General features: G+C 59.4%; 54 protein-coding genes and 1 riboswitch (1 of these 55 cut by a window edge). Of the genes, 13 read left to right on the top strand and 41 right to left on the bottom strand.

Features of this window, described 5'->3' with window-relative positions; genetic code table 11:
* A protein-coding gene (locus ACA070_RS08570; RefSeq protein ID WP_497450785.1) for a hybrid sensor histidine kinase/response regulator crosses the window boundary here: on the top strand, positions 1–2,148 show its 3' portion. 1,323 nt of this gene lie to the left of the window's left edge; the window shows 2,148 of its 3,471 coding nt (coding positions 1,324–3,471); its start codon lies off the left edge, out of view; its stop codon occupies positions 2,146–2,148.
* Between the two features lie 168 nt (positions 2,149–2,316).
* Here ACA070_RS08570 and ACA070_RS08565 read toward each other — a convergent pair whose 3' ends face one another.
* Together ACA070_RS08565 and ACA070_RS08560 are read right to left on the bottom strand one after the other, a co-directional pair.
* A complete protein-coding gene (locus ACA070_RS08565) occupies positions 2,317–3,681 on the bottom strand; it encodes a DNA recombination protein RmuC (RefSeq protein WP_462029915.1) in 1,365 nt (454 codons plus the stop codon).
* Positions 3,682–3,856: 175 nt separating this feature from the next.
* On the bottom strand, positions 3,857–4,180 hold the full coding sequence (locus ACA070_RS08560; protein WP_497450784.1) for a sel1 repeat family protein: 324 nt from the start codon (positions 4,178–4,180) through the stop codon (positions 3,857–3,859).
* 941 nt (positions 4,181–5,121) lie between these two features.
* On the opposite strand from ACA070_RS08560, the gene ACA070_RS08555 reads away from it, so the two are divergent.
* From ACA070_RS08555 to ACA070_RS08545, 3 genes are all read left to right on the top strand, one after another.
* Positions 5,122–5,346, top strand: coding sequence for a hypothetical protein (locus ACA070_RS08555; RefSeq protein WP_008031832.1), 225 nt, complete (start codon positions 5,122–5,124; stop codon positions 5,344–5,346).
* Between the two features lie 277 nt (positions 5,347–5,623).
* A complete protein-coding gene (locus ACA070_RS08550) occupies positions 5,624–6,106 on the top strand; it encodes a hypothetical protein (protein ID WP_095060879.1) in 483 nt (160 codons plus the stop codon).
* Between the two features lie 146 nt (positions 6,107–6,252).
* Positions 6,253–7,521, top strand: coding sequence for an OmpP1/FadL family transporter (locus ACA070_RS08545; protein WP_497450783.1), 1,269 nt, complete (start codon positions 6,253–6,255; stop codon positions 7,519–7,521).
* 89 nt (positions 7,522–7,610) lie between these two features.
* On the opposite strand, the gene ACA070_RS08540 is transcribed toward ACA070_RS08545, so the two are convergent.
* The 14 genes from ACA070_RS08540 to cobO form a co-directional block, all read right to left on the bottom strand.
* The gene (locus tag ACA070_RS08540) at positions 7,611–8,162 is read right to left on the bottom strand and encodes a glutathione peroxidase (RefSeq protein WP_497450782.1); all 552 of its coding nucleotides are present in this window, start codon (positions 8,160–8,162) and stop codon (positions 7,611–7,613) included.
* Positions 8,163–8,217: 55 nt separating this feature from the next.
* The gene (locus tag ACA070_RS08535) at positions 8,218–8,340 is read right to left on the bottom strand and encodes a hypothetical protein (protein WP_497450781.1); all 123 of its coding nucleotides are present in this window, start codon (positions 8,338–8,340) and stop codon (positions 8,218–8,220) included.
* Positions 8,337–9,545 (bottom strand): MFS transporter, encoded by a 1,209-nt coding sequence (locus tag ACA070_RS08530; protein ID WP_497450780.1) that lies wholly within the window; start codon positions 9,543–9,545, stop codon positions 8,337–8,339. Before ACA070_RS08530 ends, ACA070_RS08535 begins: the two co-directional genes overlap by 4 nt.
* Positions 9,546–9,597: 52 nt before the next feature.
* Entirely contained in the window at positions 9,598–10,002 is a 405-nt protein-coding gene (locus ACA070_RS08525) for a MarR family winged helix-turn-helix transcriptional regulator (protein WP_497450779.1), read from the bottom strand.
* A gap of 201 nt (positions 10,003–10,203) precedes the next feature.
* The gene (locus ACA070_RS08520) at positions 10,204–10,935 is read right to left on the bottom strand and encodes an adenosylcobinamide-GDP ribazoletransferase (RefSeq protein ID WP_497450778.1); all 732 of its coding nucleotides are present in this window, start codon (positions 10,933–10,935) and stop codon (positions 10,204–10,206) included.
* A gap of 2 nt (positions 10,936–10,937) precedes the next feature.
* The gene (gene cobC, locus ACA070_RS08515) at positions 10,938–11,513 is read right to left on the bottom strand and encodes an alpha-ribazole phosphatase family protein (protein WP_497450777.1); all 576 of its coding nucleotides are present in this window, start codon (positions 11,511–11,513) and stop codon (positions 10,938–10,940) included.
* Positions 11,510–12,565 carry a nicotinate-nucleotide--dimethylbenzimidazole phosphoribosyltransferase gene (cobT, locus tag ACA070_RS08510; RefSeq protein ID WP_497450776.1) on the bottom strand — a complete coding sequence of 352 codons (1,056 nt, stop codon included), beginning with the start codon at positions 12,563–12,565 and terminating at the stop codon, positions 11,510–11,512. Before cobT ends, cobC begins: the two co-directional genes overlap by 4 nt.
* The gene (gene cobU / locus ACA070_RS08505; RefSeq protein ID WP_497450775.1) at positions 12,562–13,083 is read right to left on the bottom strand and encodes a bifunctional adenosylcobinamide kinase/adenosylcobinamide-phosphate guanylyltransferase; all 522 of its coding nucleotides are present in this window, start codon (positions 13,081–13,083) and stop codon (positions 12,562–12,564) included. The genes cobT and cobU overlap by 4 nt, the downstream gene beginning before the upstream one ends.
* A 133-nt stretch (positions 13,084–13,216) precedes the next feature.
* Positions 13,217–14,677, bottom strand: coding sequence for a cobyric acid synthase (locus tag ACA070_RS08500; protein ID WP_497451926.1), 1,461 nt, complete (start codon positions 14,675–14,677; stop codon positions 13,217–13,219).
* Positions 14,678–14,727: 50 nt separating this feature from the next.
* Positions 14,728–15,720, bottom strand: a complete 993-nt coding sequence (gene cobD / locus ACA070_RS08495) for a threonine-phosphate decarboxylase CobD (RefSeq protein WP_497450774.1) — start codon at positions 15,718–15,720, stop codon at positions 14,728–14,730.
* Positions 15,713–16,621 carry an adenosylcobinamide-phosphate synthase CbiB gene (gene cbiB, locus ACA070_RS08490; protein WP_497450773.1) on the bottom strand — a complete coding sequence of 303 codons (909 nt, stop codon included), beginning with the start codon at positions 16,619–16,621 and terminating at the stop codon, positions 15,713–15,715. The genes cobD and cbiB overlap by 8 nt, the downstream gene beginning before the upstream one ends.
* Positions 16,618–17,268 carry a 5,6-dimethylbenzimidazole synthase gene (bluB, locus tag ACA070_RS08485; RefSeq protein ID WP_497450772.1) on the bottom strand — a complete coding sequence of 217 codons (651 nt, stop codon included), beginning with the start codon at positions 17,266–17,268 and terminating at the stop codon, positions 16,618–16,620. The genes cbiB and bluB overlap by 4 nt, the downstream gene beginning before the upstream one ends.
* Positions 17,265–18,665 carry a cobyrinic acid a,c-diamide synthase CobB gene (locus tag ACA070_RS08480; protein ID WP_497450771.1) on the bottom strand — a complete coding sequence of 467 codons (1,401 nt, stop codon included), beginning with the start codon at positions 18,663–18,665 and terminating at the stop codon, positions 17,265–17,267. The genes bluB and ACA070_RS08480 overlap by 4 nt, the downstream gene beginning before the upstream one ends.
* Entirely contained in the window at positions 18,662–19,273 is a 612-nt protein-coding gene (cobO, locus tag ACA070_RS08475) for a cob(I)yrinic acid a,c-diamide adenosyltransferase (RefSeq protein ID WP_131062200.1), read from the bottom strand. Before cobO ends, ACA070_RS08480 begins: the two co-directional genes overlap by 4 nt.
* 81 nt (positions 19,274–19,354) lie before the next feature.
* A riboswitch (cobalamin riboswitch) is annotated at positions 19,355–19,588 on the bottom strand.
* Positions 19,589–19,744: 156 nt separating this feature from the next.
* Between cobO and ACA070_RS08470 the strand changes: the two genes are divergently transcribed.
* Together ACA070_RS08470 and ACA070_RS08465 are read left to right on the top strand one after the other, a co-directional pair.
* Complete coding sequence (locus ACA070_RS08470; protein ID WP_497450770.1) at positions 19,745–20,329, top strand: hypothetical protein; 585 nt, start codon at positions 19,745–19,747, stop codon at positions 20,327–20,329.
* 67 nt (positions 20,330–20,396) lie between these two features.
* A complete protein-coding gene (locus ACA070_RS08465) occupies positions 20,397–21,710 on the top strand; it encodes a PQQ-dependent sugar dehydrogenase (protein WP_497450769.1) in 1,314 nt (437 codons plus the stop codon).
* Positions 21,711–21,828: 118 nt separating this feature from the next.
* On the opposite strand, the gene ACA070_RS08460 is transcribed toward ACA070_RS08465, so the two are convergent.
* From ACA070_RS08460 to ACA070_RS08435, 6 genes are all read right to left on the bottom strand, one after another.
* Positions 21,829–22,482 (bottom strand): O-methyltransferase, encoded by a 654-nt coding sequence (locus ACA070_RS08460; RefSeq protein ID WP_497450768.1) that lies wholly within the window; start codon positions 22,480–22,482, stop codon positions 21,829–21,831.
* Positions 22,483–22,504: 22 nt separating this feature from the next.
* Positions 22,505–23,041, bottom strand: a complete 537-nt coding sequence (locus ACA070_RS08455) for a C40 family peptidase (RefSeq protein WP_497450767.1) — start codon at positions 23,039–23,041, stop codon at positions 22,505–22,507.
* 221 nt (positions 23,042–23,262) lie between these two features.
* Positions 23,263–23,889 carry a C40 family peptidase gene (locus tag ACA070_RS08450; protein WP_497450766.1) on the bottom strand — a complete coding sequence of 209 codons (627 nt, stop codon included), beginning with the start codon at positions 23,887–23,889 and terminating at the stop codon, positions 23,263–23,265.
* A gap of 226 nt (positions 23,890–24,115) precedes the next feature.
* Positions 24,116–24,820 (bottom strand): DnaA regulatory inactivator Hda, encoded by a 705-nt coding sequence (gene hda, locus ACA070_RS08445; protein ID WP_010456804.1) that lies wholly within the window; start codon positions 24,818–24,820, stop codon positions 24,116–24,118.
* A 230-nt stretch (positions 24,821–25,050) separates the two neighbouring features.
* Positions 25,051–26,124, bottom strand: coding sequence for an AI-2E family transporter (locus tag ACA070_RS08440; RefSeq protein ID WP_497450765.1), 1,074 nt, complete (start codon positions 26,122–26,124; stop codon positions 25,051–25,053).
* 38 nt (positions 26,125–26,162) lie between these two features.
* Positions 26,163–27,224 (bottom strand): DUF8605 domain-containing protein, encoded by a 1,062-nt coding sequence (locus ACA070_RS08435; protein ID WP_497450764.1) that lies wholly within the window; start codon positions 27,222–27,224, stop codon positions 26,163–26,165.
* 384 nt (positions 27,225–27,608) lie between these two features.
* On the opposite strand from ACA070_RS08435, the gene purM reads away from it, so the two are divergent.
* Genes purM through ACA070_RS08420 form a run of 3 tightly spaced genes read left to right on the top strand, consistent with a single transcriptional unit; the run spans position 27,609 to position 30,039 of the window.
* A complete protein-coding gene (purM, locus tag ACA070_RS08430; protein WP_109628650.1) occupies positions 27,609–28,667 on the top strand; it encodes a phosphoribosylformylglycinamidine cyclo-ligase in 1,059 nt (352 codons plus the stop codon).
* Positions 28,667–29,317: a phosphoribosylglycinamide formyltransferase gene (gene purN, locus ACA070_RS08425; RefSeq protein WP_077749781.1), complete on the top strand. Its 651-nt coding sequence runs from the start codon at positions 28,667–28,669 to the stop codon at positions 29,315–29,317. The genes purM and purN overlap by 1 nt, the downstream gene beginning before the upstream one ends.
* Before the next feature lie 8 nt (positions 29,318–29,325).
* The gene (locus tag ACA070_RS08420) at positions 29,326–30,039 is read left to right on the top strand and encodes a DUF3108 domain-containing protein (protein WP_497450763.1); all 714 of its coding nucleotides are present in this window, start codon (positions 29,326–29,328) and stop codon (positions 30,037–30,039) included.
* A 64-nt stretch (positions 30,040–30,103) separates the two neighbouring features.
* Here the strand turns inward: ACA070_RS08420 and ACA070_RS08415 are convergent, their stop codons facing one another.
* From ACA070_RS08415 to ACA070_RS08405, 3 genes are all read right to left on the bottom strand, one after another.
* Positions 30,104–31,282, bottom strand: a complete 1,179-nt coding sequence (locus ACA070_RS08415) for a trans-sulfuration enzyme family protein (RefSeq protein ID WP_497450762.1) — start codon at positions 31,280–31,282, stop codon at positions 30,104–30,106.
* Positions 31,279–32,655 (bottom strand): pyridoxal-phosphate dependent enzyme, encoded by a 1,377-nt coding sequence (locus ACA070_RS08410; protein ID WP_497450761.1) that lies wholly within the window; start codon positions 32,653–32,655, stop codon positions 31,279–31,281. Before ACA070_RS08410 ends, ACA070_RS08415 begins: the two co-directional genes overlap by 4 nt.
* A 149-nt stretch (positions 32,656–32,804) precedes the next feature.
* Complete coding sequence (locus ACA070_RS08405; RefSeq protein WP_497451925.1) at positions 32,805–33,803, bottom strand: amidohydrolase family protein; 999 nt, start codon at positions 33,801–33,803, stop codon at positions 32,805–32,807.
* A 154-nt stretch (positions 33,804–33,957) separates the two neighbouring features.
* On the opposite strand from ACA070_RS08405, the gene ACA070_RS08400 reads away from it, so the two are divergent.
* Both ACA070_RS08400 and ACA070_RS08395 read left to right on the top strand, forming a co-directional pair.
* On the top strand, positions 33,958–34,374 hold the full coding sequence (locus ACA070_RS08400; RefSeq protein WP_497450760.1) for an OsmC family protein: 417 nt from the start codon (positions 33,958–33,960) through the stop codon (positions 34,372–34,374).
* A gap of 61 nt (positions 34,375–34,435) precedes the next feature.
* The gene (locus ACA070_RS08395; RefSeq protein WP_497450759.1) at positions 34,436–35,296 is read left to right on the top strand and encodes a pirin family protein; all 861 of its coding nucleotides are present in this window, start codon (positions 34,436–34,438) and stop codon (positions 35,294–35,296) included.
* Positions 35,297–35,429: 133 nt separating this feature from the next.
* Here ACA070_RS08395 and ACA070_RS08390 read toward each other — a convergent pair whose 3' ends face one another.
* The 4 genes from ACA070_RS08390 to ACA070_RS08375 all read right to left on the bottom strand — a co-directional run bounded on the left by ACA070_RS08390 (position 35,430) and on the right by ACA070_RS08375 (position 39,136).
* Positions 35,430–36,158: a dienelactone hydrolase family protein gene (locus tag ACA070_RS08390; protein WP_497450758.1), complete on the bottom strand. Its 729-nt coding sequence runs from the start codon at positions 36,156–36,158 to the stop codon at positions 35,430–35,432.
* Positions 36,159–36,224: 66 nt separating this feature from the next.
* Entirely contained in the window at positions 36,225–38,129 is a 1,905-nt protein-coding gene (gene htpG / locus ACA070_RS08385; protein ID WP_497450757.1) for a molecular chaperone HtpG, read from the bottom strand.
* 81 nt (positions 38,130–38,210) lie between these two features.
* Positions 38,211–38,663 (bottom strand): PaaI family thioesterase, encoded by a 453-nt coding sequence (locus ACA070_RS08380; RefSeq protein ID WP_497450756.1) that lies wholly within the window; start codon positions 38,661–38,663, stop codon positions 38,211–38,213.
* Positions 38,660–39,136, bottom strand: coding sequence for a PaaI family thioesterase (locus tag ACA070_RS08375; RefSeq protein WP_497450755.1), 477 nt, complete (start codon positions 39,134–39,136; stop codon positions 38,660–38,662). The genes ACA070_RS08380 and ACA070_RS08375 overlap by 4 nt, the downstream gene beginning before the upstream one ends.
* Before the next feature lie 157 nt (positions 39,137–39,293).
* Here ACA070_RS08375 and ACA070_RS08370 point away from each other — a divergent pair, with 157 nt between their 5' ends.
* Positions 39,294–39,527, top strand: a complete 234-nt coding sequence (locus tag ACA070_RS08370; RefSeq protein WP_497450754.1) for a hypothetical protein — start codon at positions 39,294–39,296, stop codon at positions 39,525–39,527.
* Between the two features lie 68 nt (positions 39,528–39,595).
* On the opposite strand, the gene ACA070_RS08365 is transcribed toward ACA070_RS08370, so the two are convergent.
* The 12 genes from ACA070_RS08365 to sdhC all read right to left on the bottom strand — a co-directional run bounded on the left by ACA070_RS08365 (position 39,596) and on the right by sdhC (position 54,151).
* On the bottom strand, positions 39,596–39,997 hold the full coding sequence (locus tag ACA070_RS08365; protein WP_497450753.1) for an MAPEG family protein: 402 nt from the start codon (positions 39,995–39,997) through the stop codon (positions 39,596–39,598).
* Complete coding sequence (locus tag ACA070_RS08360) at positions 39,997–40,734, bottom strand: DUF599 domain-containing protein (protein WP_497450752.1); 738 nt, start codon at positions 40,732–40,734, stop codon at positions 39,997–39,999. The genes ACA070_RS08365 and ACA070_RS08360 overlap by 1 nt, the downstream gene beginning before the upstream one ends.
* 263 nt (positions 40,735–40,997) lie before the next feature.
* Positions 40,998–42,311, bottom strand: coding sequence for a branched-chain amino acid transport system II carrier protein (gene brnQ, locus ACA070_RS08355; RefSeq protein ID WP_497450751.1), 1,314 nt, complete (start codon positions 42,309–42,311; stop codon positions 40,998–41,000).
* A gap of 463 nt (positions 42,312–42,774) precedes the next feature.
* Positions 42,775–43,656, bottom strand: a complete 882-nt coding sequence (gene sucD / locus ACA070_RS08350; RefSeq protein ID WP_008148605.1) for a succinate--CoA ligase subunit alpha — start codon at positions 43,654–43,656, stop codon at positions 42,775–42,777.
* A complete protein-coding gene (gene sucC, locus ACA070_RS08345) occupies positions 43,656–44,822 on the bottom strand; it encodes an ADP-forming succinate--CoA ligase subunit beta (RefSeq protein ID WP_008148602.1) in 1,167 nt (388 codons plus the stop codon). The genes sucD and sucC overlap by 1 nt, the downstream gene beginning before the upstream one ends.
* 196 nt (positions 44,823–45,018) lie before the next feature.
* A complete protein-coding gene (gene lpdA / locus ACA070_RS08340; RefSeq protein WP_403099562.1) occupies positions 45,019–46,455 on the bottom strand; it encodes a dihydrolipoyl dehydrogenase in 1,437 nt (478 codons plus the stop codon).
* Between the two features lie 110 nt (positions 46,456–46,565).
* Complete coding sequence (gene odhB / locus ACA070_RS08335) at positions 46,566–47,786, bottom strand: 2-oxoglutarate dehydrogenase complex dihydrolipoyllysine-residue succinyltransferase (RefSeq protein WP_033056077.1); 1,221 nt, start codon at positions 47,784–47,786, stop codon at positions 46,566–46,568.
* 42 nt (positions 47,787–47,828) lie between these two features.
* Positions 47,829–50,660, bottom strand: coding sequence for a 2-oxoglutarate dehydrogenase E1 component (locus tag ACA070_RS08330; protein WP_497450750.1), 2,832 nt, complete (start codon positions 50,658–50,660; stop codon positions 47,829–47,831).
* A gap of 259 nt (positions 50,661–50,919) precedes the next feature.
* Positions 50,920–51,624 (bottom strand): succinate dehydrogenase iron-sulfur subunit, encoded by a 705-nt coding sequence (locus tag ACA070_RS08325; RefSeq protein ID WP_497450749.1) that lies wholly within the window; start codon positions 51,622–51,624, stop codon positions 50,920–50,922.
* 11 nt (positions 51,625–51,635) lie between these two features.
* A complete protein-coding gene (gene sdhA / locus ACA070_RS08320; protein WP_008032662.1) occupies positions 51,636–53,411 on the bottom strand; it encodes a succinate dehydrogenase flavoprotein subunit in 1,776 nt (591 codons plus the stop codon).
* A 3-nt stretch (positions 53,412–53,414) separates the two neighbouring features.
* Positions 53,415–53,783: a succinate dehydrogenase, hydrophobic membrane anchor protein gene (gene sdhD, locus ACA070_RS08315; protein ID WP_497450748.1), complete on the bottom strand. Its 369-nt coding sequence runs from the start codon at positions 53,781–53,783 to the stop codon at positions 53,415–53,417.
* A complete protein-coding gene (gene sdhC, locus ACA070_RS08310) occupies positions 53,777–54,151 on the bottom strand; it encodes a succinate dehydrogenase, cytochrome b556 subunit (RefSeq protein WP_497450747.1) in 375 nt (124 codons plus the stop codon). Before sdhC ends, sdhD begins: the two co-directional genes overlap by 7 nt.
* Before the next feature lie 362 nt (positions 54,152–54,513).
* On the opposite strand from sdhC, the gene gltA reads away from it, so the two are divergent.
* Positions 54,514–55,803, top strand: a complete 1,290-nt coding sequence (gene gltA / locus ACA070_RS08305) for a citrate synthase (protein ID WP_010456856.1) — start codon at positions 54,514–54,516, stop codon at positions 55,801–55,803.
* Positions 55,804–56,890 lie beyond the last annotated feature (1,087 nt).

The raw sequence follows: 56,890 nt of genomic DNA, 5'->3' as shown, positions 1-56,890 counted from the left end.
TTCGCCGGTCTCGCCGCCGGGACATTCCTCTGGTTCTACACCCTGGTTCTGCCAATTGCGGCCCACGGCCTCGGTTTGTCCTTGAGCAGTTTCCCTGGGCTGGCGTGGTTGCACAGCAACCCACTGGACCTGCCGCTCACCCCGCTGACACAAGGCGTGATGTTGTCGCTTGCAGCCAACTTCACGCTGTTCGCCTGGGTGTCGGTGCTGTCACGCACGCGGGTGTCGGAGCACTGGCAGGCCGGTCGTTTCATCGGTCAGGAAATCAGTGCTCGCCCCAGCGCCCGTTCGATGCTGGCAGTGCAGATCGACGATTTGCTGCAACTGGCCGCCCGTTTCGTCGGTGAAGAACGGGCGCGGCAGAGCTTCATCCGTTTTGCCTACCGCCAAGGCAAAGGTTTCAACCCGAACCAGAACGCCGACGGCGAATGGATCGCCCATACCGAACGTTTGCTGGCCGGTGTACTCGGCGCTTCTTCGACGCGCGCGGTGGTAAAAGCCGCCATCGAAGGTCGGGAAATGCAACTGGAGGATGTAGTCCGCATCGCCGACGAAGCCTCGGAAGTGCTGCAGTTCAACCGCGCCTTGTTGCAAGGCGCTATTGAAAACATCACCCAGGGCATCAGCGTGGTCGACCAATCGCTGAAACTGGTGGCCTGGAACCGGCGTTATCTGGAGCTGTTCAATTACCCGGACGGGCTGATCAGGCTTGGCCGACCGATTGCCGACATCATTCGCTACAACGCCGAGCGCGGACTGTGCGGCCCCGGCGAGGCCGAAGTGCACGTCGCCCGCCGTCTGCACTGGATGCGACAGGGGCGCGCCCACACCTCTGAGCGGCTTTTCCCCAACGGGCGTGTGATCGAGCTGATCGGCAACCCGATGCCCGGCGGCGGTTTCGTCATGAGTTTCACCGACATCACCGCGTTCCGCGAAGCCGAGCAGGCGCTGACCGAAGCCAACGAAGGCCTGGAGCAGCGGGTTACCGCACGGACCCACGAACTGTCACAACTCAACGTGGCCCTGACCGAAGCCAAGGGCACCGCCGAGTCGGCCAACCAATCGAAAACCCGCTTTCTGGCAGCGGTCAGCCATGACTTGATGCAACCGCTGAATGCCGCACGCCTGTTCTCCGCCGCCCTTTCCCATAAAGACGATGGCCTGTCCAGCGAGGCGCAGAAACTGGTGCATCACCTGGACAGTTCACTGCGCTCGGCCGAGGACCTGATCAGCGACCTGCTGGACATTTCCCGCCTGGAAAACGGCAAGATCAACCCGGATCCCAAGCCCTTTGTGCTTAACGAACTGTTCGATGCGCTCGGCGCTGAGTTCAAGGCACTGGCTCAGGAGCAAGGGCTGAAATTCCGTGTTCGGGGCAGCACGATGCGGATCGACAGCGACATCAAACTGCTGCGCCGAATCTTGCAGAATTTCCTGACCAACGCGTTCCGCTACGCCAAGGGGCCGGTGCTGCTCGGCGTGCGGCGGCGCAAGGGTGAATTGTGCCTGGAGGTCTGGGACCGTGGGCCGGGGATTCCTGAAGACAAACAGCAGGTGATTTTCGAAGAGTTCAAACGCCTCGACAGCCACCAGACGCGCGCCGAGAAAGGCCTGGGCCTGGGCCTGGCGATTGCTGATGGGTTATGTCGCGTGCTGGGTCACACCTTGCGCGTTCGGTCCTGGCCGGGGCGTGGCAGCGTGTTCAGTGTCAGCGTGCCGCTGGCGCGGGCACAGACTGTCGCTCCGGCCAAGGCCAGCGAGGTCAATGGCCATGTGTTGAGCGGCGCACAGGTGCTGTGTATCGATAACGAAGACAGCATCCTGATCGGCATGAACAGCCTGCTGACACGCTGGGGCTGCCAGGTCTGGACCGCGCGCAACCGCGATGAATGCGCGGCGCTGCTGAACGACGGTGTACGTCCGCAGTTGGCGCTGGTGGATTACCACCTCGACCATGGCGAGACCGGGACCGAGTTGATGGCTTGGCTGCGCACCCAGCTTGGGGAGCCGGTGCCGGGGGTGGTGATCAGCGCCGATGGCCGGCCGGAAACGGTGGCCCAGGTTCATGCGGCGGGCCTGGAGTACCTGGCCAAACCGGTGAAACCGGCGGCGTTGCGGGCGTTGTTGAGTCGGCATTTGCCGTTGTAGCGCGATCTTTCTGACCACCCAAAACCTGTGGCGAGGGAGCTTGCTCCCGCTCGGCTGCGCAGCAGTCGTCAATCAGGCAGCGCGGTCCACCTGAGAGCCATCGTGGCAGCACTGGGGCTGCTTTGCAGCCCAACGGGAGCAAGCTCCCTCGCCACAGAAGTGAGTGGTTTACTCAGGCAACTCAGCCAACCCATCGACATCAGTCATCGCTCGCTCCAACAGATCAGCCGGCAAGCTCTTGCTGGCTCGCGCACCCAGCAACTTCAACTGCTCACTGCGACTGACCAGGTTGCCGCGCCCTTCTGTCAGCTTGTTGCGTGCCGAGCTGTAGGCCTTGTCCAGTTGCTGCAAGCGATTGCCGACTTCGTCCAGGTCCTGGATGAACAACACGAACTTGTCGTACAGCCATCCGGCGCGCTCGGCGATTTCCCGGGCGTTCTGGCTCTGGCGCTCTTGCTTCCACAGGCTGTCGATGACTCGCAGGGTCGCCAGCAATGTGGTCGGGCTGACGATGACGATATTACGGTCGAAAGCTTCCTGAAACAGTGTCGGCTCAGCCTGCAAGGCAGCGGAAAACGCCGCTTCGATCGGCACGAAGAGCAAGACGAAATCCAGGCTGTGCAAGCCGTCGAGTCGTTTGTAATCCTTGCCCGACAGGCCTTTGACGTGGTTGCGCAGCGACAGCACGTGCTGCTTGATGGCGATCTGGCCGATGGCATCGTCCTCGGCCGCCACGTACTGCTGATAGGCCGTGAGACTCACTTTGGAGTCGACCACCACCTGCTTGTCGCCCGGTAGATAAATGATCACGTCCGGCTGGAAACGCTCACCGTCCGGGCCCTTGAGCGTGACTTGAGTCTGGTACTCGCGACCCTTCTCCAGCCCGGCGTGTTCAAGCACGCGCTCAAGAATCAGCTCGCCCCAGTTGCCCTGGGTTTTCTGCCCTTTCAACGCACGGGTGAGGTTGGTGGCTTCGTCGCTCAGGCGCAGGTTCAGCTGCTGCAGACGTTCCAGCTCTTTGGCCAGGGAAAACCGTTCGCGGGCTTCGGCCTGATAGCTTTCCTCGACACGTTTTTCGAAAGACTGGATGCGTTCCTTCAAAGGATCGAGCAACTGGCCCAGACGCTGCTGGCTGGTTTCGGCGAAACGCTGCTCACGCTCGTCGAAGATCTTGCCCGCCAGTTCGGCGAACTGTGCTCGCAGCTCGTCTCGCGAGCCTTGCAGGTCGTTGAGGCGCTGCTGATGGCTGTCCTGCTGCTCGCGCAGTTCGGCGTTGAGCGAGGCCGCCTGGGCGTCCAGGCGCCGCAGCTCGGCTTCTTTGCCGGCGCGTTCGATGTTCCAGGCGTGAGACGCGTCGCGGGCGTCGTCGCGCTCGATCTGCAGCAGTTCAATTTCTCGGCGCATAGCCGCCATGTCTGCCTGCTTGGCGGCGTTGGCCTGGCCCAGATCACCAATTTCATCGCGACAGGTTTCGAGCTGGGCGTTCAAGCCATCCTGCGCCAGTTGCGACATGGCCAGACGCTCTTCCAGCATGGCCACCTCGGCTTGGCCCGCGCTCGCACGACGCTGGATTTGCCAGGCCAGTACCAGCAATGGCAGTGCAGCGCCCGCCAGACCAAGCAAAATGCTGGTCAAGTCCATAGCCATAGCGACTCCTGCCGATGAGATAAAGCTTGAAGGTTAACCAAGGCGTCAGAACTTGGACAGCTCAGTCTTCGACCAGGCCCAGTTCCTGTAGCGCGCGGCGATCCCCTGCTCGTGCGGCTTGGCGCAGCAGGTCCTGGCCTATGCGGCGATCCCGGGCATTGCCGCATTCGCGGCACATCAGCTGGCCGAGACGACTTTGCGCGGCCACGACACCTTCACGGGCGGGCTGTTTGAGCAAACGTCCGGCGAAGTGTTTGACGTTGGTGTTTTCACCCAGGCGCGGGCTGTCCAGCAACCACTCCGCCACTCGCATCGAAAGGCGTTTGGGAGGGGTAACACCGGAAGGTGTGGAGGTGGCAGAAACTGATACGGAGCGAAACTTCATAAAGCACTGTGGGGCAGATCGGAAGGCGCGCCACTCTACTCTTTTTTTCTTACAGGTAAAGCCTAAAAAAACCCGGCACGCCCGTCCTAGAGCAAGCGCTCGGGACAATCCACAGAAGCTGTGGATAACTCAGTGGACAACCGCCCTTGAACTCTCGCAAAGCCCTGTGGAACGGGGCCCGCAGTCAAACTGACGATTTTTTCACCAGTAAAAAAAAGCGATGTTTTTCATTGACTTAAATTTTCAATACAGGCACCCACTGTGGTCGAGACATGGATGACAGTCCGGTTACAGTCTGCGCAACTTATGTGCACAAGTACCTTCGTGGCAGTTATATCGATGCGCTTTTTCGGAGCGTTTTGCAGATCGTTTCTGGGGATAACCTTGGCAAACCCTTGTCCCAGGCTTGTGCCGGACCGACGACCAGTGGTCGGAAATCGGTCCATTGCGCAGCGAGATAGCGGGGCTCCAGAATTATTTTGCCTTCGCGCTTCCCTTCGCCGACTCGATCCGTTAGTATCCGCGGCGTTAGTACCAAGCTGAAAGTCAATTCTGGTCGAACAAATCCTCCCGGTCAGCCTTCCCAAAGGAAGCCTCCACCGAACAAGCGGGATCGACCACCTCGATGGTTTCCAGGTAAACCTTGCGCCAACACAGCCTTTGAATCGAAAGCAAAGGGTGTTGCGAAGCTCACTTACTCTGACCGAACCAGCCTGCAAATTGATCAGGATCTTCACCCCGGGCCCAGAACCTTTGCCCTTGATGTGTTGCCTGCCCTCCTAAGTACCTACCTGCCAGCCCAAGCGCGCCAATTATCAGCGCTTCAAACTGGCTGCTTTGTTCCAGTCGGGTTCTTCGTTCGACCAATGGTGGTCGTCGTCACTGGAACGTTTTAATTTTGCACGGCTCTTATCCGTGTCGCTTGTAGGAACACCCATTTAATGACTACTCAAATCCACACCCAGGATGCTATTCGCACCCTAACCAACGCTTTTGCACCAATGAATTGCCTGATCATGGCCGCTCGCAAAGGCTGCTTCAGCTTCACTCTGGTCAACGAACATGGCATCGCTCGTCACAGCGAACGCCTGTACCCCGATCAATACTCCAGCGCAGAACCGCTGCAGGCAGTGATCGAGCGTACCCGTCAGGCACTGGTTGCCTGATACGCCAGAAAGACTGAAAACCTCAAAAGCCCTGCTCAAAAAGCAGGGCTTTTTATTGCCTGTTATTTCCCGTCAAGCAGCCTGCTGCTAAGCACTAACCGATATAACGGTTATAACTCGAAGCCGGAAATATTGTAAAAACAGTCCTTTACAGCGCGAATATGACACTACACTTCAACTCAAGCGGCTTGTTCCGCTTCCGGCGAGCCTGATTCGATTCACCAGCTGCCAACGCTTCCTTCAGGTATCGCCGCCCACTTCATGTTCCGAGGGCTTTATGGGTATCGCTGCCAGCGAACTGTGCCGTTATGTGATTCGTCCGACATTGATTTACCTAGGGCGCCATAGCGCAACTGCCGAATCCCTTCTGCTGGGTATCGCCGCCAGCCAGTCTGCCCTTGGTTCCGCCCTGCATGACCGCCGTGGACACGGCCTGTACCGGATTGCCGAACCCCGCCACCAGGCTCTCTGGGATCACTATCTGGCATTGGACCCGGAGCGCGCGAGCCTTGTGCGCGGCCTCGCCAGTCAGCATGCCTTTCTCAGCGGGCCGCACCTGGAATTGACCGTCAACCTGCGTTATGCCACTGCCATCGCCTGGCTGCTGGTAGAAGAACAGAACACTCCCCTCCCCGCCGCAGATGACTTGTTGGGTATGGCCCGAATCTGGCGCCAGACTTTTCAACCTCAAGGCCGCCTGCGCGACTTTACCTGCGCATGGCAAACCTGTGTTTCACCAATGAATCAGGTCGCCTGCTGATCCACCGGTTTCCAAAGATCCTCTAACGGGTCGCGAATCTGGTCGGATTGTCCTACAAAACCGCTCTAACTCAAGCCATACAGCCTATAGCGCTGGGACGAAAATGTTGGTAATTTTCGCCCCGGTGATCACCAGGAGTTCTAATAATGAAAAAAGTAATGCTCAAAACCACCATTAGCCTCGCCGTTGCCATGGCATCCACCCAGATCTTCGCAAGTGGCTTTGCCCTCAACGAACAAAGCATCAGCGGGATGGGGACAGGTTTTGCCGGGCGATCTTCTTCTGCCGACGACGCATCCACCATTGCTGGCAACCCTGCCGGCATGTCTCGCCTCAAGCGCGAACAAGTGACCGGCGGTGTTGCATTCATCGACGCGCACACTGACATCAGTGACACCAGCTCCAGTCCGAATGGCGGTACCAACAAAGGTGACATGGTCCCTTTCATGGGCGTGCCGATGGGCTACTACGTCAAGCCAATCGATGACCATTGGGCAGTCGGTTTCGGCGTCTACGCTCCATTCGGCCTGGTGACCGACTACGAGAACGGCTTTGCCGGCCGTTACTTCGGCAGCAAGAGCGAAGTCAAGATCGTCACCCTGCAACCGACTGTCAGCTACGCCTTCAACGACAAGGTCTCCATCGGTTTCGGCCCGACCATCAACCGTATCGATGGCAAGCTGGAATCGAACCTGTCGCTGGTGCAGGGCCCAGCGGATGGCGAAGTCAAGATCAAGGGTGACGACACCGCTCTTGGCTACAACATCGGCATCATGGTTCAAGCCCTCGAAAGCACTCGCCTTGGCCTGACCTATCACTCGAAAGTGAAGTACAAGCTCGACGGTGACACCAAGGTCAACTACGGCCTGCTTGGTGCACTGGGGCAGAACCCAAACCAGAAGTTCGACGCTTCGCTGGACATCACCACACCTGAGTCGGTGGACTTTTCGGTCACTCACCTGCTGAACGACCAGTGGACCCTCTACGCAGGCAGCACCTGGACTCGCTGGAGCCGCCTGAAAGAAATCAGCGTTGAGAACAGTGGCGTTCCTGCTGCTCTGAACAGCCGGTTTGGTACCATCACCGAAGAGCAGAACTGGCACGACACCTGGGCTCACGCCATTGGTGCTTCGTATAAGGTGAACAAGCAATGGGTCCTGCGCACCGGTTTCTCCGTGGATCAGGCTCCGACCAATAACGAAAACCGTTCCCCACGCATCCCGACTGGCGATCGCAAGATTTTCAGCCTGGGCGCTGGCTGGAGCCCAACCGACGACCTGACCATCGATGTTGCGTACTCGTACCTGGTCGAAGAGTCGGTCAAGGTCAACAATAGCAACGGCCGCCAGACCTACAGCGCCAAGTATGAAAACTCGGCGAACGGTTTCGGTGTCGGCGCGACCTACCGCTTCTGATGATTCACGGCGAGCGTGAAACGCTCGCCACCTGAATCAAAAAAGCCCCGCTCTCTTGTACAGAGGCGGGGCTTTTTAGTGGGCGTCAATCAGGGTTGCGAGGCCAAGGCCTTTTCCACCGCCGCGATGAACTCAGGATCGTCGGGCTTGGTCAGGCTGGAGAAATTGGCAATGACCTTGCCCTTGCGATCGACCACGTACTTATAGAAATTCCACTTCGGTGCGCTGGTCTGCTTTGCGAGGATCTTGAAAAGGTGAGTTGCGTCGTCGCCGCGGACCTTTTGCGGTTCGGTCATGGTGAACGTCACGCCGTAGTTCACGTAACAGACCTTGGCGGTCTCGGCGCCGTCCTTGGACTCCTGCTTGAAGTCATTGGACGGAACGCCGATCACCTCCAGCCCCTGATCCTTGTAGCGCTGATTCAGCGCCTCAAGGCTTTTGAACTGCGGGGCAAAGCCACAGAAGCTCGCAGTATTGACCACCACCAGCGGTTTACCCTCAAACCGTTGGCACAGGTCGATGGATTCCTTGGCGCGCAGCTTGGGCAACGAGCCCTGCAACAGTTCCGGGCACTCGGCCGCCTGTGCCAATCCGGTAAACGCCATCAGCAACGCGGGGACTGCAATCCAGCGCATCAGCATGTCGGTGCATCCTTGTTCAATGGTCACAAACGAAGTTACTCGCCCTCGCCTGTTCCTAGCAAGCGCCCATGCCCAACTGCATCAGTGCCAGCCCGCCCTGATGCCAGCCCCACCAACCCAGCGCCAGCAGCAAGGCGCCGACAGCGGCTACCGCTATCCGCGGCCAGAGACTGTTCATATCGCACTCAACCGGGTTTGCAGGCGCGCTACCGGCTGCTCACGCAGCGGCCAGTTCAGGGCTGCGGCCAACAGGCTCAAGAGAATCGCCACTTGCCAGATCAAGTCATAGCTCCCGGTTCGGTCATACACCACCCCGCCCAACCAGCCGCCGAGGAACGAACCGAGCTGGTGGAAGAGGAAAACAATCCCACCGAGCATGGACAGGTTTCGCACACCGAACAAGGTCGCCACCGTGCCGTTGGTCAACGGCACGGTCGACAACCACAGGAAACCCATGGCCATGCCGAACAGGTACGCGGTGGTCGTGGTGACCGGCGCCCACAGGAACAGCGTAATCACCACCGCCCGCAACAGGTATAAAGCGGTGAGCAAACGCGGTTTGGACATGCGACCGCCAAGCCATCCTGCGGTGTACGTGCCGAAGATATTGAACAGCCCGATCAGCGCCAGCACCGTGGTGCCCACCGTGGCCGGAAGGTGCTGATCCACCAGATACGCCGGCAAATGCACGCCGATGAACACCACCTGGAAACCGCAGACAAAAAAGCCGAACGCCAACAGCCAGAACCCCGAATGGGAGCAGGCTTCGTGCAGCGCTTCGGAGAGGGTTTGCTCGTGGCCGAGGACTGGCAGCGGTTTGTCCTTGAGCATGCTTACCAGCGGGATGATCAGCGCCACAAGCAAGCCCAGCACCAGCAATGCCGCGGACCAGCCCAGCCAGCCGATCAACCCCAGCGTACCGGGCAACATGGCGAACTGACCGAAAGAACCGGCGGCACTGGCGATGCCCATGCCCATGCTGCGTTTCTCCGGCGGCACGGCACGACCGACCACGCCGAGGATCACCGAGAACGACGTGCCCGAGAGGCCCAGGCCGATCAACAGACCGGCACTGAGGGACAACGTCACAGCCGAGTCGGACAAGCCCATGAACACCAGGCCCAAGGCGTACAGAACACCGCCGACCAACACCACTTTCGCCGCGCCAAAGCGGTCAGCCAGCGCGCCGGTGAATGGCTGCGCCAAGCCCCAGATCAGGTTCTGCAAGGCAATGGCAAACGCAAACGTCTCACGGCCCCAACCGAACTCGGCACTCATGGGTGCCAGAAACAGGCCGAAGCCGTGCCGCACGCCCAAAGACAATGCCAGGATCAGCGCACTCCCCACCAATACCCAACCGCACGTACGCCACATCGAGTTCATTCTTATTCTCCGGTAGCGGGTATATACCCGCTTAAGATCGGAAAAACCGGCATCACGCCAGTTCGTCCAGCAGTCGCAACAAGGTTTCGCGTTTTTCGGCACCCAGACGATCGACCAACCGCTGCTGCGCCGCTTCCCACGCAGGCAAGGCCGCGGCCAGGCGATCTGCGCCCGCCTCGGTCAGCCGGACGATGCGATTACGCATGTCCTCGCCCTCGACCAGCGTGACCAGGCCCTCACCTTCGAGCACCCGAAGATTGCGCCCCAGGGTGCTGCGGTCCAGGCCCATGGCATCGGCCAGGGTGGAAATACTCGGTTCATTCAGGCGCTGCAGATTGCACAGCAAAGAATACTGGGCAACGTTGATCCCGAAGCCGTCGAGAGCGCCGTCATAATGCCTGCTGACGCCACGGGCGGCGCGACGCAGGTTGATGCATAAACATTGAGAGTCGAGCATGGTGCGTGTATATACCCGCGAGTGTGTTAAATCAAGTTACAGAAGGGTTTAATCAGCGATATAGAAATGTCTGGCAGACCGCAATCGCGAGCAGGCTCGCTCCCACAGTGGATCTTCAGTGGACGTTGAATTTATGTGCGACGCCATCAATGTGGGAGCGAGCCTGCTCGCGATGAGGCCGGCACATCCTGCCCACAACCATCAGACCAACGCCAATCCTACCAGCACCGCCATCTCCAGCAATTCCAGCAACGCCCCGGCCGTGTCCCCTGTCGTCCCGCCCAATCGCCGCAGCATCACCTGCCGCAACCAAACGAACATCACCCCCGCCAGCAACAGCGCCCAGACACCGCTGACTCCAGCGATCAAAACGCAAGCCAACCCACTGACCGCCAACACCTGCTTACCCGCTGAACGAGGCAAATGATCCGCCAGCGCCTGCCCCAACCCACCGGCACGCACATACGGCGTAGTCAGGAACAACCCCAGCATTGCGCTGCGACCAATCAGCGGAACGATGATCAGCACAACGCTGTGCTGCTGCTCGATCAACGCCAGCAACGCGGCGAATTTGAGCAGCAACACCAGCACCAGCGTCACCACCGCAATCGGCCCACTGCGTGGGTCTTTCATGATGGTGAGCGTGCGCTCGCGGTCACCAAAACCACCGAGCCAGGCGTCGGCGCTATCGGCCAGACCGTCCAGGTGCAACGCGCCGCTGAGCAAGACCCAAACCGTCAGCAACAACGCGGCGTGAAGCAACAGCGGCGTGCCGAGCAGCAGCCAGTTCAGCGCCCATAAAAGTGCGCCGAACAGCAGCCCGACCAGCGGATAAAACAGCAGCGACCGACCCAGTTCCTGAGGAGCCGGCATGCCGGGCAGGCGAATCGGCAAGCTGCTGAGAAATTGCAGGGCGATCCAGAACGGCAACATGGTCAGATGACTTCCTTGAGAATGACGCCTGACTCGACGCTCAACGAAAACAGCGAGCCATGGCCGACCTCGACATTCAGCAACTGCTCTCGCGGCAAACCCCGGGCCTGAGCCAGCAACAAACGCATGACGCCACCATGGCTGATCAGCAAGATCTGTTCGCCCGCATACGCCGCGTGCAGACGCTCCACCGCCGCCAGCACCCGTGTCGAAAAGTCCCCGACCGGCTCACCCTCAGGGGGCGTAAAGGAATATGGATCGGCCCAGAACAGGCCCAACCCTTCGGCATCAGTCTCCATCAGCGCCGCCGCGCTCCGCCCTTCCCAGGCACCGAAATGCAGTTCTTGCAGATCGTTGTCGAGGTGCACTAGCAGCCCCAGTTGTGCACCGAGCTCATGCGCAAACCGCGCACAACGCTGCAACGGCGAACTGATCAACCGATCCCACGGCCCTTGCTCGACCACCGCCGCGCGCATCTGCTCCCAACCCTTGCCGGTCAGCGCATCGTCGAGACTGCCGCGCAAACCGCCACCAAGCTCGGTTTCACCATGGCGCAGCAGGTCCAGACGCAGCGTCATGCCGGACGGTCCGCCACTGCCGCTTCGGCGAAAGTTGCCATCTGCCCGTGAAGATCACAGGCCAGACGCAGCAACGGCACCGCCAACGCGGCGCCACTGCCCTCGCCCAGACGCAGACCGAGGTCCAGCAGCGGCTCGGCATTGAGGGTTTCCAGCACATGACGATGGCCCGGCTCGGCACCGCGATGGCCGAACAACAACCACTCACGGCATTCAGGATTCAAGCGCACTGCCATCAACGCGGCGACGCTGCAAATAAAGCCGTCCACCAGCACCGCAACGCCTTCCTGGGCGCACGCCAGATACGCGCCGACCAGCGCCGCAATCTCAAAACCGCCGAGGTTGAACAGGGTTTGCAACGCATCTCCGCGCTGAGCGCCGTGCAATGCCAAGGCACGTTCGATGACCTGCGTTTTATGGCTGACACCGTCCGCGTTCAAACCGGTGCCCGGCCCGACCAGATGCACCACCGGGCAATCGAGCAAGGCACAGGCCAGCGCGCTGGCCGCGGTGGTGTTGCCGATGCCCATCTCGCCGCCGATAAACAACTGCGCATCGGCGGCGACCGCCCGCTTCACGCTGTCGCGACCGGCCTGCAAGGCGAGTTCGCCCTGGGCCTGAGTCATGGCCGCACCTTCCACGAAGTTGGCGGTGCCCGCACCGATGTTGAGGTGACGCACGCCCGGCAGGTTCAGCGACGGCGTCACCGTGCCGAGGTCGACCACTTCCAGGGACGCGCCGAGCTGGCGCGCCAACACGCTGATTGCCGCGCCACCGCTGACAAAGTTATGCAGCATTTGCCCGGTGACTTCCTGAGGAAATGCCGACACGCCCTCAGCCACAACACCATGATCGCCGGCAAAAATGGCAATCCACAGCTGATCAAGACTGGGTTTGACCTGCCCCTGCAGCCCCGCCAATTGCACGGCCACCGATTCGAGTCGGCCGAGGGAACCGGCGGGTTTGGTCAGCTGCTGCTGACGCGCCTGCGCCTGTTCGACGGCTTGCGCATCGATCGGCTTGCACGGGTTCAGCCACCAGGATTGAGTCATAACGCGGTTCCTTTCAAAGTCAGGGGCAGGCCGGCGACGGTCAGGACGACACGTTGGCAGCGCTCGGCCAGGGCTTGATGCAGCCAACCGGCTTCATCGACATAGCGGCGAGTCAATTCGCCCAGCGGCACGACACCCATTCCGGTCTCGTTGCTGACAAAAATGATTTCACCCGGCAACGACGCCAGGCAGTCCAGCAGGGCTTCGCGTTCGGCGTTGAGGCGTTCGGTGTCGTCGAGCATCAGCAGATTGGTCATCCACAGGGTCAGGCAATCCACCAGCAGGCAACGGTCGGCGCGGGCGCTTTCGCACAGTACGCGGGCGAGTTCGATCGGTTCTTCGATCAACGCCCATTCGGCCGGCCGACGGGCGCGGTGATGGGCGACCCGCTCGTTCATCTCACCGTCCAGCGGTTGGCTGGTGGCGATGTAAGTGACCTGAAGCTGGCTGTCTGTCGCGAGTTTTTCAGCGAGGCGACTTTTGCCGGAGCGGGCGCCGCCGAGGATTAGCTGGAGCATGGTCATTTACCTGTTAATTGGCGGCGTGGCGACTTCAGTCATCGCGAGCAGGCTCGCTCCCACAGGGGATTTGTGTACGACATAGATCCAATGTGAGAGCGAGCCTGCTCGCGATGAGGCACTCAAAATCACCTCAAATGCCACAGAGCTCACGCAGCAATCGGGTATCCAAATGCTTCTCCACCAGATCCGCCAACCGCTCGATATCCCGCTCGCGCAACCCGTGGTAATCCACTTCCTGCACATCCTGCAAACCCGCCCAGCGCAGCAGCGCACTGCACGCTGCCGGGGATTCAAACAGGCCATGCAGGTAGGTGCCGAAAATCTGCCCGTCAGCACTTTGCGCACCATCGCAGCGGCCATCGTCCAGCTGTACGGCGGCGTTTTCCAGCGCCGGCCCGGTGGTCACCCCGGCATGAATTTCATAACCGCTGACCTCGGCATTTTCCAGCGCAAGACGCCCGCGCACATTGCGCAGTTGCTTCTCTTCTTCTAGCTGTGTTTCGAACGCCAGCAAGCCCAGACCGGCACTGGAACCCGGCGCGCCTTCGAGGCCCAGCGGGTCATGCACCTGCTCACCGAGCATTTGCAGACCACCACAAATCCCCAGCACTTTGCCGCCGTAGCGCAGATGTCGATTGATGGCCGTGTCCCAACCATTGGCGCGTAAATACGCGAGGTCGCTGCGCACGCTTTTTGAGCCGGGAAGAATGATCAGGTCGGCCGGCGGGATCGCCTGGCCAGGACCGATGAATTGCAGGTCCACTTGCAGATGCAGGCGCAGCGGATCGAAATCGGTGTGGTTGCTGATGCGCGGCAGCACCGGCACCAGCACTTTTAGCACACGCTCGGCCTTGTCGGTCTGGCGCTGATCGATGCCGTCCTCGGCTTCGAGGTGCAGATCCATCACATACGGCAGAACGCCGATCACCGGTTTGCCGGTGCGCGCTTCCAGCCAGTCGAGACCCGGTTGCAGCAAGGCGATGTCGCCGCGAAAACGGTTGATGATGAAGCCTTTGACCCGCGCCTGTTCGGTGGGCGACAGCAGTTCCAACGTACCCACCAGATGTGCGAACACCCCGCCGCGATTGATGTCGGCGATCAGCACCACCGGGCAATCCACCGCTTCGGCAAAGCCCATGTTGGCGATATCGCCGGCACGCAGATTGATCTCGGCCGGCGAGCCCGCACCTTCGACCATCACCACCGGATAGGCCGCGCGCAATCGTTCATGGGAGGCCAGCACCGCTTGCATCGCGATGGCTTTGTAGTCGTGATAGGCGACCGCGTTCATCGTCGTCACCGCGCGACCATGAATGATCACTTGGGCGCCGGTGTCACTGTTGGGTTTGAGCAGCACCGGGTTCATGTCGGTATGCGGTTCGAGGTTGGCCGCCTGGGCCTGTACGGCTTGGGCGCGACCGATCTCACCACCGTCGGCGGTCACGGCACTGTTGAGCGCCATGTTCTGCGGTTTGAACGGCACGACGCGCACGCCCTGACGCGTGACCCAGCGACACAACGCCGTCACCAGCGTGCTTTTACCGGCGTCGGACGTTGTGCCTTGCACCATTAAAGTCGTGCCTTGCACCATTAAAGTCGTGCCTTGCACCATTAAAGTCGCGCCTTGCACCATTAACGTGGTCATTGGGATTCCTTGGCGAAGGCTAGAAGTGCTTGCTCAAGGCGCAGCCAGTCTGCCTCATCCGCAGGCAAGCCGAAACGCACGCTGCTGTTGTGGGCGAACAACCGCAGCAAGATGCCACGCTGCGCCATAAACTCGTGAAGCGCTTCGGCACGTTCGGTGATCAGCCATTGAAACAAGGCGCAGCCACCCTGCGGCTGGAAACCATACAACCCGAGCAAAAGCGCCAGGCGCTCGCTGGCCGCTTCGCTGCGCACGCGCTGCCTTGCGTGGCCTTCGGTGTCCAGCAAACAGGCTTGGCCCAACACGCGTGTCGGCCCACTGACCGCCCAAGGCCCCACCTGCTCGGCGAGCAATTTGAGCAGCTTGCGCTCAGCCAGCACAAAGCCCAGTCGCACTCCGGCCAGGCCAAAAAACTTGCCAAAGGAACGCAGCACGATCAAGCCGACCTGATGGGCAAACGGCGCCACGCTCAAATCCGGCGTGTTGTCCATGAACGCTTCGTCGACCACCAGCCAGCCGCCGCGCGAGGCCAGCCGGGCATGCCAGTCGAGCAGACGGCTCGGGGTCAGGCTCAGGCCCGTCGGGTTGTTCGGGTTGACCACCACCAGCACGTCGAGGCTGTCGATATAGAAGTCGACTTCCTGCTCCAGCACTTCGCGCACGATGTAGCCATTGCGCCGCCAGGCTTGCGCGTGTTCGGCGTAACACGGCGACAGCACGCCGACCTTGCCGGCGCGACGCAAACGCGGCAGCAACTGGATGGCCATTTGCGAACCGGCAACCGGCAGCACCTGAGCGGCACCGTAATAGTCGCAAGCCGCCTGCTCCAGACCGTCATCGGTTTCCGGCAAGCGCGCCCAGGCCCGCAGCGGGATTTCCGGGATCGGGAATGGCCACGGTGCGAGGCCGCTGGACAGGTCCAGCCAATCGGCTTCGGCAATGCCGTATTCGAGCGCCGCCTTGCGCAAGCGGCCACCGTGCTCAAGCATAGAATTCAGCTCCCACGCAGAGAATCAGCAGCCATAACCATACCCCGCGCTGGACCAATTGCCAGCCGCGGTCGATGGAGTCGGCGTCCGCTGGCACGCCTTCGCCCAGTTGCGGGCGCTGATGCAGTTCACCGTGATAAATCGCTGCCCCGCCCAACTCGACGCCGAGTGCACCGGCACCGGCAGCCATCACGGGCCCGGCGTTCGGGCTGTCCCAGGTCGGGCCCTGGGTGCGCCAGCATTTCAACGCCAGTCGGGTCTTGCCCAGCAGCGCGTAGGTCAACGCCACCAGACGCGCAGGAATGTAGTTGAGGACATCGTCGATCTTCGCCGCGGCCCAGCCGAAACGTTCGAAGCGCTCGTTGCGATAACCCCACATGGCATCGAGGGTATTGCTCAAGCGATAGAGCACCACGCCGGGCGCGCCGGCCACGGCAAACCAGAACAGCGCGGCGAACACCGCATCGCTGCCGTTCTCCAGGACTGATTCAGTGGCAGCGCGGGCGACTTCGGTTTTATCCAGTTCGCTGGTCTGACGGCTGACCAGATAGCCGACACGTGTGCGCGCCTCCTCCAGATCATCGCTGCGCAAGGCCCTGGCTACCGGCTCTACGTGTTCACCGAGGCTGCGCATGCCGAGGGCGCAATAAAGCGCGAGAATCTCGACAATCCAGCCGACATAAGGCGCCCAGGAAAACGCCGTGGCCAGCAAGGTCAGCGGCAACACCGCAATCACCCAAGCGGTGACGCCATGGCTGCGCCAGCCACGACCCTCGCCATTGAAACGTTGCTCGATGCGGTCGGCAAAACGGCCGAACGCCACCAGCGGATGCCAGCGTTTGGGTTCACCCAGCAGCGCGTCCAGCGCAACCGCGGCGACACTCAATAACGCCACACTCATTGACTCACTCCCCAATAATTTTCATACAGCAATTCACTGAGCGGACGCGCCTGCGCCCACCCTTCGAGTACCAGCATCGGCGCCGGATAGAATTCCTTGACCGGGCCGAGACAAAGAACCGCCAATGGCTTGGCCCCGGGCGGAAAACCCAGCAGATCCGCCAGCGCTTGCGGCTCGAACAACGACACCCAGCCCATGCCCAGACCTTCGGCGCGAGAGGCCAGCCAGAGGTTCTGGATTGCGCAGGACAACGAGGCCATGTCCATTTCCGGCAAGGTGCGACGGCCGAAGATGTGGCGCTCGCGATCGTCCATCAGCGCGGCGACCAACACCTCGGCGCAATCGTTGATGCCTTCAACCTTGAGCTTCATGAATTCGTCAGTGCGCTCGCCGAGAGCTTCGGCGGTGCGGATGCGTTCTTCTTCCACCAGTTGCTGGATCTTGCCACGCAGTGTGCGGTCGCTGATGCGGATGAAACGCCAGGGCTGCATCAGGCCCACGCTGGGGGCCTGATGGGCGGCTTCGAGCAGGCGCTGCAGCAAGTGGGGCTCGACGGTGCCGCCGCTGAAGTGGCGCATGTCGCGGCGTTCGGCAATGGCTCGGTAGACCGCTTCGCGTTCGGCTTCGGAGAATGCGTTGTCGGTCATGGCCTCTTCGCGAGCAGGCTCGCTCCTACATTTGAAGGTGTGCAGCCTGAAGAAACACGGTCCCCTGTGGGAGCGAGCCTGCTCGCGATGGCGGCCTCCCGGTCAGGCGCAAACAATGCGGCTACAGCAGTGGGATTGGACGGAAAATAAAAATGCACATAAGAGGCCGTCATCCGCCCCTCCCGATAAACTGCCTCCGCCCCACGCCCGCCATTCGGACTGAGCCCACGGGCAATCGGCTCAAGCTCAGTGCTGGTCAGCGAGTGGTGATAGGTGTGCCCGCGCAACGAACCTTCCGGCAACTCCACCGCTTGCAACGCCAGCGCCGCAAGACGCTTCTGCATCACCGCATCACCTTTGAGCAAGCCCACCAGTTCAGCCCGAGTACCTTCGACATCGGTCAACGAATCAAGCAGGTACAGCATCCCGCCACACTCGGCCAACAACGGTTTGCCGGCGGCATGATGGGCGCGGATCGCATTGAGCATCGAGGTGTTCTGTGACAGCGCCACATGGTGCAGTTCCGGATAACCACCCGGTAGATAAAGGCTGTCCGCCTCTGGCAAATCAGCATCGCGGATCGGCGAGAAAAACAGCAGTTCGGCGCCCATGGCCCGCAGCAAATCCAGGCTCGCACCGTAGGTGAAAGCGAACGCCTCATCACGGGCCACTGCGATTCGCACGCCGGCCAGCAAAGGCTCTGCGACGATCATTTCAGGCGCCGCGAATTCCACGGGCGGCGGCAGCGCCACATCGCAACTGCTGGCCAGCGATTCAGCCGCCGCATCGAGGCGCAGGTCGAGATCGTTCAACTCGCTGGCCTGGACCAGACCGAGATGACGACTCGGCAGTTCAATCCCGGTCTCGCGCGACAACGCGCCGTACCAGCGCAAACCTTCAGTCAGGCTGCCTTCGAGCAATTGCGCGTGCCGCAACGTGCCCACACGGTTGGCCAACACACCGGCAAACGGCAAGTCCGGCTGATACTTCGCCAACCCCAACGCCAGCGCACCAAAAGTCTGCGCCATGGCCGTGCCGTCGATCACACCGAGCACTGGCACACCGAAGTGCCGCGCCAGGTCAGCGCTGGACGGCGTGCCGTCGAACAGCCCCATGACGCCTTCGATGAGAATCAGGTCGGCTTCACCGGCGGCTTCCCACAACAGACGACGACTTTCCTGCTCGCCGACCATCCACATGTCAAGTTGATACACCGGCGCACCGCTGGCGCGCTCGAGAATCATCGGGTCGAGAAAGTCCGGGCCGCACTTGAATACGCGAACCTTGCGCCCCTGATTGCGATGCAAACGGGCCAGCGCGGCCGTGACGGTGGTCTTGCCCTGACCGGAGGCCGGCGCGGCGATCAGCACCGCCGGGCAATGACGTGGCTGATTCACAGCTCGACGCCTTTTTGCGCTTTGATCCCGGCCTGGAACGCGTGCTTGATCACGCCCATTTCGGTGACTGTATCGGCCAGCTCGATCATCTCCGGCTTGGCGCCGCGACCGGTGACCACCACGTGTTGCATCGGCGGACGTGCCTGCAAGTCAGTGAGCACTTGATCGAGGTCGAGGTAACCGTGCTTGAGGGCGATGTTCAGTTCATCGAGCACCACCAGGCCGATCGACGGATCGCGCAGCAGTTCGCGGGACACTTCCCAAGCCGCTTCGGCGGCGGCGATGTCACGCTGGCGGTCCTGGGTTTCCCAGGTGAAGCCCTCGCCCATCACATGAAAACGCACCTGCTCCGGGAAGCGCCGGAAGAACAGCTCTTCACCGGTGCTGTTGCGCCCCTTGATGAACTGCACCACGCCGCACTGCATGCCATGGCCCATGGACCGGGCAAGCATGCCGAAAGCCGAGCTGCTTTTGCCTTTGCCGTTGCCGGTCAGCACCAGCAGCAGGCCGCACTCATTGGGCGAGTTGGCGATGCGTTCGTCGATCACGGCTTTTTTGCGCTGCATGCGCGCCAGATGGCGTTCGTCACGATCAGGGGAATCAGTCATGGGGGAGCTCTCCGTTGAGGCTGGATAACGGCGGGCAGGCACAAGAATAGACGGCAAGAAGCCTGGCATCGCCCACCGTGATGCCGTTGGATGAATCAGGCCGGTCTCCGGGCTCATGAGCGGCTTGCGCCGGACTGCGCGCCTTCCCATGTCGACAGTCGACACAGTGGCTCAAGGCACAGTCTTCACTCATTTACCGTTGCGGGGGCAGCGCCGGGATCGTGACGTTTCGTCGCGTGAAGATGGTCACTCACCGGCTTCCCTGTTTCACTCTGTCGACCTTCGCCACAGAGCACCTGAAACAAGCCGCGAAGGTTAGAGGGTTGGGGGTGGAGCGTCAATTGAAGACAAAGCGCGGGCGAGCGATATACTGCCGCCGGTCAATTTACTGACACCCCAACTTGCACCACACTGTCAGCAGTGATATCAAAGCGCCACAACCCAACATCACAATTACAAAGGGTGAGCAACATGCAAGGCATGATCATCAGCAATCCGAAGCTGGAATTCCTGCGACCGGTGCTGGAACGCTGGTTTGACTGTATAGACCGCTACAATGCGGTGCGCGGCGATAACGACACGCCTTACTGGTATGACGAAAAAGCCAACCTTGGCTTGCTCTCCGCCGCGGCCTGGATGGCGGAAATGGTCACGCTGCAACAAACCCCAACGCGCAAGCAGAACGAAGAAGGCGAACGCAACGGCCGTGCCGATCTGTTTATCGCCTCCCCCGAAGAACGCGCCTACCTTCAGGCCACTCAACGTTGGCCGAAGGTCAATAGCCTGAACCTGAGCCAGGCGCTGCAGGACATCACCAGCAACGCCAAACGCATCAGCTACGCCAGCGACCTGAAACTCGGCTGCCTGTTCGTTGCGCCACAAAAGGCCCAGCAGAGCGCGACGCCGGAAGAACTGCAGGACATGGTCGACGACCTGCAAAAGGAACACAGCTGCGCCGTGGCCTGGTATTTCCCGTACGCCTATCGCAAGTTGCGCAACGAAGCCGGCAACTATCACCCCGGCATCGCCGTGCTGTTCAAGGAAGCCCGCGGCTGACCGGTTGAACCATCGCGCTTCAAATCTTCTCTATGATTAGGTCAATGCATTCATAGGGAAGATCCGCATGCGCAAGCCCCAGCTCGTTCTCGTCATCGCGCTCGCCGGAGGGCTCGCCGCTTGTGGTGAAACCTCCAGCTTGCAAGTCTCCGACGGTACCGGCCCGTCACCCAAGCTGCCAGAACCGAACAAGACCCTGATCCCGACGGTGAATATCGCCCCGGCGATCGGCTGGCCGGAGGGCGCGAAACCCACTCCTGCGGCGGGCACTCAAGTGGCGGCATTTGCCGAAGGGCTCGATCACCCGCGTTGGCTCTACGTGCTGCCCAACGGCGACGTGTTGGTGGCCGAAACCAACGCGCCACCGAAACCCGATGACGGCAAAGGCATTCGCGGCTGGGTAATGGGCAAAGTCATGGGCCGTGCCGGTGCCGGCGTCCCCAGCCCGAATCGCATCACGCTGCTGCGGGACAAGGACCACGACGGCATCGCCGAAACCCGCACGGTGTTCCTGGAAAACCTCAACTCGCCCTTCGGCATGACCCTGGTCGGCAACGACCTGTACGTCGCCGACACCGATCGCTTGCTGCGCTTTCACTATGAAAATGGCGACACGGCGATCAAGTCGCAGCCGATCAAGGTGGTCGATCTGCCGGGTGGGACGCTGAATCACCACTGGACCAAAAACGTCATCGCCAGCAAGGACGGGAGCAAGCTGTACGTCACGGTAGGCTCCAACAGCAACGTCGGCGAAAACGGTATGGATCAGGAAGAAGGTCGGGCGGCGATCTGGGAAGTGGATCGCGCCACCGGTAATCACCGGATCTTCGCCTCGGGGATTCGCAATCCAAACGGTCTGGCCTGGGAACCTCAGACCGGTGCCCTGTGGACGGCGGTCAATGAGCGGGACGAAATCGGCAGCGATCTGGTGCCGGACTACATCACTTCGGTGAAGGACGGCGGCTTCTACGGCTGGCCCTTCAGCTATTACGGCCAGCACGTTGATATTCGCGTCGAGCCGCAAAACCCGGATCTGGTGGCCAAGGCCATTGCGCCGGACTACGCGGTTGGCCCGCATACCGCGTCGCTGGGCCTGTCCTTTGCCGAGGGCAACGCACTTCCAGCGCAGTTCAAGGAAGGTGCCTTCATCGGCCAGCACGGCTCGTGGAACCGCAAGCCACACAGTGGTTACAAAGTGATTTTCGTCCCGTTTGCTGGCGGCAAGCCGACCGGGCAACCGGTTGATGTGCTCACAGGCTTCCTCAACGCGGACGAGAAAGCCATGGGCCGGCCTGTGGGCGTAGTGATTGATCAGCAGGGAGATTTGCTGGTGGCCGATGATGTGGGGAACAAGGTGTGGCGGGTGTCAGCCGCGAAGTAACTGCAACACACATCCCCTGTGGGAGCGAGCCTGCTCGCGATGGCGTCAGCATAACCAGCAATGATGTTGCCTGACGCACCGCTATCGCGAGCAGGCTCACTCCCACAGGGCTTCGCGTTTAGCGTTTGCGGCAGAGCGTGAGCCCATCACCTAGAGGCAACAACGACAGATCCACCCGCGAATCATCCTTCAACGCGCGATTGAGCGCCTGGATGGCTCGGGTGTCTACGCTTTCGGGATTCTGCTCAAGCACCCGCCCGCTCCACAGCGTGTTATCGAACACCGCCAGTCCGCCGACGCGCAGCAGACGCAGTGCATGCTCCAGATAGCCCGGGTAGTTGGCTTTATCGGCATCAATGAAGATCAGATCGAACTGCCCAGGCTGATCCAGCATGGCGAGGGTTTCCAGCGCAGGCGCCAGACGCAGATCGATGCGATGGGCGAGGCTCGCCTCCTGCCAGTAACGACGAGCAATAGCGTTGTAGTCACCGGGGATATCACAGCAGATCAGCGAACCGTCCTCCGGCAACGCAGCGGCCATGCACAAAGCGCTATAACCGGTGAACGTACCGACTTCCAGCAATCGTTTTGCGCCGATGAGTTTGACCAATAACGCGAGGAACTGCCCCTGCTCCGGCGCCACCTGCCAGCGGGCCATGGGCAGCGCCTGGGTTTCGTCGCGCAGGCGCTTGAGCAACGGCGTTTCCCTCAGGGAAACGTCGAGCAGGTATTGGTACAGGGAATCATCGAGATTGAGTGTGCGAGCGGTCATGACAACCTCTTCGGACAGGACGCTACGGATTGCGGGCCAAGTGCTCAGGCTGCAGAACGCGCTTGGCACTCAGATAAGCCTTCTGCCAGTAAGCCTTGGACAAGCTGTCCAGCTTCACCGTGCCGCCAGTGGCTGGCGCGTGGACGAAGCGGCCTTCGCCGACGTAGATACCGGCATGGCTGACCTGGGAGCCGCCATTGGTGGCGAAGAAGATCAAGTCACCGGTTTGCAGGCCTTCCTTGCCAACGCTGGCCGCTTGCATGCTGATCATTTCGCGGGTGGTACGCGGCAGGGAAATACCGGTGACATCACGGTAGACGTAACCGATCAGGCCGCTGCAATCAAAGCCCGAATCCGGCGTGTTACCGCCCCAACGATAAGGCGTACCCACCAGGCCGAGCGCGCGGAACAGCACATCTTCTGCCTCGGGGGAAAAGGGTTGCGGGTTACCGAAAACAATGGGGGCGCGAACCACCGGCGCGGGAGGCGGTGTGCGACTGGCGCAGGCGCTTAGCAGCGCTGCGAAGAACATGATTGTGAGGCGGGCCGACATCGTCATAAGCAGAACATCCTGATCTGGCTGCGGCTTTTTCTGCCGGGAAGACAGAAAAGAAAACCGCCTGCGCAGGACGCAGGCGGTTTGCCATCAATAATAGATCTGGATTCTAGCGGCTATGGGCCAAACTTCAAGTAAGACTTTAAGTTCGCCTTACAAACTGTCCGCCTACTTCCTTGCGAAGAGGCTTTTTGTCGCCACTTATGTGGCGACAGGCTGAAGATTTACTTGCGGGCGGTGACCATGGTCGGGGCCATCGCGAGCGCGCGCTTGGCTTCGATGAAGGTCTTGCTCCAGTAGCTGTCGCCCAGGCTATCGACCCGGACACCACCGCTTTTGCGGCTGCTGGAATGGATGAACTGGTTGTCACCCAGGTAGATCCCGGCGTGACTGACACGACCGCGACGACCATTGGTGGCGAAGAACAGCAGGTCACCCGGCTTCAGCGCGCTGCGAGCAACCAGCGGAGCGTCTACGTTGATCATTTCACGGGTGGAGCGCGGCAGGTTCATGCCGGCTTCTTCACGAAACAGATAACCGATGAAACCGCTGCAATCGAAACCCGCCTCGGAGGTGCCGCCGAAACGGTAACGGGTACCGATCAGGGACATGCCACGCTCGAGGATGCTGTCAGCCAGAACCGGAAGCTGGTACGACTTGCCATCGGCGAAGTCTGCCAATTCGTTATCGGTGGCTAGCTCTTCCTGGAAAAGAACGGAAGAAGATTGCGCAGTAACTGAATTCTTGACCTGCTGTTGTTGCTCTTGCTGGGTCACTGGAGAGTGAGCAGCGCAACCGAACAACAGGGTAACGAGTGCGAGAGGCACGAGGGGTGCGAAGCGCTTTAGCATGGGCACGACCGTGGCTGATAGTTGTAAAGAAGGCGAGACTATGCCCGCTATCATCCTCATTTGCAAATTCAATCGAACTTTATGTGACTTCCCGGTTCCGCGTTTACATCTAAGCGCTTAAGCCCGTTCTAAACGCCTGCGCTGCCTGCGACCTGTAGGAAAGCGGATTTTCTGACGCCTGAAATATGCCAAAACCCGAGCCAGGCTTGGGTTTTATGGGACTTTTTTACCAGCCCAGGGTTTCTTTAAGGAAGGGAATCGTCAGCTTGCGCTGAGCTTGAAGGGAGGCCTGATCGAGACGCTCAAGCAGCTCGAAAAGCGCACTCATGCTGCGGGTGCCGCGAGTCAAAATAAAATGCCCGACTTCGTCGGTCAGGTGCAGGCCACGACGGGAAGCACGCAGTTGCAAGGCGCGCAATTTGTCTTCGTCGGAGAGCGGACGCATCTGGAAGATCAGTGCCAGGGTAAGACGAGACTTCAAGTCAGCCAGCTTCACCGGCAATTCGCGCGGCGAGGTCGATGCAGCAATCAGCAGACGCCGACCGCTGTCGCGCAGACGATTGAACAGATGGAACAGCGCCTCTTCCCAATCCGCCCGGCCGGCGACCGCCTGCAAATCATCAAGGCAGACCAGTTCGTATTGTTCGAGGTTGTCGAGAATCGAGATGCCGCGATCCAGCAGCTCGGCCAACGGCAGATACACCGCCGGCTCCCCCAGTTGCTCGAAGCGCAGGCAGGCTGCCTGCAACAAGTGCGTACGCCCTACCCCGTCCTTGCCCCAGAGATAAATCAGGCTTTCGGTCCAGCCGGCGTCGGCTTCGCATAGCCGCTCGACATAGCCGAGTGCTGCGGCATTGGCGCCTGGGTAGTAATTGATAAAGGTAGCGTCATCACGCAGACGCACACCTAGGGGCAGCTGAATCGGTTTCATGCTGACTGAACAGTTCCAAAGGAACCGTTAGTGGCCTCTGTGTAAAGTTTGCGAAGTTTATACCCGTGAGGCGGGTCGCACAATGCGACAGACCACAAGCAAAATCAAAGGTTTGCGTTAACGCCCTGGTTTTATGACAGTTTCTTTGGCGGCGCATGTGACAGCAGCGCGGGGAATACGGGCCAACCTGGCAATTAACCAGGCCGCCCGCCGTGAGACGTCGACGCCCCTTATAGTTCAGGTTCGTCCGTACCGCTGTAGATATCCGAATCTTTATACAAATCATGCACATGGCGCACCAGCACCATGATCACCGCCGCCACCGGCAACGCCAGTAATATGCCGGTAAAGCCGAACAGCTCGCCCCCGGCCAGAATGGCGAAGATCACCGCCACCGGGTGCAGGCCGATACGATCGCCCACCAGCAAGGGCGTCAGCACCATGCCTTCCAGTGCCTGGCCAACCATGAACACCGCGACGATACCGAACATGGGATACAGATCGCCACCAAACTGGAACAGGCCGGCAACCAACGCAGCACCGATCCCGATCACAAAGCCCATGTACGGCACGATCGCCGCCAAACCGGCAATCATGCCGATCAACAACCCTAACTCCAGCCCTATCAACATCAGGCCCGCCGAGTAGATCACCCCCAGCGCCACCATCACCAGCAACTGCCCGCGCACGAATGCACCCAGTACTTCATGGCATTCACCGGCCAGGGTCACGATGCGCTCTTCGTTTTCACGGGGCAGCAGGCTGCGGACCTTGGCCATCATCACGTCCCAGTCCCGCAGCAGGTAAAAACTCACCACCGGGATCAGCACCAGATTCGCCAGCCATCCAATCAACGCCAGCCCGGAAGCCGTCGCCTGGCTCAGCACCACCCCGACAATGTCGGTGGTCTGGCCCATGTGTTCGCTGATCGCGGCCTTGAGCTTGTCGAACTTCCAGAAATTATCCGACAGCCCGAACTTCGATTGCGCCCACGGCAGTGCGGTGTGCTGCAGCCAGTCGAGCATCTGCGGCGCCAGCTCATACAAACGAAACAGCTGCTTGGCGAGCATCGGCACCAACACCAACAGCAATGTCGTGAAGATCAAGGTGAACAACGCGAACACCGCCACCACGCCCCAGGTGCGTGACAGGCCGGCCCTTTCCAGCCGATCCACCAGCGGATCGAACAGATAGGCCAGCAGCAACGCCACCAGAAAGGGCGTCAGGATCGGATGCAACAACCAGACAAACACGCAGAGCAGAATTACCCCACCCAACCAGAACCAACGCCGCGTATCGGCCATGAACCACTCCATATGCATCTATATAAAGAAAGAAAACCTTACCAACGGAATCGCAGCTGCGGCACCCGCGCCGGAATTGGCGCGACCACAGGCGCCGAACCATCAGCCACCGGTTGCACAGGGGCTACCGGAGCTGGCGCCTCACCGGCCGGCACCTCTTGCAACTTCGCCAGGGACAGCTGCGAGCGTAACTGCTCAGGGCTGCCATTGACCCGATAGAGAATGCGCTCGCCGTCGACCGTTTGCAGGCGCGCACCAAAAGGTTCCAGCAAGCGCCCAAGGGCGGCGTAGCGTTCCAGGTTCATGCCCTGCACTTCCAGCAATTGCTCGCCAGAAGCCCCCGGCTTCACGACAAACCGCGGCGCCAGACGCTCACTGACGGCCAGCATCACTGCGTCAGCCACAGCGGTCTGGTCCGCGCCCTGCACGCTGCCCGCCTCCTTCTTGTCGCCCAGCCACAAATTCCACTTGGCCTGCCATTGGCCGCCCTCTTCACGGGCATGTACCGCGAGCAAGCCGTCAGCGTTGTAACGGTCCGATGCACCACGCAGTGGCGCTGCATCCGTCCCTTCAAGATTCGGCGCCGTAGCGACCAGTTGCTCACTCAGGTCGGCCAACGGCAAACGCAACGGCAGACCACGGTGTTGGGCCGCGCGACGCAACGGCGCGGCGCTGGCCTGGCCATCACCCACCAGGCTCGAACCCTCTGCGGAGTCGTTCAACCACCAACTCAGGATCGACGGCCGATTCGCGCCCCACAGAGACAGCCCCGCGCGGCGCAAGGCTTGCTCGGTGGTGGACGGGTCGAAATCGATTTTCAGTACTTCCGGCGGGCCGGCGTCAAAGCCATATTGGCTGATGATCTGTTGCGGATCTTTGCGCAGCGCCGCCAATCCCGGACTTTGCGCAGCCTTGGGATCACCGGTCAGGCGCAGCACCAGCGTATCGAGCGCGCGCTGGGTCGCCTGATCGCGCTCCTCGGCCGACTGACTGCTGACAGGCTCGCGCACTTGATACAGGCCTTTGACGGTTTCGGCCTGACTCGCCAGGCTGACCATGGACAAACAGCCTGCAAACAACAATTTAGAAAAAAAACGCATGGAAGATTCCTGACGACTAGAGCGGCTGGAACAGACCGCATGAAGATGATCGAGCAAGGCTGTGACCACGTCCCTGCGCAAAACATTCACCACGACCTGACTAAGTTTTCGCACTGTCATAACGATAGACGGTTAATCGCGATACCTTATACAGCCATCGGGGACGCGACCAACACGAGCAATAACGGTTTTTTTCGGCCGATATGCCCCTGCCGTCGGCGTGAGGATGGCCGCTGCCCCTCAAGCCTGATAAAATCGCGCGCCTTCGCAGACCGGCAACAGCCGGGCAGTGTCGGAATAGCGCGCAAGGCTCTCGCCTACGCCGTTTCGGCCGCCCCACTGGACTCGGTCGTTACCCCTGAATCCCCCCTAAAGGCCTGGATCATGAGCAAGCAACCCTCCCTGAGCTACAAGGACGCCGGTGTAGACATCGACGCCGGTGAAGCATTGGTCGAACGCATCAAGAGCGTCGCCAAGCGCACTGCGCGCCCGGAAGTCATGGGCGGCCTGGGCGGTTTCGGCGCCCTCTGCGAAATCCCGGCCGGCTACAAGCAGCCCGTACTGGTTTCCGGCACCGACGGCGTGGGCACCAAGCTGCGCCTGGCACTGAACCTGAACAAGCACGACAGCATCGGCATCGACCTTGTGGCCATGTGCGTGAACGACCTGGTGGTCTGCGGCGCCGAGCCGCTGTTCTTCCTCGACTACTACGCCACCGGCAAACTCAACGTTGAAACCGCGACCCAGGTCGTGACCGGCATCGGCGCTGGCTGTGAATTGTCCGGCTGCTCCCTGGTCGGCGGCGAAACCGCTGAAATGCCTGGCATGTACGAAGGCGAAGACTACGACCTGGCCGGCTTCTGCGTCGGCGTCGTGGAAAAATCCGAAATCATCGACGGTTCGAAAGTCGCTGCCGGCGACGCCCTGCTCGCCCTGCCGTCTTCCGGCCCGCACTCCAACGGCTACTCGCTGATCCGCAAGATCATCGAAGTGTCCGGTGCCGACATCGAAAACATCCAGCTCGACGGCAAACCGCTGACCGACCTGCTGATGGCCCCGACCCGCATCTACGTGAAGCCGCTGCTCAAGCTGATCAAAGACACCGGCGCTGTCAAAGCCATGGCCCACATCACCGGTGGCGGCCTGCTGGACAACATCCCGCGCGTTCTGCCAAAAGGCGCACAAGCGGTGGTTGACGTGGCGAGCTGGACCCGTCCTGCCGTGTTCGACTGGCTGCAAGAGAAAGGCAACGTCGACGAAAACGAAATGCACCGCGTGCTGAACTGCGGCGTCGGCATGGTTATCTGCGTTGGCCAGGAGCACGTTGAAACTGCGCTGAACGTCCTGCGTGAAGCCGGCGAGCAGCCTTGGGTCATCGGTCAGATCGCCACCGCTGCCGAAGGCGCGGCTCAGGTAGAACTGAAGAATCTCAAGGCTCATTGATGTCCCAGACCTGTGATGTGGTGGTGCTGTTGTCCGGCACCGGCAGTAACTTGCAGGCCTTGATCGACAGCACGCGGACCGGCGACAGCCCGGTCCGCATCGCCGCGGTGATTTCCAACCGCGCCGATGCTTACGGCCTGCAACGCGCCAGGGACGCGGGTATCGACACCCGCTCCCTGGATCACAAGGCGTTCGAAGGCCGCGAAGCCTTCGATGCCGCGCTGATCGAACTGATCGACGCCTTCAACCCCAAACTCGTGGTACTGGCCGGTTTCATGCGCATTCTCAGCGCTGACTTCGTGCGCCACTACGCGGGTCGCCTGCTTAACATCCATCCCTCGCTGCTGCCCAAATACAAAGGGTTACACACTCATCAGCGCGCGCTGGAGGCCGGCGACACGGAACACGGCTGCTCCGTGCACTTCGTCACCGAGGAACTCGATGGCGGACCGCTGGTCGTACAGGCAGTAATACCGGTAGAGTTGCACGATTCGCCGCAGAGTCTGGCGCAGCGGGTCCACGTTCAGGAACACCTGATCTACCCGATGGCCGTACGCTGGTTTGCCGAAGGTCGTTTATCCCTCGGTGAACAAGGTGCTTTACTGGATGGAAAGCTACTCGCGGCCAGCGGCCACTTGATTCGAAACTAGGAGATTTTATGCGTCGCGCCCTGCTCTTCGCTTGCGCTCTGTTTGCCCTGCCTTTCGCGCAGGCTGCAGAACTTCAACCTTTCTCCGCCAGCTACACCGCCGACTGGAAGCAGCTGCCCATGAGCGGCACGGCTGAACGCAGCCTGACCAAGGAAGCCAACGGTGTCTGGAAGCTCAGCTTCAAGGCCTCGATGATGATCGCCAGCCTGTCTGAAGAAAGCACCCTGACCGTGGACAAGGACACCCTGCTGCCACAGTCCTACCACTTCGAACGTGGCGGTCTGGGTAAAGCCAAGAAAGCCGACCTGGACTTCGACTGGACCACCAAAATGGTCACCGGAACCGATCGTGGTGACGCGGTCAAGATCCCGCTCAACCGTGGCATGGTCGACAAATCCACCTATCAGCTTGCTCTTCAGCATGATGTGGCTGCCGGCAAGAAAAGCATGAGCTATCAGGTCGTCGATGATGGCGAAGTCGATACCTATGACTTCCGCGTGCTGGGTTCGGAAAAAGTCGACACCAAGGCTGGCCAGATCGATGCGATCAAGGTCGAGCGTGTGCGCGATCCGACACAAAGCAAGCGCATCACCGTCCTCTGGTTTGCCAAGGACTGGGATTACCTGCTGGTCCGCCTGCAACAGGTCGAAACCGACGGCAAGGAGTACAACATCATGCTCCTCGACGGCAAGGTCAACGGCAAGACTGTCAAAGGCAACTGATCCGGTTCGACACAAGAATCCGGAATCCGCCAAGGATTCCGGATTTTTTTATGCCTGCTGAAAGTTAAATCCGCGCCAGCGCCTGGTCCAGGTCGGCGCGCAGATCTTCGACATCCTCAACCCCCACCGACAAACGCACCAGCGCATCGCCGATCCCGAGTTGCGCGCGGGTGTCTGCCGGGATGGTCGCATGGGTCATGATCGCCGGGTGCTCTATCAGGCTTTCCACCCCGCCCAGGCTCTCGGCCAGGGCGAAGATCTGCACACTTTCGAGGAAGCGTCTGGCGCCGGCCAGGTCGCTGTTCAGGTCGAGGGAAATCATCCCGCCGAATCCTCGCATCTGCTGGCGTGCCAATTCGTGCTGCGGGTGCGACGGCAGACCCGGATAGTAAACGCGCGCCACCTGCGGCTGACGCTCCAGCCATTGCGCCAGCTCCAGCGCGTTGCTGCAATGGCGCTCCATACGCAACGCCAGGGTCTTCACCCCACGCAGGGTGAGGAACGCGTCAAACGGCCCGGCGATAGCGCCCACCGCGTTTTGCAGGAAGCCCAGGCGCTCGGCCAGATCGGCGTTCTGCCCGACCACCGCGATACCGCCGATTACATCGGAGTGGCCGTTCAGGTACTTGGTCGTCGAGTGCACCACGATATCGAAACCCAGCTCCAGCGGACGCTGTATCCACGGGCTGGCGAAGGTGTTGTCGGCCACAGACAGGATGCCTCGCTCGCGGCAGATGCGCGCGATGGCGGCCAGATCAGAGAGGCGCAGCAAAGGATTGCTTGGCGTCTCGACACAGACCATCCGCGTGTCGTCCTGCAACGCCGCTTCGAAGGCGGACAAGTCGGTCAGGTCGACGTAGCTGAAACGATGTCCGGCACTGCGCTGACGCACCTTGTCGAACAGTCGAAACGTTCCGCCGTACAGGTCGTTGCCGGAGACGATGTGCGCGTTGGCGTCGAGCAGCTCCAGCACGGTGGAAATCGCCGCCAGCCCGGAAGCAAAGGCGAACGCCCGGGTCCCGCCCTCAAGGTCCGCTACGCAACGCTCCAGCGCAAAGCGCGTCGGGTTGTGCGAGCGCCCGTAGTCGAAGCCCTTGTGTACGCCGGGGCTCTGCTGCAAATAGGTGGAGTTGGCATAAATCGGCGGCATCAGCGCCCCGGTGGAAGGATCCGGTGTCTGTCCGGCATGGATCACACGGGTGCCAAAGGCGCGTGGCGAGCCGGTTTCATCGTGCTGACTCATGTAAGAGATCTCCGTAAATGATTGAGCATGTCGACTCGCGTAATCAAGCCGTGGAAACCCGAGGCGTCGGCGATGATCGCCACCAGCCCGCGATCGAGCTCCGCCTGCAGTTCGGCCAGACTGGCGCCAGCCGGCAGGGTTTGCAACTTGTCAGTCATTGCGCTGGCCACGGGCCTGCGCAAGTGCGAAGCGTCTTCGTGCACGCCCAGCAGAATATCGGACTCGTCGATCACGCCGATCAGCCGCTTTCCGTCAGCTAACACCGGCAGTTGTGACACATCCGCCAGGCGCATGCGCTGGAAGGCCGTGAGCAGCGTGTCGTCGGGGCCGACGCTGATCACTCGGCCATCCTCGAAGCGCCGGGCGATCAGGTCACGCAGATCGCCGTAGCGTTTGTATTGCAGCAGGCCCTGATCGTTCATCCACTGGTCGTTGTAGACCTTCGACAGGTATCGGGTGCCGGTATCGCAGACGAAGCTGACCACCCGTTTCGGCTCGGTTTGCTCGCGACAGTAGCGCAGCGCCGCCGCCAGCAAAGTGCCGGTCGAGGAACCGCCGAGAATGCCTTCGGCGCGCAGCAATTGGCGGGCATGATCGAAGCTTTCCTCGTCGCTGATCGAATAGGCGTGGCGTACGCTGGAAAGGTCGGCAATCGACGGAATGAAGTCTTCACCGATGCCTTCCACCGCCCATGAACCGGCCTTCCCAAGGGTGCCACTGCGGCTGTACTCGGCCATCACCGAGCCGACCGGGTCGGCCAGCACCATTTCCAGGTTCGGCTGTACGCGCTGGAAGAAGCGGGTCAGCCCGGTCAGCGTGCCGGCCGAACCGACACCGACGACGATGGCATCCAGATCGTGCTGGGTCTGCGCCCAGATCTCCGGCGCGGTGCTGCACTCGTGGGCCAGCGGGTTGGCCGGGTTGTTGAACTGGTCGGCGAAGAAGGCGTCGGGAATTTCCTGTGCCAACCGCGCCGCCACGTCCTGATAGTAATCGGGATGACCCTTGCCGACGTCGGAGCGGGTGATGTGCACCTCGGCGCCCATGGCCTTGAGGTGCAAGACCTTCTCGGTGGACATTTTGTCCGGCACCACCAGCACCACTCGATAACCTTTGGCACGGCCGACCAGTGCCAGGCCGAGGCCGGTGTTACCAGCGGTGGCCTCGACGATGGTGCCGCCAGGTTGCAGACGGCCATCGCGTTCGGCGGCGTCGATCATCGCCAGGCCGATGCGATCCTTGATCGAGCCGCCGGGGTTCTGTGATTCGAGTTTGAGAAAAAGGGTGCACGGGCCGGTATCAAAGCGGCTGACGCGCACCAGCGGCGTATTGCCGATCAGTTCAAGCACGGCAGGGCGGGAGTCGTTTGGCATGTCGTAACCTCGCTGCGAGAATCCGCACTGGATGGACAGCGACTTGCGGCGGATCATCGCGCGCCAGTCGCCAGTAATGCCTCGCTTGGAACATAGGCAGGGATTGCACCATCCGCAACCGTGCGCAGCCAATCGGTAGTCGGGTCGCCTTAACGGTTGCGCGGCAGGATCGCCAGGAAATTGTCCCGCGCGACTTTTCTCGCAACCCCCTCAGGCAAGGCGTCGAGAAACGGTTCGAAGCTGCGCATTTCCTTACCGAGCTTGTTGAAACGTCCCACCACATCAGAGCCAATCATGAAGCGATCCGGGAAGCGTTCCACAAGCCTCAACCACGCTTCTGAAGGTTTGCCCTGCTCATCCAGCAGGTAAGGCGTGAGCATGCTCCAGGACAGGTCGATGAACAGGTTGGGGTAAGCCTCAAGCATTCGGGTCAGGGTCGGCAACAGAAAATCCAGCTGGGTCTGATGCCGATGGACCTCGACGCTGGTGCCCGCGTGAGCCCAAATGAATCGCGTGTGCGGGTGATTACGCAGCGGTTCCTCGACTTCCGACAGGTACAGCGGATTTTTCTCACGCTTGGAGGTGATGTTGGAGTGCAGCATCACCGGCAAGTCGTTCTCGGCCGCGAGGTGATAAATCCGCGTCATCGCTTCGTTGTTGGCCCGTGGCGTATCGCCGGCGGTCAGCGCGGTCAGGTCGTCATGCCGGGTAAACACTTCGCCGATCCCCTGCCATAGCCCAGGATTGAGGTCGAGCATGCGCTGAATGTGCGCTGCGGAGTTTTTGTCGTTGGGATTGAAGCCTGACAGGAACGGGTGAAAACGCTGACGCTGCTCGGGCGTCAATTTGTTCACCGCTGCCGCGACAATCACATCCGTCGCGCTGTACCAATAGGCATCGGCGTCATCACCGGCGTAGTAGCGCGGCCGTTTGGGTTCGTCTTCGTGCCATTTCTTCGCCACCGGGATGCCGGAAATCATCACATGCTCAATGGCATTGTCGTCCATGGCCTTGAGCAAGGTCGGCATGCCCGCCGTTTCCTGGAAGAAGTCCACGTAATGCAGGTGCGCATCGCTGTAGGCGTATTCGCGTGCATTGGCGACAGCACTGGACAGCGCCAACAAACAGGCAAGGCTCAAACGGAACATGGGCACGGGCTATCTCCGGGGGCAGGAAGAACGTAGACCTTCGCTCACGCGAGACGGTTCAGCCTGTAAGAAAGTGGAACGCGCATCGGTAGGAATGCTCTATACCTTCAAGGTCTTTTTTGATCGAATGACTTTTTAGCCTGGGAGGCTTCTCATGACCGTTACCGTCAATACCGTTTCCGCCGAAGGTTTTCGCCACAGCGTCCAGATCGACGACCACGAACTCTTTGCCGATGTGCCGACTGCATCTGGCGGCGAAGGCACGGCACCAGAGCCACACGATTACTTCGATGCCGCCCTGGGTGCCTGCAAGGCCCTGACGCTGAAGATGTACGCCAAGAAGAAAGACATTCCCCTGACCGGCGTCACGGTTGAAGTCAAACGTGACAACAGCGAAGAGCAGAAAGGCAAATATGCCCTGCACGTCAAACTGACCCTCAAGGGTGTGCTCACCGACGCTCAGCGCGACGAGTTGCAGCGCGTGGCCGACCGTTGCCCGGTGCACAAGTTGATGACCAGCACCGAAGTCAGCATCGAAACCCATCTGTCCGAAGGCGCCTTCAGCCAATAGCGGCAAGGGCTGCGCAAGCGGGTTATGCTCCACGCGTCACCCGCTCAGCCTGGAATGCACCATGAACACTCCGCTCGTGATCCGCCCTCGCGCCGAAGATGTCGAAGGCCAGCCGATTCTGCGCCCGCTGCCGTCAGCCAAATGCCGTAGCGTCGGGCCTTTCGTATTTTTCGACCACATGCTTGAGACCCGTTATGCGGCGGGTAAAGGCATGAACATCCGTCAGCATCCACACATTGGCCTGTCCACCCTCACCTATTTGTTCGACGGAAAAATCCAGCACAAGGACAGTCTCGGTTCCGACCAGGTGGTGGACGCCGGTGATGTCAGCTGGATGACGGCGGGCAGCGCGATCGCCCATGTCGAGCGAACGCCTGAGGCGTTGAAGAACACTGGCTTCACCATGCACGGCTTGCAGGTTTGGCTCGCGTCCCCCAAGAAGCACGAACAGGGGCCTGGCCACTATAGCCATCACCCGGCGGCGACGTTGCCGGTCAGCGATAACCTTGGCGTGAAGATCCGGATGATTGCCGGGTCAGGCTTTTGCCTGGAATCACCGGTTCCGGTGCTTTCTCCGACGTTGTATGCGGAATTGAACCTGCAAACCGCGACGACCTTGCTGATTCCGACTGAGCATGAGGAGCGGGCGTTGTATGTGCTGAGTGGCGAAGCGCAGCTGGATGGCGAGTTACTGGAACTGAATGCGCTGGTGGTGTTGCCTGCCGGAGAGGAAATGACATTGTTCGCCGAGAGCGACTGTCATGCGGTGCTGTTTGGTGGGGCACCGCTGGACGGGCCACGGCGGATCAACTGGAATTTTGTGGCGAGCGATCCGGCGGCGATCGATGAAGCGCGGCGACGCTGGGCGGCCGGGGATTGGCCGACGGTGCCGGGGGAAGTTGAGCGGATCGAACTGCCTTAAGTAATTCGGTGTTTGTTATACCGTCATCGCGAGCAGGCTCACTCCCACAGGGAAATGCATTCCAATGTGGAAGCGAGCCTGCTCGCGATGGGGCCAGCACTAACAGCAAAAGTGTCAGGGCAAAGAACAGCTATCAGCCCTTGAACACTTCATCCAGCAAATTGTGCATCGAGGTAAACGCCCGCCCCGCCGTCTTCGCGTCATACATCATCTTCCCCGGCACATTGGCATGGGGATCAGTAAACGAATGCACCGCACCGCCATAGCTCAGCAGTTGCCAATCCACGCTCGCCGCGTTCATTTCCTCTTCAAACGCCGGTAATTGCTCTTTTGGCACCAACGGGTCGGATGCGCCGTGCAGCACCAGCACCGAGCCCTTGATGTTTTTCGCATCATTGACGTTCGGCGTATCCAGCGTGCCATGGAACGAAACCGCCGCTTTTACCGGGGCGCCCGTGCGGGCCAGTTCCAGCGCGCAGCAACCGCCAAAGCAGAAACCGAAGGTCGCCAGCTTCGAAGTATCAACCGCTGCCTCGCCCTGCCCTTGCAACTGTTCGAACGCTGCCTGCATGCGCTTGCGCAGCAATGCGCGGTCGTTCTTCAGCGGCATCATCGCCGCGCCTGCCTCGTCGCCGTTCTGCGGACGTACCGTCTGGCCGTACAGGTCCGCGATCAGCACCACAAAGCCCTTGGCCGCCACGGACTTGGCGATCTCCTCGGCACCGGCGCTGACGCCCATCCAGTTCGGCGCCATCAACAGACCGGGGCGCGGGCCTTTGTGGTCGGCATCGAACGCCAGACGGCTTTCATACGACTGGCCATCAATCTGATAAGCGACAGAACGAACAGTGATTTGGCTCATGACTAACTCCCAGTAAAAGACACCAGAATGAAAAAACCCGCCGAAGCGGGTTTTTGTACAACTCAGTTAAACCGACAGTTCAACCAGCAGCTTGTTGAGGCGGCGCACATACGCGGCCGGGTCTTTCAAGCTGTCGCCGGCGGCCAGGGCCGCCTGATCGAAGAGGATGTGCGACAGGTCGCCGAAGCGTTCGTCGCTCTGCTCGTTGTCGAGCTTCTCGATCAGCGGGTGAGCCGGGTTGAATTCGAAGATCGGCTTCGAATCCGGAACCTTCTGACCGCTGGCTTCGAGGATCTGACGCATCTGCATGCCCAGGTCCTGCTCGCCAATGGCCAGAATCGCCGGGGAATCGGTCAGACGGTGGGAAACCCGCACTTCGGCAACAGAGTCGCCCAAAGCAGTTTTCAGACGCTCAACCAGGCCTTCTTTGGACTTGGCGACTTCTTCCGCGGCTTTCTTGTCTTCTTCCGAGTCCAGGTTGCCCAGGTCCAGGTCACCCCGCGCCACGTCGACAAAGCTCTTGCCGTCGAAGTCGCTGAGGTAGCTCATCAGCCACTCGTCGATGCGGTCGGTCAGCAGCAGCACTTCGATGCCTTTCTTGCGGAAGACTTCCAGGTGCGGGCTGTTTTTGACTTGCGCGTAGGTTTCGCCGGTCAGGTAGTAGATCTTGTCCTGACCTTCCTTGGCGCGAGCCAGATACTCGGCCAGACCCACCACTTGCTCGCCTTCATCACCGTTGGTCGATGCGAAACGCAGCAGGCCAGCGATTTTCTCTTTGTTGGCGAAATCTTCTGCCGGGCCTTCTTTCATGACTTGGCCGAAGTTTTTCCAGAAGCCTTTGTATTGCTCAGGCTCGTTCTTCGCCAGTTTTTCCAGCATGTCCAGAACGCGCTTGGTCAGCGCCGACTTCATGGAGTCGATGATCGGGTCTTTCTGCAGGATTTCCCGCGACACGTTCAGCGACAGGTCGTTGGAATCGACCACGCCTTTGATGAAGCGCAGGTACAGCGGCAGGAACGACTCGGCCTGATCCATGACGAATACGCGCTGTACGTACAGCTTCAGGCCTTTCGGCGCTTCACGCTGGTACAGGTCGAACGGTGCACGGGTCGGCACGTACAGCAGCGAGCTGTATTCGAGCTTGCCTTCGACCTTGTTGTGGCTCCAGCTCAGCGGATTTTCGTAATCGTGAGCGATGTGTTTGTAGAACTCCTGGTATTCCTCGTCCTTGATCTCGGTGCGAGGACGGGTCCACAGGGCGCTGGCACGGTTGACGGTTTCCCACTCAACGGCTGGCTTTTCTTCGCCTTCGACAGCTGCCACTTCTTTCGGCAACTCGATCGGCAAAGCGATGTGGTCGGAGTACTTCTTGATGATGTTGCGCAGACGCCAGCCATCGGCGAATTCGTCTTCACCGGACTTCAGGTGCAGGACGATACGGGTACCGCGCTCGGCTTTCTCAACGGTGGCAACTTCAAAATCGCCTTCACCCTTGGACGACCAGTGCACGCCTTCGCTGGCGGCAGCACCGGCACGGCGGCTGAATACGTCAACTTTGTCGGCGACGATGAACGCCGAATAGAAACCGACACCGAACTGACCGATCAGGTGCGAGTCTTTCTTCTGATCGCCAGACAGGTGTTTCATGAAGTCGGCAGTGCCGGATTTGGCGATCGTACCCAGGTGGGTGATCGCGTCTTCACGGCTCATGCCGATGCCGTTGTCTTCGAGGGTGACGGTTTTGGCGTCCTTGTCGAAGCTGACACGGATTTTCAGTTCGGCGCCACCTTCCAGCAGTTCAGGCTTGGACAGGGCTTCGAAACGTAATTTGTCGACAGCGTCAGAGGCGTTCGAGATCAATTCGCGAAGGAAAATTTCCTTGTTGGAATACAGCGAATGGATCATGAGGTGCAGCAGTTGCTTCACCTCGGTCTGGAAGCCCAGGGTTTCCTTTTGAGTTTCCACACTCATGGTCATCAAACTCCAATCAGATGGCAGTGGCCGCGACCTTCAGGGTCGACGGCGGGTTGTCATCAGAGTTTGGGGCTGAGTTCAGGATTTCAAGGGCTCTTCAATTTTGAAATGGCCGCGGGCCGTGGCAATCGGTTCGGCTTCGGTGGTTTGCCAGGCCGTAATCGCTACGTTTGCGACGCGCCGGCCCTGACGGCAGACCTGACATTTGGCCCAGGTATCGCGAAACTGCCCGGTTCGCAGGTAATCGAGAGAAAAGTCGATGATCTTCGGCACACCGGGCGAACCGGTGAAAATCAGCAGGTGCAGCGCTGCCGACAGCTCCATGAAACCGGCGATCACCCCACCATGTATGGCGGGCAGTAAAGGGTTACCAATGTTGTCCTTATTGGCTGGCAGGCGAAACAGCAGCTCGTCACCAACACGGGAACACTCGACGCCGATCAGTTTGGCGTAGGGAAGCAAATGCAGCAGCGAGGCGTAGTCCCCCTGCTCATGGGCCTGCTGAAGTTGCTCTTTGAAAGTGTCAGTCATTTCGCACCTCCGGCGATCACACCACCAAAACCCTTGGCGCCTTTGACGGCTTTGCCCATGCGCATGAACGTGCCGACGACATGAGCGATGGGCTGCTCGGGATCGTCCTGGTAGGCAAAGCCCCGAGCGAAGATCACGTCGGTGGTCACCCGGTAGCATTGGGCGAAACCGTAGACATCCTTATGCGGCTCGGCGGCGTGCATGTAGTCGATGCGCAAATCGAGGGTCGGACAGACTTCAAATTCGGGCAGGATGCAGAGGGTCGACATGCCGCACGCAGTGTCCATCAGGGTCGTCAGCGCCCCGCCATGGATCACTCCAGTCTGCGGATTGCCGACAATTTGCGGGCTGTACGGCAGGATGACCGTCAGCCCTTCGCTGCTGGCGCTGTGAACGCGCAAACCCAGTACCTGACAATGCCTGAGCGCTGAGAGAAATCGCGTCGCGCGCTCAAAAACGGGGCTTTCGGCCATGTGATAAACACTCTTCTTAACATTCGGAAATCGTATTCAGCGTATTCGTAAAAGTTCCCGTGGGAATAATCTTATATATCTGAACGAATTGAGGAACTTAACCCTGATGGCTGTGCTCGAAAGGCCAGTAGATATTTTCCATAAGGAGAAACACCCCATGCGTAAGACTTTAGCTATTGCCTTGATGTTGACCGCTTCCCTCGGTCTCGCTGCCTGCGATAAAAAATCCGAGGACAAAGCTCAAGATGCTAACCAACATGCTGAGCAAGCTCAGCAAGACATGAACAAAGCTCAGGATAAAGTGAACGACGCTGCGAAAGAAAACGCCGAAGCTGCCAAAGCTCAGGCTGAATCGGAAGCAGCGGCAGCAAAAGAAGCACCTAAAAACTAAAACAGTTTTTAGCGTGATAAAGAAAACCCGCCAAGTGCGGGTTTTCTTTTGCCTTGTGATTTGCCCCGTTAGAGCAAAATGGTTCTAAAAGTCGGACTAATCATCAGCAGCAAAGAACACACTAGTCCGATGAACCACACCAGACTCCGCTGCCAGGCAAGATCAGCCCAATAGCACAATAAATAAACGATTCGGGTAATCACAAAGATGATTGCCAGCGAATCGATCAGCCACCCCGCCGTTTGCGTGGTGTGCGCCATCAACACCCCCACCGCAAATAAGATGAACGCCTCGAAGCAGTTCTGATGCGCTGCCACCGCACGGGCGCCAAAGCCTGTGAGTTGCGCTTGTTGCTGTCGCGGCAGGTGATTGTTGTACCCGCCCTGCTCTTTCATCGCCTTGGCCACCGGAATCTTTGCCACATAAATCAGCAAGGCGCTGATAAACACGCACCAGAACGGAATACTCATCAAGCGACCTCTTTATTGGCTTCGGGCAATGGTGCCTCTGTAGGGGTATAGACCATCACGTCGAGGACGTCGGAATGAAACTCTCGGCGATACAACACCAGTACCACGCCGGCACTCATCAACATGAACAGCCACGGGCTGACGAACCAGGCCAGCATGGTCATGCCGAAGTAGTAAGAGCGCAGGCCAAAGTTGAACTGGTTGGCGGCCATGGAAATCACCCGGGCGGCACGGGCAGCAAAGGCTTTACGCTCTTGTTCGGAAACGTGGCGCTCCCCGATCATCGGTGCCGAGCCGATCAGAATCGCGGCGAAGTTGTACTGGCGCATGCACCAGCTGAACGTAAAGAACGCATAGACAAACACCAGCGCCAGGCACAGCAACTTGATTTCCGACATGCCTTGCGACGCCTGTTGCACCATCGGAATATCCGCCAACAACGACACGGCGCGTTCAGACGCACCGAGCACCGTCAGAATACCGGCCAGGATAATCAGTGTGCTGGAGGCGAAGAACGAGGCGTTGCGCTCAAGGTTGCCGACCACGCTGGCGTCTGCGATGCGGTTGTCACGTAGCAGCATGCGGCGCATCCAGTCTTCGCGGTACAGGTGCAGCACACTGGCCAGGCACGCGGTGTCGCGGCCCTTCCACGAGGCGTATCGGGTGTAACCGCCCCAGCAGATGACAAACCAGACGGCGGCGAGGAGGTGGATGATGTTGGCATAGATGAACGACATGCAGGTCCTTGTGATGTAGATGCGGAGTACATGGCCCCTGTGGGAGCGAGCCTGCTCGCGATAGCAGAATCACATTCAATAGAGATAGTGAATGATCTACCGCAATCGCGAGCAGGCTCGCTCCCACAGGAGATTTGCAGTGCTTCGACGTTAGCTGACAAAAAAAGACACTGCATCACGCCCATAAAAAATGCCCCGTATCGATTGATACGGGGCATTTCTGTTAATGCTCAAGACTCGCTTGTGGCGAGTCGTGAAGCTGCTTAAGCCAGCGCTTCTTCGCGCTTGCCCAGCAGACGGTCGCAAACCACCGCGACCACCAGGGTCATGACTGACGGCACCAGCCATGCCAAGCCCTGCTCGCTCAGCGGCAAATGGGACAGCTGAGTCGGCATCCAGTCCGCCAGACCTGCGCCCTTGAGCGCATCGATCAGGCCGAAAATGAACGAGACCAGCATTACCGGACCAACGATGCGGCCCTGCTCATGCCAGAAGTCTTTGCAGAAGCTCAGCGCTACCAGCGCGATGCACGGCGGGTAAATCGCTGTCAGCACCGGGATCGAGAACGCAATCAGCTTGGTGAGGCCCAGGTTGGACACAAACAGCGAGAACACCGCCAGGATGATCACCAGTGTCTTGTAAGACAAAGGCAACACACGGCTGAAGTACTCGGCGCAGGCGCAGGTCAGGCCGACAGCCGTCACCAGGCAAGCCAGCGAGATCAGCACGGCAAGGAAACCACTGCCCAACGAACCGAAGGTGTGTTGAACGTAAGCGTGCAAAACCGCCGCGCCATTAGTAGCACCGGCCGCCACTTCATGGCTGCCGGAACCGAGACGGAACAGGCTGACGTACACCAGCGCCAGGCCCACGCCGGCAATCAGACCGGCAATGATCGCGTAACGGGTGATCAGCACCGGCGATTCGACGCCACGGGAGCGGATCGCGTTGACGATGACGATGCCGAACACCAGTGCGCCGAGGGTATCCATGGTCAGGTAACCATTGATGAACCCTTGGGAGAACGGTGCCGCCACGTATTCCGGGGTGGCCACGCCGATGTCGCCGGCCGGCAGCGCGAACGCGGCAATGCCGAGTGCGGCCAGGGCGATGATCTTCAGGGGTGCGAGGAAACGTCCCACGGTGTCCAGCAAACGGCCCGGATAGAGCGAAATGAAGAACACCAGCAGGAAGTACACCGAACTGTAGAGAAACAGCGCGAGAGGACTTTCGCCGGTCAACGGCGCGAGACCCACTTCGAACGACACGGTCGCGGTGCGCGGCGTGGCGAACAGCGGGCCCACGGCGAGGTAACACGCGGCGGCCAGCAGGCCACCGGCGATTTTGCCGATCGGGCTGCTCAACGCATCCATCGCACCACCGACCTTGGCCAGCGCAATCACGGTGATCACTGGCAGACCGACCGCGGTGATCAGAAAGCCCAGCGCTGCCATCCAGACATTAGGCCCGGACTGCAAACCGACGATAGGCGGGAAGATGATGTTGCCAGCCCCGACGAACAGGGCAAATGTCATAAAACCAAGTGCCAGGATGTCCTGACCTTTCAAAACTTTCATTAAGGAAATATCCACACTACTGAATCGGAATTTAGAGAGGGATTTCCCTTGTGGGTGAGGGAAATGCTGTCGGTCCGTATAGGACTGACCCTTTAGCGCGTTGCTTCCTTGTGGGCCGCGGACGCAAAAATGGCTGCCAGCCTAACGAATTTGCCCGACAAACGCACTGTTAAGGGGCGATCTATCCGATACGCGACATTTCTGTGTCGCGTTTATATATCTAATTTACTTGCACAGAATCCTGTGGCGAGGGAGCTTGCTCCCGCTCGGCTGCGCAGCAGCCGTAAATCCATTGCATGCGGTGTACCAGACAAACTTCGATGGCCGGTTTTGGGGCCGCTTCGCAGCCCAGCGGGAGCAAGCTCCCTCGCCACAAAAAGCGCTGCAATATCTAAACCCCGGAAACGACAAAGGCCACCCGAAGGTGGCCTTTGTTTGGTGAAGCGTCAGCTAAGCGCGAGGCTTATTTGATCGCCCAACCGGTCAGCTCGGACAAAGCCTTGCCGATGTCTGCCAGCGAACGCACGGTTTTAACACCTGCGTCTTCCAGGGCAGCAAACTTCTCGTCTGCAGTGCCCTTGCCGCCAGAGATGATTGCGCCAGCATGGCCCATGCGCTTGCCTGCAGGGGCAGTCACACCAGCGATGTAGGAAACAACCGGCTTGGTCACGTGTGCCTTGATGTAGGCAGCCGCTTCTTCTTCAGCCGAACCGCCGATCTCGCCGATCATGACGATCGCTTCGGTCTTCGGGTCTTCCTGGAACAGCTTCAGGATGTCGATGAAGTTCGAACCCGGGATCGGGTCACCGCCGATGCCGACGCAAGTCGACTGACCGAAACCGGCGTCAGTAGTCTGCTTGACAGCTTCGTAGGTCAGGGTGCCGGAACGGGAAACGATACCGACCTTGCCTGGCAAGTGAATGTGACCTGGCATGATGCCGATCTTGCATTCGCCTGGAGTGATCACGCCTGGGCAGTTAGGACCGATCAGGACTACGCCCAGTTCGTCGCACTTGACCTTGGCATCCAGCATGTCCAGGGTAGGAATGCCTTCAGTGATGCAGACGATCAGCTTGATGCCGCCGAATGCTGCTTCCAGGATGGAGTCCTTGCAGAAAGGAGCTGGAACGTAGATCACGCTGGCGGTGGCGCCAGTGGCAGCTACAGCATCTTTCACGGTGTTGAACACTGGCAGACCCAGGTGCTCGGTGCCGCCTTTGCCAGGAGTAACGCCACCCACCATCTTGGTGCCGTATTCGATGGCTTGCTGGGTGTGGAAACTACCTTGCGAACCGGTAATACCCTGGCAGATAACTTTGGTGTCTTTATTGATCAGGACGCTCATTATTTGCCCTCCGCAGCTTTAACGACTTGTTGAGCAGCGTCGGTCAGGCTGGTAGCAGCGATGATGTTCAAACCGCTTTCTGCCAGTACTTTAGCGCCCAGTTCAGCGTTGTTGCCTTCAAGGCGAACAACAACCGGGATTTTCACGCCGACTTCTTTCACTGCACCGATGATGCCTTCGGCAATCATGTCGCAACGAACGATGCCGCCGAAGATGTTGACCAGTACTGCAGCGACGTTAGTGTCGGACAGGATGATCTTGAACGCTTCGGTAACGCGTTCTTTGGTAGCACCGCCGCCCACGTCGAGGAAGTTGGCTGGTTTGCCGCCATGCAGGTTGACGATGTCCATGGTACCCATGGCCAGGCCAGCACCGTTGACCATGCAACCGATGTTGCCTTCCAGCGCTACGTAGTTCAGTTCGAACTTGGCAGCGTGCGCTTCGCGCGGATCGTCTTGCGACGGATCGTGGAAAGTCTTCAGCTTAGGCTGACGGTACATGGCGTTGGCGTCGATGTTGATCTTGGCGTCGAGGCAATGCAGATCGCCGTCAGCCTTGATCACCAGCGGGTTCACTTCCAGCAGAGCCAGGTCGTGATCCTTGAACAGTTTGGCCAGACCTACGAAGATCTTGGCGAACTGAGCAACTTGCTTGCCTTCCAGACCCAGCTGGAATGCCAGCTCGCGACCCTGGAATGGCTGAGCGCCTACCAGTGGATCGATAGTGGCTTTCAGAATTTTTTCTGGAGTGTCGTGAGCGATTTTCTCGATGTCCACGCCACCTTCGGTGGAAGCCATGAACACGATGCGACGGCTCGAACGGTCAACGACAGCGCCCAGGTACAGCTCTTTAGCGATATCAGTGCACGATTCAACCAGGATCTTGGTGACTGGCTGACCATTGGCATCAGTCTGGTAAGTCACCAGACGCTTGCCCAACCACTGTTGAGCGAATGCTTTGGCGTCTTCTTTGCTGCGAACCAGCTTGACGCCGCCCGCTTTACCGCGACCACCTGCGTGAACCTGGGCTTTGACAACCCATTCGGTCCCGCCGATTTTGTCGCACGCTTCTGCTGCTGCTTCCGGGGTGTCTACGGCGAAACCCTGGGATACTGGCAGGCCGTATTCAGCGAAGAGCTGCTTACCCTGATACTCGTGAAGATTCATGCTTATTACCGTCTTCGTTAGGTACTGCGCATTCGGTGCTGCACTTGTTCAAGTGCCGCACCACCTGTGACTGCTGCTCGCGTAGCCTTTCCGGTCAACCGGTGCCACTACGCGAGACTGCGTCCAGCGGATATTCCGCGGTGAGTCTTGCATGCAAGGCTCACGACGGGCCATTCCGCCGTGGTTTCTTATTGTCTTAACGCTTCTTGCGGTTGGCGATGTGGATGGCGCCGCCATTCACTGCCAGAGCTGCTTCGTGCAAGGCTTCAGACAGGGTCGGATGGGAGAAAACCATCATGCCCAGGTCTTCAGCGCTGGTGCCGAATTCCATACCGATTGCGCCCTGCTGAACCAGTTCTGCAGCGCTCGGGCCAATCACGTGGACGCCCAATACGCGGTCAGTCTTGGCATCGGCAATGACTTTGACGAAACCGCCGGTATCGTTGGCTGCCATGGCACGGCCGCTGGCTGCGAACGGGAAGGTGCCAACGTTAACTTCAACGCCTTCAGCCTTCAAGACCTGCTCGGTTTTGCCGACCCACGCGATTTCCGGGTGAGTATAAATAACAGAAGGGATCAGGTCATAGTTGATTTGGGCTTTGTGGCCCTTGATGCGCTCAACGACCATGATGCCTTCTTCGGACGCCTTGTGCGCCAGCATCATGCCGCGAACCACGTCACCGATCGCGTAAACGCCCGGTACGCTGGTGGCGCACTGGTCGTCAACGAATACGAAACCGCGCTCGTCGATGTTCACACCGCTGTCGGCAGCCAACAGTTCGGTGGTCACTGGACGGCGACCAACGGCAACGATCAGCTTGTCGAAAGTGATGTTCTGTTCGCCATTGGCATCGGTGTAGTTCACGACAACTTCGTTGCCATTCACTTTGGAACCGGTGACGCGAGCGCCCAGCTTGATGTCCAGACCTTGTTTGGTCAGGGTTTTGAAAGCTTCTTTGGAAACGGCGTCGTCAGCGGCTGGCAGGAACTTCTCCAGTGCTTCCAGGACAACCACTTCCGAACCCAGACGCGACCAGACCGAACCCAGTTCCAGACCGATTACGCCAGCGCCGATAACGCCCAGACGTTTTGGAACCGATTGGAATTCCAGCGCGCCAGTCGAATCGACGATCACGTTCTGGTCAACCGGAGCCGGTGGAATGTCGATCGGACGCGAGCCCGAAGCCAGAATCACGTTCTCGGCTTCGATGATTTCAACGGTGCCGTCTGGCTTGGTCAGTTCAACTTTCTTGCCGGCCAGCAGTTTGCCGTGGCCTTGCAGGGAAGTGACGCCGTTCGCCTTGAACAGGGTGGCAACGCCAGAGGTCAGGCCTTTGACGATATTGGCTTTACGGCCAACCATTGCCGCCACGTCCATGGTCACGCCAGCGTGATTGATACCGTGGATCGCGAAGCCTTCTTTGGCTTCCTTGTATTTCCAGGAGCTGTCCAGCAGCGCCTTGGAGGGAATGCAGCCGACGTTCAGGCAAGTACCGCCGAGGGCCAGTTTGCCTTCCTTGTCGGTGTATTTCTCGATGCAGGCAGTGGAGAGGCCCAGTTGCGCTGCTTTAATGGCAGCCACGTAGCCGCCAGGGCCCGCGCCAATCACTACCACGTCGAATTTCTGAGTCATGTGTCATTCCTTCTCGAATCAAACCGGACAATCCCTTTTGGGGATTGTCGTGGGACGAAGCTGGTCATTACAGGAGGGCCGCCCATCATTGAACGGCCCGTGCAACGTAATCAGATATCCAGCAGCAAACGAGCCGGGTCTTCCAGCAGGTTCTTGATGGTAACCAGGAAGGTCACAGCTTCTTTGCCATCGATCAGACGGTGATCGTAGGACAGAGCCAGGTACATCATCGGGCGGATAACGACCTGACCGTTGATCGCCATAGGACGCTGCAGAATGTTGTGCATGCCCAGGATGGCCGCTTGCGGCGGGTTGACGATCGGGGTCGACATCATCGAACCGAAGGTACCACCGTTGGTGATGGTGAACGTACCGCCGGTCATTTCGTCCATCGACAGTTTGCCGTCGCGAGCCTTCTTGCCGAAGGTGGCGATGCCGCCTTCGATTTCAGCCAGGCTCATCAGTTCGGCGTTACGCAGAACTGGTACAACCAGGCCGCGGTCGCTGGAAACAGCTACACCAACGTCAGCGTAGCCGTGGTAAACGATGTCGGCACCGTCGATCGACGCGTTGACAGCCGGGAAGCGTTTCAGCGCTTCGGTGGCCGCTTTCACGAAGAACGACATGAAGCCCAGGCGTACGCCGTTGTGGGACTTCTCGAACAGGTCCTTGTACTTCGAACGCAGGGCCATGACTTCGGTCATGTCGACTTCGTTGAAGGTGGTCAGCATCGCCATGTTCGACTGAGCTTCAACCAGGCGCTTGGCCACGGTAGCGCGAACGCGGGTCATCGGAACGCGCTTCTCGATGCGGTCGCCAGCGGCGAACACAGGAGCAGCGGCAGCCGGAGCAGCAGCCTTGGCAGGCGCAGCAGCCGGAGCGGCTTTCTTGGCAGCAACGGCTGCAACCACGTCTTCCTTGGTCACACGACCGCCTTTGCCAGTGCCGGCAACGGAAGCGATGTTGATACCGTTTTCTTCAGCCAGCTTGCGAGCAGCCGGTGCAGCAACAGGATCGTCTTCGCCTTCGGCGGCTGGAGCAGCAGCTTGTGCAGCAGCCGGAGCAGCGGCAGCAGCTGGAGCGGCAGCAGCGCCGCCCGCTTCGATGGAGCCCAGCACTTCGTCGGACAGAACGGTGTCGCCTTCGTTCTTGACGATAGCGCCCAGCACGCCGTCAGCAGTGGCCAACACTTCCAGCACAACCTTGTCGGTTTCGATGTCGACGATCAGGTCATCACGCTTTACAGCGTCGCCCGGTTGTTTGTGCCAGGTGGCAACGGTGCCATCGGCAACCGATTCCGGGAAAGTGGGGGCTTTGATTTCGATAGCCATTATCTGTGAGTCCTTAAATTCGGTTTCAGGTGCGCGAAGGCGTTAAACAGTAAAGGCGTCTTGCAGCAGTTTTTCCTGCTGCTCAGCGTGCATCGATGCATAACCACAAGCAGGTGCAGCAGAAGCATCACGGCCGGCGTACTCGAGGACGAGCGCCTTGTTGTGATTGCCAACGATGCGGCGCATGTGATGCTGGCTGCAGTACCAGGCACCCTGGTTCATCGGCTCTTCCTGACACCAAACGATATGTTTGAGGTTGGTGTACGGAGCCAGGACTTCGTTCAAGTCGTCCTCAGGGAATGGGTACAGCTGCTCGATACGCACGATGGCGATGTCATCACGACCTTCGGCACGGCGTTTTTCCAGCAGGTCGTAGTAGACCTTGCCGCTACACAGAACAACGCGCTCGACCTTTTTCGGGTCCAGTGCATCGATTTCCGGGATAACGGTCTGGAACGAACCTTCGGCCAGATCTTCCAGGGTCGAGATGGCCAGCTTGTGACGCAGCAACGACTTCGGAGTCAGAACGATCAATGGCTTGCGCAGCGGGCGAATCACCTGACGACGCAGCAAGTGGTAGATCTGAGCCGGGGTAGTCGGTACCGCCACCTGAATGTTGTGCTCGGCGCACAGCTGCAGGTAACGCTCCAGACGCGCCGACGAGTGCTCCGGCCCCTGACCTTCATAACCGTGCGGCAGCAGCATGGTCAGACCGCAGAGACGGCCCCACTTGTGCTCGCCACTGGTGATGAACTGGTCGATAACCACCTGGGCACCGTTGGCGAAGTCGCCGAACTGGGCTTCCCAGATCACCAGCGCCTCAGGCGTGGTGGTCGAGTAACCGTATTCGAACGCCAGCACGGCTTCTTCGGACAGGAACGAATCGTACAGGTCGAAACGTGGCTGGCCCTTGTACAAGTTTTGCAGCGGGACGTAGGTCCCCGCGTCTTTCTGGTTGTGCAAGACAGCGTGACGGTGCGAGAACGTACCGCGACCGATGTCCTGACCCGTCATGCGAATCGGGTGACCTTCGAACGCCAGGGTCGCGTACGCCATGGTTTCGGCGTAACCCCAGTTGATCGGCAGGCCGCCTGCTTGCATCTTCTGACGGTCTTCGTAGATTTTCGAGACCTGGCGCTGAACCACGAAGCCTTCCGGAATTTCCAGCAGCTTGGCAGACAGTTCCTGCAAGGTTTTCAGATCGAAACGCGTGTCGTGACGCGCAGTCCAGGCGTGGCCCAGATACGGACGCCAGTCCACGAACAACTCTTTGTTCGGCTCTTTGACCAGGCTTTTTACAACATGCAGGCCGTTGTCCAGCGCGTTGCGGTATTCATCGACTTTCGCCTGAACACGCTCAACGTCCAGCACACCGCTCTGAGTCAGGCGATCGGCATACAGTTCACGGGTGGTGCGCTGTTTGGTGATCTGCTGATACATGATCGGCTGGGTGCCGCTTGGCTCGTCGGCCTCGTTGTGGCCGCGACGACGGTAGCAGACCAGGTCGATCACCACGTCACGCTTGAACTGCATGCGGTAGTCGATGGCCAGCTGGGTCACGAACAATACGGCTTCCGGATCATCACCATTCACATGGAGGATCGGCGCCTGGATCATTTTCGCAACGTCGGTCGCATACTCGGTGGAACGCGAGTCCAGCGGGTTGCTGATGGTGAAACCAACCTGGTTGTTGATCACGATGTGCACGGTGCCGCCGGTCTTGAAACCGCGGGTCTGCGACATCTGGAAGGTTTCCATCACCACGCCCTGACCGGCGAATGCCGCGTCACCGTGGATGGAGATCGGCAGAACCTTCTCGCCGGTAGGGTCGTTACGACGATCCTGACGGGCGCGAACCGATCCCTCGACCACTGGAGATACGATTTCCAGGTGGGACGGGTTGAAAGCCATCGCGAGGTGAACTTCACCGCCAGTGGTCATGACGTTGGACGAGAAGCCCTGGTGATATTTAACGTCACCGGAACCCAGCTCGACCTTCTTCTTGCCTTCGAACTCGTCGAACAGCTCGCGCGGGTTCTTGCCGAAGGTGTTGACCAGCACGTTCAGACGGCCACGGTGGGCCATGCCGATAACGATTTCCTTGGTGCCGTAGGAACCGGAACGCTGGATCAGCTCGTCGAGCATCGGAATCAGGCTCTCGCCGCCTTCCAGACCGAAACGCTTGGTACCCGGGTATTTGGTGCCCAAGTATTTTTCCAGGCCTTCACCGGCGGTAACACGCTCAAGCAAGTGACTCTTGATGTCGGCGGAGTACGTCGGACGACCACGCACGCTTTCCAGACGCTGCTGGAACCACTGGCGCTGCTCGGAATCGGTGATATGCGTAAATTCAGCGCCGATGGTGCGGCAATATGTCTGCTGCAACGCTTCGTGAATTTCGCGTAGGCTCGCCTCCTCTTTGCCGATGAACAGGTCGCCGGCACGGAAGGTCGTATCAAGATCGGCATTGGTCAAGCCGTAATGATTGATCGACAGGTCTGCAGGTGCAGGACGCTGCCACAGCCCCAGCGGGTCAAGCTGGGCTGCCTGGTGGCCACGCATACGGTAGGCCTGGATCAATCGCAGCACTTCAACTTGCTTCTTCTCGTGCTCACTGCTCACGCTCCCGGCGGAAACCGGTTGGGCGCGGCGCTGGTTCTTTGCCAGCAAGACGAAATGATCGCGAATTGTGGAGTGCGAAACATCGGTGGCAGAGCTGCCGTCAGTCGGCAACTTCTGAAAGTAGGTGCGCCACTCTTCTGGCACAGCGTTAGGGTCGTGCAGGTAGAGCTCGTAGAGCTCTTCCACATAGGCAGCGTTACCACCGGATAGGTGGGCACTGTTCCACATGCGCTGCATCACGCTTTCTTGCATGCTTGGTCACCCTCGATTAGGGGAACACCACCGGCGTCGACACAGAGCAAACTTGCAGAAGTCCGAATGCAGCGACCAAAACAAGCCACTTAGGATCACGCTGATAGTCCGGGTACCAGCCCGGATGCCCCTGCTTGTCTCATTTCTTCAAAATAAGAGCCGCAGCCTTATAAGCTGCTGCTCAGGTTAAGACTACGGCGCCGGTTGAAGCCTGCGCCGTAGCATCTACGGGTACAGCGGTCCTGCATTTACAGCTGAATCACACGCCGCTTTGCAGCAGCATGTTACGTACGTGACCGATGGCCTTAGTCGGGTTCAGGCCTTTCGGGCAGACGTTGACGCAGTTCATGATCCCGCGGCAGCGGAATACGCTGAACGGGTCATCCAGCGAAGCCAGACGCTCGGCAGTCTTGGTGTCGCGGCTGTCTGCCAGGAAGCGGTAAGCTTGCAGCAGTGCAGCCGGGCCTAGGAACTTGTCCGGGTTCCACCAGAAGGACGGGCAAGAGGTCGAGCAGCAAGCGCACAGGATGCACTCGTACAGACCGTCGAGCTTTTCACGCTCTTCAGGGGTCTGCAGACGTTCGATGGCCGGAGCCGGCGTGTCGTTCTGCAGGTATGGCTTAACCTTCTCGTATTGCTTGTAGAAGATGCTCATATCGACGACCAGGTCACGGATAACCGGCAAACCTGGCAGCGGACGAACGATCAGCTTGTTACCTTTTACGACAGCGGACAGCGGCGTGACGCACGCCAGAGCGTTTTTGCCGTTGATGTTCATGCCGTCGGAACCGCAAACACCTTCACGGCAAGAGCGACGATAGGAGAAACCTTCGTCCTGCTCTTTGATCAGGGCCAGCACGTCAAGCACCATCAGGTCTTTACCACCGGTATCGACCTGGAATTCCTGCATGAACGGCGCAGCGTCCTGATCAGGGTTGTAGCGATAAACACTGACTTGCAACATGGCGGCCACCCTTAATAAGTCCGAATCTTAGGTTCAAAAGTCGGAACAGTCTTCGGCGAGAAGTTCACAGCACGCTTGGTCACGCGCTTGTCACCCGGGAAGTACAGGGTGTGGCACAGCCAGTTTTCGTCGTCGCGATCTTCGTAGTCTTCACGGGCGTGAGCGCCGCGGGACTCTTTGCGGATCTCTGCAGCGATGGCAGTGGCTTCGGCCACTTCCAGCAGGTTCTGCAGTTCCAGGGCTTCGATTCGAGCGGTGTTGAACGCCTGGCTCTTGTCGTTGATCTTGACGTTGGCGATACGGCCACGCAGATCAGCCAGCTGGGCAATACCCTTCTGCATGTATTCGCCGGTACGGAATACACCGAAGTAGTTCTGCATGCAGCTTTGCAGCTCTTTACGCAGGGTGGCGACGTCTTCGCCTTCGGTACGCGAGTTCAGACCATCGAGACGTGCCAGGGCAGCGTCGATGTCGGACTGGCGAGGACGGGCGTAATCAACGCCTTCTTTCAGGGTCTGCTCCAGGAACAGACCGGCTGCACGGCCGAATACCACCAGGTCGAGCAGCGAGTTGCCGCCCAGACGGTTGGCACCGTGAACCGATACGCAAGCCACTTCGCCCACTGCGAACAGACCAGGAATGATCTGGTCGACGCCGTCGGCGTCCTGGGTGATTGCCTGACCATGAATGTTGGTGGCAACGCCGCCCATCATATAGTGGCAGGTTGGAACGACCGGAATCGGCGCCACGGCTGGATCGACGTGGGCGAAGGTCTTGGACAGTTCCATGATGCCTGGCAGACGGCTGTGCAGAACTTCTTCACCGAGGTGATCGAGTTTCAGCATTACGTGGTCGCCATCCGGACCGCAACCGTTGCCGGCGATGATTTCTTTAACCATCGAACGGGCAACAACGTCACGACCAGCAAGGTCTTTGGCGTTCGGAGCATAACGCTCCATGAAACGCTCGCCGTGCTTGTTGATCAGGTAACCGCCTTCACCGCGGCAGCCTTCAGTCACCAGTACACCTGCGCCAGCGATGCCGGTCGGGTGGAACTGCCACATTTCGATGTCTTGTACCGGCACGCCAGCACGCAGAGCCATGCCGACGCCGTCACCGGTGTTGATCAGGGCATTGGTGGTGGACGAGTAGATACGACCTGCACCGCCGGTCGCCAATACGGTGGCGTTAGCGCGGACGTAGGAGGTTTCGCCGGTTTCGATGCAGATGACGATCATGCCGACAAAGGCACCGTCTTCGTTCTTCACCAGATCGACGCCGTAGTATTCGTTGAGGAATACGGTGCCGGCCTTGAGGTTGGCCTGGTACAAAGTGTGCAGCAGAGCGTGACCGGTACGGTCGGCAGCGGCGCACGTACGTGCAGCTTGACCACCTTTACCGAAGTCTTTCGACTGACCGCCGAACGGACGCTGATAAATGCGGCCCTGTTCGGTACGGGAGAACGGCAAGCCCATGTGCTCGAGTTCGAAGACCGCTTCCGGGCCTACGGAACACATGTATTCGATAGCGTCCTGGTCACCGATGTAGTCGGAACCTTTGACGGTATCGTACATGTGCCAGCGCCAGTCATCGTTCGGATCTGCCGAAGCGATGGCGCAGGTGATGCCACCCTGGGCGGATACAGTGTGCGAACGAGTCGGGAAAACCTTGGTAACTACGGCAGTCTTGTGACCACCTTGAGCCAGCTGCAGCGCAGCGCGCATGCCAGCACCGCCGCCGCCAATGATGATGGCGTCGAACGAAAGCGTATTAACTGTAGTAGACATGAATCAGATACCCCAAAGAATCTGCACACCCCAGACGAAGTAGGCGAACATCGCGACGCCGCATACTGCCTGGAAGAGGAAACGTACTGCAGTCGCGGACTTGCCCAGCGCCATCGGCGTCAGGTAGTCGGTCGCGATGGTCCACATGCCAACCCAGGCGTGAGCGCCCAGGGCCACCAGGGCCAGCAGACTGAAGATACGCATCCCGTTGCTTGCAAACAGTTCATGCCATTGGGCGTAGCCAATGCCAGGGTGCGCTACGAGGTATCCGATCAGAAAAATGAAATAAGCCGCGAGAACAACCGCAGACACACGCTGCGCCATCCAGTCATAGAGACCGGAACGCGACAGGTTCGTTACGCTGGTTACCATATCCAAACTCCCGCCAGAACGATCAACACCGCAGATACGGCGATAATGATTTTCGAGCCCAGCTTGCCGCCTTCCAGCGTCTCACCGATGCCCATGTCCATGATCAAATGGCGCACACCGGCTACCAGGTGATACAGCAGAGCGGACAGGAGGCCCCATGCTACGAACTTGGCCAGAGGACTGGTCAAGCATGCCTTCACCTCGACAAAACCTTCCTCGGAACCCAGAGATTTGCCCAATGCATAAAGCATGAAGCCAAGGCCCAGGAAGAGGATGATGCCGGAAACACGGTGAAGAAACGACGTAACGCCGGTGATGGGGAGTTTGATGGTCCTTAGGTCTAGGTTTACAGGTCGTTGGCTTTTCACGGCTTTTTTTCACACTGAAGAGCCCCTAACAATCAGGGCAAAGTTGTTGGGGAGTGCACTGGTCAGGTAACCACCACCCAGGGATGCGACCCCCAATAAAGCAGGCCCAAAAGCCCCTGGCGGTCGGTGGCCGAGTATAGACAGTTAGGCTACTAATGACAACGCGTTCACCTTCCCCTAATAGCTCATTGCACAAGTTGGATAAAAGGCGTAAATGGCAGTCAATTTCGAGGAAAAAGTCCGGTTAAAGCCTTCTGGAGCAAGACTTTAGGCAAATTGACATTCGAATTTATCTCACTATAGTGGTGCGGGCCCTGCGTGGGGGGTCTGTCTGATGATTTCAAGCATAAATAGGAGGCCACATGGCTGACAAAAAAGCGCAGTTGATCATCGAGGGCGCAGCCCCCGTCGAGCTGCCCATTTTAACCGGCACCGTTGGTCCCGATGTTATTGATGTTCGGGGCCTGACGGCCACGGGCCGTTTCACCTTTGACCCTGGTTTCATGTCGACAGCTTCCTGCGAGTCGAAGATCACCTATATCGACGGCGACAACGGCATTCTGCTGCACCGCGGTTACCCGATCGAACAGCTGGCTGAAAAGTCGGACTACCTGGAAACCTGCTATCTGCTGCTCAACGGCGAATTGCCGACCGCAGAACAGAAGGCCCAGTTCGTCAGCACCGTTAAGAACCACACCATGGTTCACGAGCAGCTGAAGACCTTCTTCAACGGCTTCCGCCGCGACGCCCACCCAATGGCCGTCATGTGCGGCGTAGTCGGCGCCCTCTCGGCCTTCTACCACGACTCCCTCGACATCAATAACCCGCAGCATCGCGAAATCTCCGCGATCCGCCTGGTTGCCAAGATGCCGACCCTGGCAGCGATGGTTTACAAGTACTCCATGGGCCAACCCATGATGTACCCGCGCAACGACCTGACGTACGCGGAAAACTTCCTGCACATGATGTTCAACACCCCGTGCGAGATCAAACCGATCAGCCCGGTACTCGCCAAGGCCATGGACCGGATCTTCATCCTCCATGCCGACCACGAACAGAACGCATCGACGTCCACCGTACGCCTGGCCGGCTCTTCGGGTGCCAACCCGTTCGCCTGTATCGCCGCCGGCATCGCTGCACTGTGGGGCCCTGCCCACGGCGGCGCGAACGAAGCTGTTCTGACCATGCTCGATGAAATTGGCGATGTCTCGAACATCGACAAGTACATCGCCAAGGCCAAGGACAAGAATGATCCGTTCAAGCTGATGGGCTTCGGTCACCGGGTTTACAAAAACCGCGACCCACGCGCCACCGTCATGAAGCAGACTTGCGACGAAGTACTGAAGGAACTGGGCATCAAGCACGACAAGCAACTCGAACTGGCCATGCGCCTGGAAGAGATCGCCCTGACCGACCCGTACTTCATCGAACGCTCGCTGTACCCGAACGTCGACTTCTACTCGGGGATCATCCTCAAGGCGATCGGCATTCCAACCAGCATGTTCACCGTGATCTTCGCCCTGGCGCGGACTGTCGGCTGGATCTCCCACTGGAAAGAAATGCTCTCCAGCCCGTACAAGATTGGCCGTCCGCGCCAGTTGTACACCGGCTACGAGTCGCGTGACATTACCAAGCTGGAAGACCGCAAATAAGACCTGTCTTGCGATAACGTCTTAAGTTTTACCGGGAACGGCCTCTATTTATATAGAGGCCGTTTTTGTTTGTGTGGCCTCAGTGGTCTCAGCGGCCTGAGGGCCGACTGGGTTTTGGGTTAGGTGTATATCCGTTTCTGCGGTAACGGCGTCTTATGGTTTCGCTCTTACAGCGACTCACTTTTCCAAACGCCGGAGTGCCGGCCCAGCAAAAAGTAAGCAAAAGGCTTCGCCCCGGCGTACGGCGCCTCGCTGAGGCTCCGCGTTCCCTCGCTACGGTGTCCATCAGGGGGCATCGCCTACGGTCTGCTTCGCGACGACCTCCTCTCGATGTGTGCGGCTTCGCCGCACGGCGCTACGCGCCTAACCCCCTGATGAACACCTACGCTCGGCCTGCCGAAGGGGCGATAGATCAAAAGCTGAATCAAGATCAAGATCAAGATCAAGATCAAAATCAAAAGCCAAAGCCAAAGCTAAAGCCAAAGCCAAAGCCAAAGCATCCTCACACCTGTAGGAGCGAGCCTGCTCGCGATAGCGGTAGTTAGATCAACATTGCTTTGCCTGACACACCGCCATCGCGAGCAGGCTCACTCCCACAGAGGATTCATGTACACCTGCAAGAAATTGGTCGGCTGACAGGCCGCCTTCGCGGGCAAGTCGGGACGCCGAACCGCTCGCTCCTACAAAAAGCAAGCAGAGCAGCGTGCGGCGTTTGCTTCTCACCACTCATCAGGCCGAGCGTTAGCTCGCCTGCTTTTGATCTTGATCCACCCGCCCCTTCGGGAGGCTGAGTGGAGGTGTTCATCCGGGGAGTGGCGCGTAGCGCCGTTCGACGCAGTCGAACACGCTGCATGTAGGTGCAGCGAAGCCAACCGGAGGGCAGTGTCCCCGGATGGATACCGGAACGAAGGAACGCCGAGCCTAAGCGAGGGGCCGGACGCTTGGGGCGAGCGTTTTTTTGCTTACTTTTTTTAGGCGCTTGTAAAAAAAGTGAGTCGCCGTAAGGGCGAAACCGCCAGCCGCCGTTACCGCAGGAATGGATATGTACCCGGAAAGCAAGAACATGGTCGGCTATCAGGCCGCCATC

It is taken from the genome of Pseudomonas sp. LBUM1678 (assembly GCF_059695575.1).
The sequence above is the reverse complement of the archived record's forward strand: the minus strand, read 5'-3'. Positions and strand labels throughout refer to the sequence as shown.

Bases quoted from the DNA above. Each gene is read 5' to 3' on its own strand.
- ACA070_RS08435 (WP_497450764.1), bottom strand. From the start codon at position 27,224: ATGCGTTTTTTTTCTAAATTGTTGTTTGCAGGCTGTTTGTCCATGGTC.
- ACA070_RS08365 (WP_497450753.1), bottom strand. From the start codon at position 39,997: ATGAGTATTCCGTTCTGGTGCGTGTTTATCAGCGCCTTGCTGATTTAT.
- ACA070_RS08540 (WP_497450782.1), bottom strand. From the start codon at position 8,162: ATGCTGATGCGCTGGATTGCAGTCCCCGCGTTGCTGATGGCGTTTACC.
- purN (WP_077749781.1), top strand. From the start codon at position 28,667: ATGTCCCAGACCTGTGATGTGGTGGTGCTGTTGTCCGGCACCGGCAGT.
- ACA070_RS08500 (WP_497451926.1), bottom strand. From the start codon at position 14,677: ATGGTGCAAGGCACGACTTTAATGGTGCAAGGCACAACGTCCGACGCC.
- cobD (WP_497450774.1), bottom strand. From the start codon at position 15,720: ATGCTTGAGCACGGTGGCCGCTTGCGCAAGGCGGCGCTCGAATACGGC.
- ACA070_RS08420 (WP_497450763.1), top strand. From the start codon at position 29,326: ATGCGTCGCGCCCTGCTCTTCGCTTGCGCTCTGTTTGCCCTGCCTTTC.
- ACA070_RS08450 (WP_497450766.1), bottom strand. From the start codon at position 23,889: ATGCTAAAGCGCTTCGCACCCCTCGTGCCTCTCGCACTCGTTACCCTG.
- ACA070_RS08465 (WP_497450769.1), top strand. From the start codon at position 20,397: ATGCGCAAGCCCCAGCTCGTTCTCGTCATCGCGCTCGCCGGAGGGCTC.
- ACA070_RS08460 (WP_497450768.1), bottom strand. From the start codon at position 22,482: ATGACCGCTCGCACACTCAATCTCGATGATTCCCTGTACCAATACCTG.
- cobU (WP_497450775.1), bottom strand. From the start codon at position 13,083: ATGCTCCAGCTAATCCTCGGCGGCGCCCGCTCCGGCAAAAGTCGCCTC.
- ACA070_RS08555 (WP_008031832.1), top strand. From the start codon at position 5,122: ATGACTACTCAAATCCACACCCAGGATGCTATTCGCACCCTAACCAAC.
- ACA070_RS08415 (WP_497450762.1), bottom strand. From the start codon at position 31,282: ATGAGTCAGCACGATGAAACCGGCTCGCCACGCGCCTTTGGCACCCGT.
- ACA070_RS08405 (WP_497451925.1), bottom strand. From the start codon at position 33,803: ATGTTCCGTTTGAGCCTTGCCTGTTTGTTGGCGCTGTCCAGTGCTGTC.
- gltA (WP_010456856.1), top strand. From the start codon at position 54,514: ATGGCTGACAAAAAAGCGCAGTTGATCATCGAGGGCGCAGCCCCCGTC.
- cbiB (WP_497450773.1), bottom strand. From the start codon at position 16,621: ATGAGTGTGGCGTTATTGAGTGTCGCCGCGGTTGCGCTGGACGCGCTG.
- ACA070_RS08440 (WP_497450765.1), bottom strand. From the start codon at position 26,124: ATGGCCGATACGCGGCGTTGGTTCTGGTTGGGTGGGGTAATTCTGCTC.
- cobO (WP_131062200.1), bottom strand. From the start codon at position 19,273: ATGACTGATTCCCCTGATCGTGACGAACGCCATCTGGCGCGCATGCAG.
- ACA070_RS08565 (WP_462029915.1), bottom strand. From the start codon at position 3,681: ATGCTGGAAGAGCGTCTGGCCATGTCGCAACTGGCGCAGGATGGCTTG.
- ACA070_RS08375 (WP_497450755.1), bottom strand. From the start codon at position 39,136: ATGGCCGAAAGCCCCGTTTTTGAGCGCGCGACGCGATTTCTCTCAGCG.
- ACA070_RS08395 (WP_497450759.1), top strand. From the start codon at position 34,436: ATGAACACTCCGCTCGTGATCCGCCCTCGCGCCGAAGATGTCGAAGGC.
- ACA070_RS08410 (WP_497450761.1), bottom strand. From the start codon at position 32,655: ATGCCAAACGACTCCCGCCCTGCCGTGCTTGAACTGATCGGCAATACG.
- ACA070_RS08520 (WP_497450778.1), bottom strand. From the start codon at position 10,935: ATGTTGCCGTTCTGGATCGCCCTGCAATTTCTCAGCAGCTTGCCGATT.
- ACA070_RS08470 (WP_497450770.1), top strand. From the start codon at position 19,745: ATGCAAGGCATGATCATCAGCAATCCGAAGCTGGAATTCCTGCGACCG.
- sdhD (WP_497450748.1), bottom strand. From the start codon at position 53,783: ATGGTAACCAGCGTAACGAACCTGTCGCGTTCCGGTCTCTATGACTGG.
- ACA070_RS08380 (WP_497450756.1), bottom strand. From the start codon at position 38,663: ATGACTGACACTTTCAAAGAGCAACTTCAGCAGGCCCATGAGCAGGGG.
- ACA070_RS08530 (WP_497450780.1), bottom strand. From the start codon at position 9,545: ATGAACTCGATGTGGCGTACGTGCGGTTGGGTATTGGTGGGGAGTGCG.
- cobC (WP_497450777.1), bottom strand. From the start codon at position 11,513: ATGACGCTGCGTCTGGACCTGCTGCGCCATGGTGAAACCGAGCTTGGT.
- ACA070_RS08455 (WP_497450767.1), bottom strand. From the start codon at position 23,041: ATGACGATGTCGGCCCGCCTCACAATCATGTTCTTCGCAGCGCTGCTA.
- ACA070_RS08535 (WP_497450781.1), bottom strand. From the start codon at position 8,340: ATGAACAGTCTCTGGCCGCGGATAGCGGTAGCCGCTGTCGGCGCCTTG.
- ACA070_RS08550 (WP_095060879.1), top strand. From the start codon at position 5,624: ATGGGTATCGCTGCCAGCGAACTGTGCCGTTATGTGATTCGTCCGACA.
- bluB (WP_497450772.1), bottom strand. From the start codon at position 17,268: ATGACCGACAACGCATTCTCCGAAGCCGAACGCGAAGCGGTCTACCGA.
- cobT (WP_497450776.1), bottom strand. From the start codon at position 12,565: ATGACTCAATCCTGGTGGCTGAACCCGTGCAAGCCGATCGATGCGCAA.
- hda (WP_010456804.1), bottom strand. From the start codon at position 24,820: ATGAAACCGATTCAGCTGCCCCTAGGTGTGCGTCTGCGTGATGACGCT.
- odhB (WP_033056077.1), bottom strand. From the start codon at position 47,786: ATGGCTATCGAAATCAAAGCCCCCACTTTCCCGGAATCGGTTGCCGAT.
- ACA070_RS08325 (WP_497450749.1), bottom strand. From the start codon at position 51,624: ATGTTGCAAGTCAGTGTTTATCGCTACAACCCTGATCAGGACGCTGCG.
- sucD (WP_008148605.1), bottom strand. From the start codon at position 43,656: ATGAGCGTCCTGATCAATAAAGACACCAAAGTTATCTGCCAGGGTATT.
- sdhA (WP_008032662.1), bottom strand. From the start codon at position 53,411: ATGTCTACTACAGTTAATACGCTTTCGTTCGACGCCATCATCATTGGC.
- ACA070_RS08370 (WP_497450754.1), top strand. From the start codon at position 39,294: ATGCGTAAGACTTTAGCTATTGCCTTGATGTTGACCGCTTCCCTCGGT.
- ACA070_RS08360 (WP_497450752.1), bottom strand. From the start codon at position 40,734: ATGTCGTTCATCTATGCCAACATCATCCACCTCCTCGCCGCCGTCTGG.
- purM (WP_109628650.1), top strand. From the start codon at position 27,609: ATGAGCAAGCAACCCTCCCTGAGCTACAAGGACGCCGGTGTAGACATC.
- htpG (WP_497450757.1), bottom strand. From the start codon at position 38,129: ATGAGTGTGGAAACTCAAAAGGAAACCCTGGGCTTCCAGACCGAGGTG.
- sucC (WP_008148602.1), bottom strand. From the start codon at position 44,822: ATGAATCTTCACGAGTATCAGGGTAAGCAGCTCTTCGCTGAATACGGC.
- ACA070_RS08390 (WP_497450758.1), bottom strand. From the start codon at position 36,158: ATGAGCCAAATCACTGTTCGTTCTGTCGCTTATCAGATTGATGGCCAG.
- ACA070_RS08330 (WP_497450750.1), bottom strand. From the start codon at position 50,660: ATGCAAGAAAGCGTGATGCAGCGCATGTGGAACAGTGCCCACCTATCC.
- ACA070_RS08400 (WP_497450760.1), top strand. From the start codon at position 33,958: ATGACCGTTACCGTCAATACCGTTTCCGCCGAAGGTTTTCGCCACAGC.
- ACA070_RS08545 (WP_497450783.1), top strand. From the start codon at position 6,253: ATGAAAAAAGTAATGCTCAAAACCACCATTAGCCTCGCCGTTGCCATG.
- brnQ (WP_497450751.1), bottom strand. From the start codon at position 42,311: ATGAAAGTTTTGAAAGGTCAGGACATCCTGGCACTTGGTTTTATGACA.
- ACA070_RS08560 (WP_497450784.1), bottom strand. From the start codon at position 4,180: ATGAAGTTTCGCTCCGTATCAGTTTCTGCCACCTCCACACCTTCCGGT.
- lpdA (WP_403099562.1), bottom strand. From the start codon at position 46,455: ATGACTCAGAAATTCGACGTGGTAGTGATTGGCGCGGGCCCTGGCGGC.
- ACA070_RS08525 (WP_497450779.1), bottom strand. From the start codon at position 10,002: ATGCTCGACTCTCAATGTTTATGCATCAACCTGCGTCGCGCCGCCCGT.